This is a genomic window from Streptomyces sp. NPDC107454 (assembly GCF_055582885.1).
In genome coordinates, this window is record NZ_JBVJPA010000010.1 from 1 (window position 1) to 55804 (window position 55804).

Sequence of the window (55804 nt, forward strand, 5' to 3'; positions counted from 1 at the left end):
ACAGGAACAGCAACAAGCCCCCACCCAGCAGCAGAACCAGCCCCCGCCCACATGCCCCGCCTCACCACCACCGTCCCCCGCGAATACGTCCACCGCTCCACCCTCGCCGAGGTCTTCCTCACCGGCTGCGAACAAACCGGCACCACCCACTACACCCTCACCGCCCAATGGCCCCGCGCCCACACCTTCTTCACCACCCCCCAAGGCACCCACCACCACCCCCTCCAAGCCGCAGAAACCATCCGCCAAACCGGCCTCTACCTCGCCCACGCCGAACTCGGCATCCCCCTCGGCCACCACTTCCTCATGCGCAACCTCCACCTCACCACCCACCCCCAACACCTCACCATCGGCCCCACCCCCACCGACCTCACCCTCACCGCCACCTACACCCCCCACCACCCCCACACCAAACGCCCCACCGACTTCACCATGCACATCACCATCACCCGCAACGGCCACCCCACCGCCACCGGCACCGGCCGCTTCACCTGCCTCACCCCCACCACCTACCAACGCCTCCGCCACCCCCACACCACCACCCCCACCACCCCCGCCACCGGCACCACCCCCGCCACCACCACAGGCACCAGCGATACCGGCACCCAACACCAACCCCACAACCCCCCACCCACCCACTACGGACGCACCCTCCCCCACGACATCGTCCTCACCCCCACCCCCCACCCCCACACCTGGCAACTCACCCCCAACCCCCACCACCCCATCCTCTTCGACCACACCACCGACCACATCCCCGGCATGGTCCTCCTCGAAGCCGCCCACCAAGCCACCACCGCCCACACCCACCCCACCCCCACAACCCACCCCACCCACCCCACCACCCTCCACGCCACCTTCCACCACTACACCGAACACCACACCCCCACCTACATCACCGCCCACACAAACAACAACACCCACAACAACCAACCCCCCACCACCCACATCACCGCACACCAAAACAACACCACCGTCTTCACCGCACAACTCACCACCCACACCCCCACCGACACCACCTGAGAGAGAGTTTCGCCCCGGCGAGGTCGTTGGGCTCGAGGTTCAGGTGTCGCGCCAGTTCGGGGTGAATTCGCGGGTGAGTCGTCCACTTATGGGGGAATGACTCTTGCCGTCGCGGCCTACGGCCCTCCGTTCTCCCACGGTGCAACGTTGAGGATGGCGTCCATATCCGGGCCGTTGCCTCTCAAATCGGCCCAATGGCCATGGGTCAGAGAACCGTGACCGTTCGGTCCAGGGAACTCAGCTTCGGTATGTCGTGGGAAGCTCTTTGCGGGTTCAGCCAGGCCGTGCAGGTCGGCGACACGCTCTACGTCTCCGGGCAGTTGTCGCACGACAGCACCGAGGCCATCGCCGGGGCGGACGACGTCGAGCTGCGGGTGAGGACGACTCTCGAAATCCTCGACCGGGTGCTGGAGCACTTCGGCGCCGACCGCAACCAGATCGTCGAGACCTCCGTTCTCGTCAAGGACCTACGGGAGCACTTCCACACCGTCGCCCGGCTGCACGCCGCGTACTGCGGCGACCACCGGCCCACCGGCACCGTCCGACATCATCACCGCCGCGATCCAGCGACTGGACGCCCTCCCCAACCCCGGCTGACCAGCAAAAGCCCACTCCGATCAGCTGGAAACACCCACCGGAGAAGTGGAACCCGGCGCTCACCCGACGCGACAGCCGGCCATCAAGCGGCGAGGCCGGGGACTGTTGGGTCGCCGTCGAAGCTCGCCGGTATAGCCCCGTCCGAGCGTGCGGGCGCCGGTCCTGTGGCGCTGCGCGCCCAGGGCCCGCCCCCCCCGGGCCCGACGCCCCCGCCGCGGCGGGACCAGTCAGTCGACGAAGTACTGGTCGTGCCTGTCGAAGAACTCGGCTCGCTCCTCCTCCGTGGCGTCGCCCAGCTCCGACATCTTCTCGAAAAACTCCTCACGCGGTGCACCCGGCGTGAAGAGCAGCAGCATCTCGGCCAGGGTGTCGGAGTCGTTGCGGAAGGCATGCAGCCCGCCCTGCGGAACGTACAGGAAGTCGCCCTCCCGCCCGTCGACCCACTTCTCGCCGTTGAACAGGCGAACGGTTCCGTTGAGGATGAAGAAGGACTCCGAAATGGTGCGGTGGAAGTGCGTCTTGGGGCCACCCGACTTCGCCTTCATCATGACCCGGTAGAGGCCGAACTCACCACGCGTCATGTCGTTCGTCGCGAGGTAGCGGATGCGCATGCCGTCTCCGGATTCGCCGACATTCGGCACGGTGTCGGCCGGCAGGAAGTGCGCGCTGATCTCGCCCCCATCGCCGAAATACACCTGCTTCGGGTACGACATGCAAACCATCCCCTTACCTGGATCGAGTGCGCAACGGCGCACTGACGGGACATGTGCCGATCACTCCAGGTGGCCGCCGCCGCCCAGGACCACGCCCGCTCAGGGAGAGCCGGATTCCCCGCGCCTGTGTGACAGTTACGGAATCACCCGAGGCCCCGTCCGTCCGGCAAGGTTGCGATCCGTTTTGCGCAGAATATCGCCTTTTAGTCAACTTTATGATAACAGCGTTCCACGGCGTTCCCACTGAGCGGGCCTGCCTCCATGGTCATGAGTTAAGCCGTGTCGGGTGCCAGTTGATGCGGGCCGGGTCGACGCGCGCAATCACGGAGGCCTTCGTGATCAGGGTGCGTAGGGCCTGGTAGACACAGAGAAGGGCCCACAACTCCTGGCGTACGCCCTCGGGTTTGCCTGACCGCAGGACGCCACCGCCCGTCCGCAGGTCGACCTTGACCAGCTTGAACAGGACTTCCACCGACCAACGCTCCGCGTAGTTGCGGGTCAGTTCCAGGGCGGGGGCCGCATCGGGGTCCAGCAGCGTGGTGATCAAGCAGAACACCTCGCTGATCCCGTCGTCGTCGGCCACGCCGTACTCGATGACCCGCACCGTCACACACTCCGAGCGCCTGGTGCCACGCAGCTCGGACAGGTAGGTGCCATCGGGCAGTTGTTTCTTGATGGGCAGGGTGGAGGAGGCCGAGACCCGCCACAGCAGTTCGGCCCCGGTGAGAGCGGCGGCTGCGTACAGGTCGTAGGAGGGAAAGCCCCGGTCCGCCAGCAGCAACATGCCCGGGGTCAGCCGGTCGAGCAGGCGCTCGAACAGGGTCCGTTCGCCGACCGCGATGGAGTCGAAGGCCGCCCCGGCCAGGGCCAGGGTGCCGCACTCGGCCAGCACCACCATGCGGACCTGCGGGCGACTGCCGCCGGCCGGCACACCGAAGGCAGCCTCGTTGTGTCGCCCCGAGGGCACATCGAAGACCGTCCCGTCCACCGCCATCAGCCGCAGCCCCCGCCAGAACGCGTCCGGGGTCTGCTCATCGGCCACCGGGGCGGCGACCTCGTAGAACAGATTGCGCAGCGGCGCCTCGCCGAGCCGGTAGCGGGCCAAAGAGATCGCCCCGTCGCTGGGCACCCGGTAGCCGTCCCAGCCGCCCCGCGACCACCGCAACCCCTCCAGCAGGCCCCGAAGCGTGCGCACATACCCCTTGCCCGGCTCCAGCCACAAGGCCATCGCGAGATACATCATCAGTTTCGACGGCAACGAGCGCGTCCGCTCCTCCCGCGCGCCGGCCTCGTCCACCGCGGCCTGCACGGCGTCCTCCGGGAACACCGTCGCCAGGAGCCCGATCGACACGTCATCCGTCAGCCGCCCCGCGGCCCCAGCCTCAGCTCGCTCCACCCGAAGATCATCACATGGAGTTCGTTAACTCATGACTATTACAGCTCAGCCCGTCAGGTGGTGAGCGTGAGCCCGATCAGTCGTCGGCGTGCATCGGAGAGGTCACTGGGATACGCAAACGAGGTCGTGCGGGGGCGCCTTGGGGCCAGACGCGAGCGAGCTGACGGAAAGGGGCCGCAGCCGGGCTGGTATCGGGCTTTGCAGTGACCGGCCGTAATCCGCTTGACCTGGCCGCGGGTCAACGCTGCACTGTGGCGGACACCATGAGTCGTGGTGCCGGTACCCCCTGCGTGGTGGCAGCGCAGGGCCGAGCAGTCCAGGGAAGGCAGCGGCAGTAATGGAGATTCGTCCCACGACCGACCAGGACCTCGACGTCTTCGTCGACACACTCCATGCCGCGTTCGGGCGCTTCCCTGAAACCCCGACCGAGGGCGGCGGGGTCTGGTGGTCTGCGCTCGAAATGGATCGCAGCCTGCTCGCCCTGACGGCGGACGGGCGGCCCGTCGGCACCGCCGGTGCGTATGCCTTCGAACTCACCCTGCCCGGTGAGATCCTCGTCCCGGCCGCCGGGGTTACCGCCGTGGGCGTTCTGCCCTCGCACCGACGCCAGGGCGTGCTCAGCGCGATGATGCGGCATCAGCTCACCGAGCTGCGGGCGCGCGGGGAGTTCCTCTCCGTGCTGCTGGCGTCCGAGGCCCTCATCTACCGCAGGTTCGGCTACGGACCGGCGACCTACACGCAGCGGCTGACGGTGCCACGCCACCAGGCCGCCCTCGCCGTCCCCCGGGCGCGAGGAACGGCCGACGCCCCGGCGACCGGCTCGGACACCGGCACGATCGAGCTGCTGCGGCGTGCCGAATGCGGCGAGATCCTGGAAGAGGTCTACGACCGCTACCGCCGCGCACAGCCCGGCGCGCTGTCCCGGCCGCACCGCTGGTGGGCCCTGGGCGCAGGGCAGCCCCCGGTCGCTTCAGCGCCGCGCTACGTCGCCGTCCACCGGGACGCCGACGGAGTCCCGGACGGGTACGCCAGCTACTCGGTCGGCGAGCCCAGCACCTTGACGGTGGACGAGACCATCGCCGCAGACGACGCCGTCTTCACGACCCTGGCCCGGTTCGTGCTCGGACACGACCTGGTCACTCAGGTCGTGTTCAAGCATTTCCCGCCCTCGCACCCGCTGCGCTGGCAGTTTGCGGACTTCCGCGCCGGCCAGGTGAGCGGCGACACCGACTGGCTCTGGGTGCGGCTGCTGGACGTCCCGCGTGCGCTGACCGCGCGCGGCTGGTTCATGGACGGCGAGCTCGTCCTCGACGTCGATGACCCGTTCCTGGGCGAGCGCGGCCGCTACCTGCTGACTGTCCGAGGCAGCAAGGCCGACTGCGTCCCGACGGACCGGGAGCCCGACCTGTCCCTGGACGTGAGCGACCTGGGCTCGATCTACCTCGGCGGCACCGCCCCGAGCACGCTCGTGCGTGCCGGACACATCCGCGCCCACCGCCCGGACGCGGCCACCCTCGCTGACGCCCTCTTCCGCGCCGAGCGCTCCCCGCACTGCCTGCACTGGTTCTGACCGCACGCTCGCCGACCCTGCACGCGTGATGAACCGTGGGAGCTGTTCAGTCGGGTGATTCCGGAGACGGCCGTCCTGCGCCCGCAAGGAGGCGGCCGGCGTCGTGCCGGCGACCGGGAGACGTTCGCGGCGATCGTGTTCGTGGCCACGTCGGGCTGCATCTGACGGCAGTTGCCGCCGCTGTTCGGGCCGTGCCGGCGGACCGTGCACTGCCGCTTCGCCCGGCGGAGCCGTGACGGTGCCCAGGCACGGCCCCACCGCGTGATCCTGGACCACGCCGCAGGCGACCGGGCAAACTACGCGCCGACAAGGGCTACGACCGCGACCACCTACGCTGATGGTTTCGTAGCCGCAGCATCCGCCCCCGGACACCGCCCTCGCCAGCCGGCGATATCCGAGAAGATCTGCGGCGAGTCCGACGAAGCTGAGGGGTTCCGGACTCGGAGTCCGCTCCGCCGCTTCGGTCGTGGCAGCGGCCAGCAGTCCTCACGACTCGCCCTCGGCTGGAAGCTCGAGGTGCAGTTCATAGCCGCCGTCGGCCGTTGGGCCGGAGGTAACGGTGCCTCCAAGGAGTGCGGCGCGCTGTCCCAGGCCGACCAGACCGTGGTGCGCACTGGGCAGAGGGAGAGGAGGACGGGTCGGTGCGGTGTTGGTGATCGTGGCACGAATGGCGCCGCCCTCGCTGCGGATGCGAACCGTCGCACTGGTCCCGGGGGCGTGCTTGCGTACGTTGGTCAGCGCTTCTTGGACGGTGCGGTAGATGGCGCGCTGAACGGTGGGCGGAAGGTCGTCGGACACGTCGTTGTGCAGCTCGACCTGGATGCCGCTGTTGTCGACCAGCCGCTCAAGGTCGGCGAGGGACGGCTGCGGCGTCAGCTCCGTGGGGCGGCCCCCTGAGGCGCGCAGGACGCTGACCATGTGCCGCAGTTCGTCCAGGGTCTGTACGCTCAGCCGCCGGATCGTGGCGGCTGCTTCCTTGACTTCGGCGTCCCGGGCGCCGACCTGAAGGGCTCCGGCCCGCACCGCGATCAGACTGACCTGGTGGGAGACCACGTCATGCATTTCCCGGGCGAGCTGCGCACGTTCCCTGGCCAGTACGGCCTCGGCAGTCAGCAGCCGCTTGTGGTCACGCGCCTCGGAGATCTCGGCGAGCCGCTGCGACAGATCGCGCCGGGTCTGGACGAGTTGGCCGAGGAAGACAGGAGCGGCCGCCGTCGCCGCGGTGTAGCCCAGCGTGACGAGGGTCGAGGTGGCCGCGAGGTTCCAGTGCAGTGACGGCCATGAGGTCATGTCGCAGATCGTGAATGCTGTCACGCCGGCGGCCAGCAGGGCGCGGTGTCGGGTGAATGTGGCGAGGGTGTAGAGCGCGGCCAGCGCGGCGATGACCGCGTCGGAGACCAGGACGGCGGGCAGCGTGAGCAGGAAGGTGAGCAGCGGCCGGCGACGGCGCAGGAGAAGCGAGAAGGCGGCAACCAGGGCGCAGCCCAGGCGCAGCGGCTCGTCGATGTGGACCTTGACCCAGACATCGAGCAGCGAGGCTCCGACGAGGATGGCGTCCAGCAGCGGGGCGGGCGGGCGGCGAGGGGTCATCCCCCCTCCTGGTCCCGCGATGGTTTGAGCAGGCAAGCCCCTTCGGCGAGCCGGGAGGCCTGGATGCGGCCGTCCACGTTGAGTTCCGTGAGGATGGCGCTCACGTCGTCCTTGACCGTGCTCGTGCTCAGCTGCATCCGTGTGGCGATGTCGCTGTTGGACAGTCCCTCGCCGATGAGGACGAGCACGGCGCGCTCACGGTCAGTGAGTCGGGCGAGGTTGTGGGCAGCGGGTTCCTGGGGGTCGGCGTTCGGACGGACGTCCACGGCCGTCCGGGTGACCTTGGACGACAGTACGGTGCCGCCGTCTGCCAGGGCCCGTACCAGGACCGGAAGCTGCTCGGGGTCGGTGTCCTTGAGCAGGTAGCCCGCGGCGCCCGAGCGGAGTGCCGTTGCCACGTGTTCGTCCATGCCGATGGTCGCGAGCATGGCCACCACCGGAGGGTGGGACAGCCGACGGAGGCCGGCCAGGACGGTGAGGCCGTCGACGTCCGGCATCCGGATGTCCAGAAGCACGACGTCAGGACATATCTCCTGTGCCGCCTGAAGCGCCTGGCTGCCGGGAACCGCCGCCGCGACCTCGATGTCATGCGCCGCGTCGAGGATGTACTGAAAACCCTTGCGAATCAGGGCCTCGTCGTCGACCACCAATACTCGGATCACGGGTGCTCCACTCACCATGGGACCACTGTCCGATTCGTACCATGTCATGACACTCCCGGCTGGTTCACAGCATCGACTCCAGCCAGTCGGCGGGGGCCGCGTCGGCCAGTCGGCGGGGGCGGTTCCGGACACCTGCCGGATGGTTGCGACGCACGCCGTCCGGGACCCTGGATCACATGTTGCACGCCGTATCAGAGGTCGCACCGTCCGGGGCGGCATCCGTTGTGGGGGCGAGTCTCGCCCCCTCCTTTACGGCGTCGACTACGGCCTCGACCGGACGGCTGATCGGACTCGACCTGGCTCGCGGCCTGGCGGTGTTCGGCATGTACGCGGCCCACGTCGGTCCCGACCCATCGGTGGGCGGCCCACTGGGCTGGGTGATGGAGGTGGCACGCGGCCGGTCCTCTGCCCTGTTCGCCCTGCTTGCCGGGTTCACCCTGGTCCTTCTCACTGGTCGGCCACAGCCACGGACGGGGCGAGCCGGGCGGCAGGCCATGGGCAGGGTACTGATCCGCTCCGCCGTCCTGGTTGCCCTGGGATACGCCCTGACCTGCCTGGACACCTCGGTCGACGTGATCCTCGCCGCTTACGGAATGGTCTTCCTCCTCGCCCTTCCGCTGTATCGGCTGCGGGCCGACACCCTGGCCGTCATCGCCGCGGCGACCGCGCTCGTACTGCCTCAGGTCCTGTATCCGCTTCGGGCCGCGGTCGAGGGCGGAAGCTGGGCCGACGCCGTCATCGCCCACGACCCGCTGGCCCGGATCACCGATTCGGACGGGATCATTGAATTGTTCATCACCGGCGCTTACCCGGTACTGACCTGGCTGCCCTTCGTCATCGCAGGAATGGCAGTGGGCCGGCTCGACCTCGCCAGGCCCGGCATACGCGCCAAGGTCGCTCTCTTCGGCAGCACACTGGCCCTGCTCGGCTACGGCGGTTCCTGGCTGGCCCTGAACATGGTCCCCGGCGCGCAGGCAGCCGTGAGCGCTACGACGGACGGCGGGTCGGCCGCATCGGCCTGGTGGTCCGACGCCGTGGGCGTCCCCACCACCAGTACCCCGGACTGGCTACTGGTGGCCGCACCGCACAGCCAGACGACATGGTCGATCCTGGGTAACACCGGCGTCGGCCTCGTGATCATCGCCGTCTGTCTCTTCGCCACGGACCGGTCGGCCCGCCTGCGGCGGCTTGCCGCGCCCGCCATCGCGGTCGGTTCGGTCTCCCTGACCGCTTACGTCGGCCACATCATCGCCATCAAGACCCTGGGCATCGACGACCTGCCGACCTCCGCGGCCCTGCCGGCCCTGGCCTGCTTGGCGACGGCCAGCATGCTGCTGGCCGTCGCCTGGACGCGGGCGTTCCGGCGAGGACCACTGGAGTACATGCTGCACGCCGCCACCGCACCCGCACGCCTGATCAACTAGCCGGCTGTGGTCCAAGCCCCTTCCAGGACACAAACTCCATCGCCGATTCCGAGGCGCCCACGGTTTCCGAAGATCTCACACCATCCGGCGTCACGCCGGGCCAGGAAAGAGGTAAGCCGATGTCGGTCCGCCTGACATTCATGTGCGCGACAGCCGGGGACACCAGCAGGAACGCGGTGTTCGGTGACGGTCTTCTCAGCGAGCGCGGCCTGCGCGAGGCACGCGTCGTCGGAGCCGCACTCCCCTCGTACTCGCTGGCCATCCGGGCACCGTCGACCCGCTGTGAGCAGGTCGCCGACGCTCTCGGCCTGAACGCCACGCTCGAACCGGCGCTGCGCGACTTCGACTACGGCACGTGGCGTGGGCGCACAGTCGGCGAAGTCACCGCACACGACCCCTACGGGTACGGCGCCTGGCTTACCGACCCGGATGCCGCGCCACACGGAGGCGAGTCGGTACGCCGGCTCTGCCGCCGAACCGCCGGCTGGCTGAGCAGAGTGCCGCCTGGCACGGGCGACGCACTGGCCATCACCGAGCCGGCGATCATCCGGGCCGCGCTCGTCCATGCTCTGTCCACACCGACAACGGCCTTCTGGCATTTCGATGTGCCGCCGCTGTCCGCGGTCTCCCTCACCTTGCGTGGTGACCACTGGAACGTCCGGCCCGGGCCCGTCATCCCTGGAGGAGTCGGCACCCGTCTTACCGTTCCCGTGCCTGCTGTCGCTGTGCGGAATCAGACGACGCTCCTGTGGGACGAGACGGCGGACGACGAGCGGCACGACCTCGTCGCCTGGGTGTGACCCACGAGCACGCTCGCTGAGATGTGCCGGGTCAGGCTGGGACGCCGAGCCGAGGGCTTGGGAAAATCGGGCGGGTGACCCCGCTGGGCGACAGCGCCCACGCGATGGTGCCGTTCCAGGCCCAGGGTGCGGCGCAGGCGATTCGGGACGCGGCCGTGCCCGGCGACGACCTCGCGCGTGCCGCGTCGCCCGAGGTTCCCGACGCGGCTCGTCCGGTACGCCCTCCGGGCGAGCCCGGCCCGAAGTGACGTCGATGAACTAGACGCCGCCTTGCAAGAGTTGACCCGCCGCTCCTCAACCCTACGGCTTCCTCACGAGTGAAAGACGGTGTGAAGAGACCACGCATGCCCCGCCATAAAGTGGGCACGGCTTGCTGGCATGAGCGTCACGAATATGCCAACTTTCCTTCCCGGCCTGGAACTCTCCCGCCGCTTCTACACCGAAGCAGTACGCCCCCTGCTGGGGGAAGCCTCCCCCGCAATCCCGCACTCCGCAGCACGCCTGGGCAGCGGCTCCGAGGTGCTCGGGTTCGACACCCCCCGCTCCGCGGACCACGAATGGGGCCCCCGTCTCCAGCTCTTCCTCCGCCGCCAGGACGTCGCCCGGCACGCGGGACGCATCAGACACGTACTCGCCGAGCACCTCCCGAAGACCTTCCACGGCTACCCCACCCACTTCGCCCCCACCGGCGACCGCGACATCCGCGTCATGAGGGCCACCGACGGCCCCGTCCACCACCGTGTCGAAGTCACCCACCTGTCAGCATGGTTCACCGACGCACTCGGCTTCGACCCCTCCTCCGGCATCACCCCGCGGGACTGGCTCGCCACCCCCACTCAGCTCCTCGCCGAAGTCACCGGCGGAGCCGTCTTCCACGACGGCCTCGGTGAACTCGCCCCCTTACGCACGGCCCTCCGCTGGTACCCGCACGACCTCTGGCTCCACGTCCTGTCCTGCCAGTGGCAGCGCATATCCCAGGAGGAGGCCTTCGTCGGCCGCTGCGGCGAGGTCGGCGACGAGCTCGGATCCGCCGTGGTCGCCGCCCGCCTCGTGCGCGACCTGATGCGCCTGTGCCTCCTGATGGACCGCCGCTATCCGCCCTACAACAAGTGGCTCGGCAGCGCGTTCGCTCGCACCCCCATGGGCCCGCGCCTCACCCCCGACCTCACCGCCGCCCTCGCCGCCGGCAACTGGCGCGACCGCGAGCAGCATCTGGCGTACGCCTACGAGACGGTCGCGGGCCTGCACAACCAACTGGGCCTGACCGACCGCGTCGACCCCGCCACTCGCCCGTACCACGCCCGCCCTTTTCAGGTCCTGCGCGCCGACCGTTTCTCCAAGGCCCTCACGGCTCGCATCACGGATCCAACGCTTCGCGATCTGTTGCCCGTCGGCTCCGTGGACCAGTTCCTCGACAGCACCGACGTCCTGAGCCGCCCGAAACTGACCCGCTCGGCAAGCCACGCCGTACGAAAATCCAGGTCAGAGTGATCCAGACGCGGGCTTCCGGGCAAGCTGCCTGCCACTGCCACCGGCCCGGGAAGTCAACTCACGTCGTCCTCGCGGACTGCGGGCTCCCTGACTTCGACGTGCTCGTCGGCACGGCATTCATCGCCGTCTCGTCCGTCGAGGCTGCGGGCCGGCTATGAGCTTCAGCGTGCCCGGCCGGGAGGGCCGCCTTCCCCTTGCCCCACCAGTGATGGAGGATCTACCCATGACTCGGCAGCGAACCGACGGGGCGCCGTCGGCCGACGCGGCCAACGCCTAGTGAGTACCCCGCTGAGACTTCCCCTGCGTACTCCCCTGAGGCGATCGCGGGGCGGTGGACCCCTCCGCCGTCCGTCTCCAGATCAACCGTGCGAGTGCTCTTCGCCGGTCGCCAGTGAGACGCCACGGAAGGGTCCCCTCGCCGTTCCGCCCCAGGCACCTCGTCACATCCGCGAGATCTGCTCACCGAATGTGCGACGTGGTCCTGCTGACCCATTGGGACAGCGTGAGCTGCATGGTCAGGTTCGCTCGGTGTGGCCTGCGGTGACGGGGCGACGGGTGGCCGCGATCGAGCCGGGTACCCGCGTGAGTCCGCGTGCTTCGGCCTTTGCCGCAGGCCAGAGCGTCGCGCAGAAGAGACAGGTGTGCGGGCACCGCTGCGAGGCGGTCGTACTCGTCCCGGCATATGTGGCAGGTCGCCAGGTGAGCCCGCACCGCGCCTGCCTCATCGGGGGCGAGAGCCTTGCGTTCGCCTACGGCCAGAAGCTCACGGATCGTGCGGCATTCCTCGAGAGCCGTCTTCTCGTCGGGCTTCGTCAGGCACTGGGTTGCGGTCATGGTGAAACCTCCGTTCAGGGTTTCACCATGGCTCAGGAGCGGCCCTCAGCGCGTCGTCCCCACGCAGCGACTTCCGTCTACCACGGCTGCAGTACTCGGTACGTCGGCCTGCGGCCTGGGTAGAAGGCGGACACACCGAGCCGGCGACTATGCGTGTTGCTGGGATTGATCTGGTTCCGTAGCCGGACTGACCAGCCCGCACTGGTAGGCGATGACGACGAGCTGGGCCCGGTCACGAGCTGCCAGCTTGGTCATGGCCCGGTTGATGTGGGTCTTGGCGGTCAGCGGGCTGACGAACAGGCGCTCGGCGATCTCGTCGTTGGACAGGCCCAGTGCGGCGAGACTCGTGACGTCGCGCTCCCGCGGTGTCAAGCTCTCCAGCCGCTCATGTACGGCCGCCGGGCATGGATCCGGCTGGGCCAGAAACCGAGTGATCAATGCCCGCGTCGCTGACGGGGACAGCAGCGCCTCGCCGTCTGCGACCGTTCGGACGGCATCGAGGAGTTCCTCGGGCCGCGCGCCCTTGCCGAAAAAGCCGCTCGCGCCCGCACGCAGTGCGTCGGCGACGTGCTCGTCGTCTTCGAAGGTGGTCAGGATGAGCACTTTCACACTTGCGAGGTCCTCGGACTCGGTGATGATCCGTGTCGCCTCGAGGCCGTCCATCTCCGGCATACGGATGTCCATCAGGACCACGTCAGGGCGCTGTGAGCCGGCCAGCTCGACCGCCTCACGGCCGTTGGACGCCTCGGCCACGGTCTCCATGTCGTCCGTGGCGTCGAACAGCATGCGGAAGGTGCCCCGCAACAGGGCCTGGTCATCGGCAAGCAGTACGCGAATCGTCATGCTCATGTCTCCGATTCCCTGCCGGACTGGGGCGCAGCGGGAGCTCCGCGGTCACGGTGAAACCGCCTTCGGGGCGCGGTCCCGCATACAGCGTGCCCCCTATCGTGGTGGCCCGCTCACGCATCCCGATCAGCCCGTGACCGGCCCCCGGGTGAGGATGGTGCGGTCCGGCGCACCCGTCGTCCTCGACGGTGATCGTCAGCCGTTCGCAGTGATAGTGCACGAACAGTCGGGCATGGTCGGCCCCGGCGTGCTTGCGCACGTTGGTCAAGGACTCCTGCACGATGCGGTACGCGGCCAGGTCGACCGCCGGCTCCAACGGTTCGGTCGTGCCCAGCCACGTGTGGCTCACGGCCAGCCCGGCGCGATCGAACGACGCCAGAAGTGCTGGTACTTGCGCGAGGCCCGGCATCGGGTCACGGAGCGCCACCGGCTCGTCGGACTGCCGCAGCAGGCCTACTGTCACCCGTAATTCGTCCAGCGCGGACCGGCTGGTGTCCCGGATGTTCTCCAGAGCCGTCAGGATTTGTTCCGGGCGCTGGTCCACCAGGTGGACGGCGACGCCTGCCTGAGCGTTGATCAAGGCGATGTGGTGGGCGACGATGTCGTGCAGCTCTCGTGCGATCCGGACGCGTTCCGCCGCCACTCGCTGCTGTGCTTCTTGCTCACGGGTGCGCTCGGCGTGCTCCGCCCGTTCCTCCACGGCCGCCACATAGGCGCGCCGCGAGCGCAGCCCATCCCCGACGGCGGCCGGCAGGGACGTCCAGGCCACCATCGCGGCCTTGTCCGGGTCCAGCCACGAATCCGAGGTCCACACCGCGTCGGCGCCCACCAGGACAGCAGCCGAGACAGCTGCCGCGGTCCAGGCGGTACGCCGGTCGGTCCGTAGCGCCACGTTGTAGATGGACGCCAGCACCGGGCTCGTCACCAGCGGGCTCTCCCGGAAGCCGAGCATCTGAAAGATCACCCCGCAGCCAATGGTGAGCGCCAGTACTCCGAACGGGTGACGACGCCGCCAGAGCAACGCGGTACAGCCGACGGCAGACAACACCACGGCGGGCCAGCGCAACACGAACTCGTGCTCGTGCGGGTCGACCGAGGCAGCCACCACCGACAGCACGCACAGCACAGTCACGCCCAAGACGTCGAGCGTGCGGCTCCGGGCTCGCCCTCGCCGCCTCCAACCGTTGAGCACCGTCATGTCCTCACCGTAGGGTCGGTGGCCGGGTCAGGCATCGTTTCACCATGGCAGGGGGGCGCCCCGGAGCGCTGCCGTAACCATCGGCACAGGTGGTCGTAGTCGTAGCCCTTGTCCATGTGGAGCTTTGTCGGCCTTCGCCGACGAGGTCCGCGGCGCGAGCGGATGGGCGGGATGCCCGCGCCGGCGGGTACGTGCCGGCCGACGGCAAAGACCGTGGCCGAGTTCGTCGTATGCGACGATCCGCGACATGTCAGTGGCCCCTGGCACGATCGCGGGCATGACATCGATCGACGAGCGGCTCGTTCACGAGAAAGCCGCCGAGTACGGCGTTCCGGGACCCGTCGCGCAGGAGTTCATGGCCCGGTTCCGGCCATGCCTCTATCTGGTGCCGCACGAGGAAGTGCCTCCGTCCCGGCGGGAAAGCGTCCGCTCCGCCGCACGAACGGGCGGGCTTCCCGCTCTGCCGGACGGGGTGGACTGGCCTGAAGGGAGAGCGCCGCTCGTGCTGAGCGTCGACTGCGCGGCCCTGCCCCACGACGTACTGGACATCGAACTGCCCGCCGATGGGCACCTGTTGTTCTTCACCGAGATCGAGTACCCGCCAGAGTCGTCCGTGGTGCTCCACATCCCTGCCGGAGCACGCACCACGGAGCGTGCCGCGACGTATGAATTCAACGGTGAGGCCATGGAGGTCAGGGTCTATGAACCACGCACCCTGTATCCCGCGCCCGGACTGACCCTCGACAGCGACTGGCCAGGGGGCCCGCAGACCCGCGCGTTCCTGGACGGCGACGGAGAAGAGGACGCGCTGGACAGTTTCGAGGAAGCCGTCCTCGACGCTGCCTTCGGGGGACATCGCCCCGGCGTCTGCGTGCAGATCGGCGGGTTCTCCGACCCGTGGGACATGGCACCGGACGAGGGCGATCTCGTGCTCTTGGCGCAAATGGCCGGGCAGGCGATCGACTACGACGTATGCACCATGAACCTGATCGTGGGCACACGGGAGGACATCGCCGCCCGGCAGTATGTCGGCCTCCGGTACGAGCAGCAGTGCTGAGCCGGGCCGCCGGTGAGCCGTCGCCCCAGTTGGTCTGAACACACCGCCGGGAGCAGCCCCCACGTGCATCCCATGGTCGCCACGAAGAAGATCGTTGCCAGCACATCGCGGTCTCCGTACCGCGATCTCCAAGTAGCGCGGTTCAGCGGCACAGGGCCGTGTCCACGACACCGTCCATGTGCTCCTTCACTGCCTGGCTCGGCTGTACGGTCACGGCGACGTTGGCCGCGCGGCCGTCCTCGGTGACGCCGCCTCGGGTCTCGTATCCCGTCATGCTGCCGCCGTGGCCCCAGTACACACCGCCGCACGACAGCGGTGTGCTCACGAGTCCCAGCCCGTAACGGGCACCGGCGGGGAAGGGGTAACGGGCGGGGACAGTGGTGCGCATCTGGTGCAGCTGAGCCTTCGGGAGGAGGCGGCCGGCCGACAGCGCGGTGAAGAACCGGTTCAGGTCGGAGTTGGTGGACACCATCTGGCCCGCGGCCCAGGCCCAGGAAGGGTCCCATTCCGTGGCGTCGACCAGAGGCGCGGCTGCCGAATCCTGGTAGTAACCCCTGGGATGGCGCTCCCGGATCGTCACCTCGCCTGGGACGGGGAAGTAAGTGTGGCGCAGTCCGATGCGTTTGATGACGCGCTGGTCGATCTCCTCGGCGAGGGGACGGCCGGTGACCTTCTGAACGATCAGGCCGGCCACCAGGTAGTTCGTGTTGCTGTAGGCCCAGTTCGCGCCGGGGGTGAAGTCAGCCTTGTGCTGGAGAGCGAGGTCGAGGAGTTCGCGGGGGTCGTAGTAGCGGATGTCGTCGCTGAGGTACTTGCTGTAGTTGGGAAGTCCGCTGGTGTGCTGGAGCAGTTGGCGGACGGTGATGTGGCGTCCGTCGATCCCGTCCCCGCGGACGAGACCGCGCAGATAGGTGTCGACCGGGGCGTCAAGGCCGATCTTGCCTTCACCGACCAGTTGCAGCACGACCACCGCCGTGAACGACTTGGTGTTGCTGCCAATGCGCACCTGACCGTCCCGGGGCGCCTTCGCTCCGGTGGCCAGGTCGCCGACCCCTGCGGTGTAGGTGCGGGTGCGGCCGTCACGGTCTTTGACGCTCGCCAGCGCGGCGGGCACGCCGTCGGTGTGCACCAGCGCGTTCAGGCCGTTTTGGACGGAGTGCGGCCTGGCGGCGGCAGACGCCGCGGGCGAGGCCAGGGCGCCCATCGTCATGACGCCGACGGCCAACGCGGCCGCGGCCGGCACGGCTCTGCGCCGACCACTCCGCCGCCCGGACGAACAAAACCTCAGCCATGCCTGCTGACGCACGAGCCAACTCCCTTGGAATCATTGGGTAACCACCGGCTTATGGGCCCAGCATCTCGGAAGTGATCACGCGGGACGATCGTGGTAACCACCCAGGTCCGGGTAGGGCTAACCCCCGGCCGCTTGGTCGGCGGGGAACAGGGGGGACCCCCTGGGCGCGGTGGCCCAGAAGACGCGCCAGGCAGGACCAGCGCGACAGCGGGGTGCCGGCCTCGGCAGGTACCTGGCAGGCCGGCGACCTGACTTCGGCGACCTGCAACGCGGTGATCAAGGCCGGCCGACTGGACCGCTCGGAGGCGGTCAGGGTGGGCGAGACGGCTCGGGCCGCGGGCCTGGACGCTCCGCGTTCAAGGGTTGCCGGTACTGCCAACCAGGGCTCGGCGCCGGTAGGAGCCGTGATCGGAGGTCGGTGCCTGGCCGAGCACGGCCGTCGTCTCTGGCTGCCGGGTGGGAGCGGATCCGAGGTCAGAGAAGGGTGAGGATGCGGGGGCCGTCCTCGGTGATGGCGATGGTGTGTTCGAAGTGGGCGGCTCGACTGCCGTCGATCGTGCGCAGGGTCCATCCGTCGGGGTCGGTGTGGTAGTCGTTGCGCCCTCCGGCCATGAGCATGGGTTCGATGGCCAGGGCGAGGCCATGGCGCAGGGGGAAGCCGCGGCCGGGTCGTCCGTGGTTGGGCACGTGGGGGTCTTCGTGCATCTGGCGGCCGATGCCGTGGCCGCCGAAGTCGGCGGGCATGCCGCAGTCGGCCTTGCGGGCGACCGTGCTGATGGCATGGGAGATGTCGCCGATCCGATGGCCGACGGTGGCGGCGGCGATGCCGGCGTCCAGGGCCTGCTGGGTAGCGGAGATCAGTTCGAGGTCGGCGGGGCGAGGGGTGCCGACGGTGAAGCTGATCGCGGCGTCGCCGGTCCAGCCGTCGAGTTCGGCTCCGCAGTCGATGCTGACCAGGTCGCCGTCGCGCAGGCGGTAGTCGTCGGGGATGCCGTGCGAGACGGCGTCGTTCACGGACGCGCAGATCACGGCGGGGAAGGGGGTCGGGGCGAAGGAGGGCTGGTATCCCAGGAACGGAGAACGTGCTCCGGCCTTGGTCAGAACGGTGCGGGCGGCTTCGTCGAGCTCGCGCAGGCGAACGCCCACAGCTGCCGCGGTACGGGCGGCTGCGAGCGCATGGGCAACGACGCGTCCGGCTTCTCGCATCGCCTCCAGTGCCGTGTCGGTCTTGATCTCCACCATGTGTCGTGACTCCCTGCGATGCGACGATGACCAATACTTATACCGGTATTAGTATCACGGGCATGGTGAGAGTTCCTTTGAGTCCGCAAGAGCGGCAACGCGGAGAGCGCTTCGGGATCCTGCTCCGCCGGGCACGCGGTGACCGCAGCATGGTCGACGTGGCAGCAGCAGCCGGGGTGTCCGCTGAGACCCTTCGCAAGATCGAGACCGGCCGGGCCCCGACCCCGGCCTTCTTCACCGTGGCAGCCCTGGCCCACGCGCTGCACCTGTCCCTGGACGACCTGGCCGCCGCCTGCGCCGAGGGCACCGAAAGCGGCGAGCAGGCCATGTCGGCGTGACCCTCAGGCGTGCGCCATCCGACTGAGAATCGAATGTTCCTGACGCACCACGAGACGACATCTTCCAGTCGGACGGCCTAGAGCAGGTTCGCCAGGCGGCGAGCCTGTACGGCTGAGGCGCGTTGGACGGCACGGCTGCGCCACCACCCACACAACCGCGACAGCGCAACAGGGCCACACGCATGGGCCATACGGGTGACGCACGTCGCCGCAGAAGACCGGCGACACCTACACGACCGTCCGGGGCGAACGCATCGTAGAAGTCGTGGCGGGCAACACTCGGCTCCGCGTCATCCTTCGCCCGTCACGGCACGTCCGGCAGATGCCGGTGGGGATGGCTTTGATGGCTCGTGCGGCGAGCTGCTGAGCAGGCGCGGGCCATAGGCGGCAGCCAGTTAACCCACCTGGCGGGATGCGGCTGTGCCGATCAGCGTTCCACGAGGTCTCCTGTGCTTCCATCGCGCCAGGAGGCATATGTCATGGCTGAAAAGCGACAGCAGGACACCCACTCTCGGCTCACCCCGTCCCGGCGCCGTATGCCGGCCGCGGCCGCCGTTGCGCCCGTACTCACCGGTGTGCCCGCCACGGCCCGCGCCTTGTCCGCCGGACCGGAGGACCGCTCCCCGGCCGAGCCGGTAATGGCCCAGCCGACGGGCTGGGCGGGCGTGGGTGACGCTCTCGGCCCGACCGCTGACCTGAGGCGGTTCATGCACCACACGGGCTTGCCGTGCCGGGACCGCACGGCCTTCTCTCGCGGCATTCGGATCAACCGCTCGCTCGTTCTGGGCACGCGCGTGTCCCCCATCCGTCACCCGGACGACAGCACGCTTTTGATGGGCAACGCCGTGGTCACCGAGCGCGAACTGCAGATTTTCAGATGTCCACCGCGAGACTGTCACCGACGGCCGTGCGATCCTGCCTCCGAGACCGGTCGCCACCACTTCCGTCAACTTCCAGCCGCTCGGCGGCGGAAAGGCTGCCCCCAGCGGTGACCTGGTCGTGATCGCCAAGGAAGTCCAACCCGTCCTCGTGGCCCAGCCGCGCGGTGGCGTCAAACTCGTCGAGGCGCGCTACCACAACCTCACCGACGATCCACACATGTTCTTCGTCCACTACTGGGCCGTCGGCGATGCCGTCAGCCTCGCCGAGGCCATTCGCCGGGCCGTGGACACCCCCAACGTCGTACCCATGCCCGGAGGAGCCGCCTGATGACCGCGGACGACAAGACAAACATCTGCCCGTTCGACTTCAGCGAAGCCCTGGAGTTCGACCCTGTGCTCGCGGACCTGATGGACCGCGATTCCCCCACTCGCATCCGGCTTCCCTACGGCGATTCGGACGCCTGGCTGATCACCGGATTCGACGCCGTCAAGCAGGTGACCACCGATCACCGGCTCAGCCGGGCCGCCATCATCGGCCACGACTACCCCCGGCTGACCCCGGAGCCCATCGTCTCGCCCGAATCGATCAACGTGATGGACCCGCCGCACAGCAGCCGTGTCCGCCAGCTGGCCTCGCAGGCCTTCACCCAGCAGCAGGTCGACGGAATGCGGAGCCGGATCATCTGGCTCGCGGACGTCCTGCTGGACAAGATGGAGGAGGACGGCTCGCCGGCCGACCTGGTTCAGTACCTCTCCGACCCGCTTCCCCAGCACACCATCCTGGACCTCCTCGGCGTCGAACAGGAGGACTGGCCCCAGATGCAGGAGTCCGTGCGACAGTTGCTCGTCGTCGGCGCGGGCAACAAGGAGGCCGCGGCGAGCGCCAAGGCCGATCTGACGGACTACTTCGCCAAACTCGTCGAGCAGCGCCGGAGCTCCCCCGGCAAGGACCTCATCAGCGCGATGGCCGCAGCGCGAGACGGCGAGGATCAGCTTGACGACAGGGAACTGGCGGTCATGGCCCTGACGCTGACACTCAGCGGCCAGGACACGGCAACATGCCAGATCAGCGACATCGCATACCTGCTCCTGACGCGTCCCGAGCTGATGGAACACCTCAGGCGTCGGCCGGACTCCCTGACTGACGTCCTGCAGGAGATGCTCCGCCACATCCCGTTCCGCAAGGGGGTCGGTATCCCCCGGGTGGCCCTTGAGGATGTGGAGCTGGACGGCGTACAGATCCGGGCGGGCGAGTTCGTCCACGTGTCGTACCTGACGGCCAACCGTGACCCGAAACGCTTCCCGGACTCACACGTCCTCGACCCCGACCGGCCGTACCAGCCGCACATGACGTTCGGCTGGGGCGGACACCGGTGCATCGCGGTGCCCTTGGCCATGGCTGAGATGGAAGTGGCGATCGGGCGCCTCTTGAAGCGCTTCCCCGGGCTGCGCCTTGCGGTGCCGCCGGAGGAAGTACGGTGGGACACGGAGACGATCCGGCGCTTTCCACTGGAGCTGCCGGTGACCTGGTAAGAACAGGTGTCAGTAGCATCCTCGTCCACCCCTTGTACGAGCCCTGGTCCCGGGCTCAACGATGGGGGCGAGGATGCTGGCCGTGGAGGGCCGGCGGCCGCTGACGCTCATTCAAAGTGCCCCTGTCCGAGTGGGTCGCCCCGTACGGCCATTCGCGGAGCTTGCGGGCCCCTACGATGCGCGATGGCTTGCTGCTTAAGAGACCCGCGCTGCATCGCCATGGCACAAGGCTCAGAACAGCGGCTGAAGCGACCCCGCCGCATACAGCGGTGCGGCCTGGACGACGTCAGCGCAGCTATCGCCTTCGTCGACGATGCCACCATCTCGCTGGTTCGACGGCAGTGGCCGTCGGCGCCGGGCCGTGATCCGCCTGCTGGAGGAGACTTCCCGGCACGCGGGACACCTGGACGTCAACGTCCAGGCCAGGATGTATCTCGGACTGCCGAGGAGGTATTCCCCGTCGCGCACGTTGCGGCGGCATGCCATCGGGCCAGGTGTCGACGTGGCCTGGTGCCATGACCGGATGGGTTCAGCGGTCGCAGTCCTTGGACGGACGGCGTCATGCGACGGCCGGCGGCCGGCCGAGCGGGCAGTCGGTCGCGGCCAGGGCCATGTGCGACGACCACATCGCCCACTGGACCAGAGACGAAGCCTTCGCCCGTAGCGCCGACGACGAGGCGGGGCCGGCCTCGCATTGGGTCGCCCAGGAGGACTGGAAGCAGACATCACCCGCCGCCGGCACCGCTGTCGGGCAGGAGGGCGAGGGCCGCACTACTCGGCTTGGCACCGGATTACTGCGAGAGCCTGTGCGAACGCGGAGTCGTGGGTGCCCTTGGCCATGGCCATGGCCTGAACGAAACAACAGGGCCGGTGTACCGGAACCGGTCGGGGTCGGTGCTCGGGCGCCAGCGCCAGGTCCACCGTTCACCGCCGGACCTGCTACTGCGCGAGGCAAGGATCATCGATCGTCGGCTTCCTCCGCTCGCCTTCGGGGGTGAAGGTCAACGATCCTCGGAACGACCTCCGGCCAAAGCGCACTGCGAGAAGCAGCGGTTGCTCATGCTCGGGCGGCCACGATCCGGCCGCTGGATCGCTGCCGTTCCATAGGTGGAAGACCACCATCGGCTGCTGCGGATCCTCAGTGAGGTAACCAAGCGTCTTCCCGTACAGAGGGTTGTTCCCTCCGAACAGCACAGAGGGGGAGCCGAACTCCACCGTCACGTCCGCCCATGTGCGGTCGACGGTGGCCCACCGCCGGACACGGCCCGTGAGGGTCTCGTACGCCTCCCCCCGTGAGAACGTGGTCAGGCCGTTGCCAGCCTCGTCGATGCACGAACTCCGCGTACACCGAAGCGATCTCACCGCAGTCCGCCTGCGCGGGGAACAAGTCCCGGAAAGCCCCAGCAGTGCCGATAGAGGTCCAGAGCCCCCGGTCCTCCCAGTCCCGTTGAAGCTGGGCCCACGCCTCGGGCCGGCGTTCCACGAACAGCAGGTGATCAATCAGAATCCGAAGAGCCGTCTCGCCCCCGCACATCCCGGGCCCCTCATCGCCCTCAAGGCGTGACGCTGCACCGCCTCGATCTTCCAAGCGTGGCTCCGAGCGATGTCCCGAACATGGTCGCTCGTACGCGTATTCGCCGGATATGGACACGGACTCCCTCTGATCCGGCCGCGCGGCGGCGCCGAGGCTGACTCAGGAAGAGCTGACCGGCACCTCACCCGTGTTGTCCGCGACGCCAATTCCCAGGAGCGCGCTCTTGGTTGTTCCGAGGTAGACAAGACTCGACGAGTCGAAGACCCAGGCGTAGCCCTTCGGGGCGCCGTCGAACGTGAGGCCCACACCTTCCCGCCCTGCGGCATCCTTGACGTGGTCCACAACGCGCACACCTGGGAGCTTGGCGCCGGCGCGGTAGAGCGCGGCGCTGAGGTCGGGCAGCAGCGTGGCGTCGTCGAGTATGGCTCCGAGGTTCTCCACGACCACTTCCGTGCTGCGGCTCGCGTCCACATTCTTGGCGTCGCCGGAGAGCTTCTTCAGCAGCGCGTCGGGATCGGTAGGCAGAGCCTCAAGCTGCCGGAAGGTCAGATATCCGGTGCCGACCATGTTCATGACCATCTTCTGGGAAGGGTCGGAGAGCGCGACACCCTTCCGCAAACCGTCCCGCTTGCCGTCCACCGAATTCCATTGCTCTTGTCGGACGGTCCCCTTGTACTCCTCCACCTTGAAGGTCCCCTTGCGCTTCGCGAGGTCTTCGGGACTGCTGAAATCGACGCCCAACTCGCCAGCCGATCCTTGGGACTTGGTGTAGATGTACTGGTCGTCGCGTACCGTGACCGCCGGGCGGTCGGCCGCCGCCAGGGCGATCCGGTCCAGCAACTGCGTGGCCTTCCGGTGGTCGTCTGCGGTGACACCTGCGGCAGCGGTTTCGCGCTTGCCGTCATGTGCGCTGTCGACCGCCACCACGCCCAGGCCGACGACGGTAGCCAGTGCCAGTGGTGCCGCGACGAGTACGAGACGCCGACCGGGGCGCTGACGCGCGGGGGTCACAGGTGAGGTGCTCGATGAGGTGTTCGATGAGGTGTTCGTCGCACCCGACTGATTGCGGGTGGTCTCGTGGGTGATGTGCTCCATCAGGTGTTCCCTCAGTACGTAGTGGCGGTCCTGCGCGAGCACCGGACGGCCCGGCGCGGGCAGCAACTCGGCCAGGTCCTGGTAGTCGACCGGCTGATCGCGTCGTCGCGGGTTGGTGTTCATCGCTTCTTCTCCTGCGTGGACCGAGCCGCCTGATGGCGGCTACCCAGTGACTGTCCGACCGCGGCCGGGCGTTGCACTCCGCTCTGCCCGATGCCGCCTTCCGTGCCACGGCTGCCATCCCTGCCGTTCATGGCGCCCGTGCCACCTGCGCAGACCGTGCTGCCCGCACCACCTGTACTGCCTGTGCCGCCGTCGAGTTCGAGCTCGGTGAGCTTGCGCAGGCGCCTTCTCGCGCGCGAGAGCCGGGCCCGTACGGTGCCGACGGCCACGCCCAGGGCCTCGGCCGCCGTGGCGGCGTCCAGGCCCTCCCACACACAGAGCGTGAACACCTCGCGCTCCCCGCGGCGCATCTTGCTCAACGCCTTATGCGCGGCGGCCAGTTCCTCCGTGTCGGCCAGGCGCTGTGCCACCTCGTCGGCGAAGTCCGGCACGGGGTCGGGGGGTGGGACTCTGGTGAGCGCGGCCTGATGTCTTCGCGCCGCCCGCGCGGTATTGCGCGTGACGTTCGTCGCGATCCCCAGCAGCCACGGGCGCAGACTGTCGTCACCCGGCAACACCCGCTCACGCAGCCGCCACGCCTCCAGGAACGTCAGCGAGACGATGTCATCGGCCATGACCCAGTTGCCGGTCATCCGGACGGCATGCCGGTGGACCACCGATGCGTGCTCGTCGAAGAGTTGCCTGAACGCATCCGGATCCCCGGCCCGCACGCGAGCCCGCAATGAAATCTCCACACTCCTCCCTGTCCTCTGCGCGGCCCGCGCTGCGGTGATCCGCGTCACATCAGGGCCGGACCAGCCCTGCACAGCATCTCGCCGAAGTCGCGGACATGCCCGGCTGCGGCGTCCAACTCGGGGCGGCGGGTCAGGACGTCCTGCAAGGCGACGCGGTCCTCCTCGCCCAGGGCCGTGGGATGGCGGGTGAGAACGGACGTCACCGCCCGTCCAACCGCTCGAACCACCAACGCTGCGAACCTATGTGGTCACGGCATCAGGCGGTCGTCTCGGCTCATCGGAGATGCCCGGCGAGGAAATCGGTGGCGCCTCGTGAGGTGAGCCGTTAGCTTCCGCCTGAACGCGGTGAGGTACGAGACACGACGGCGAAGGGAACCAATGCATGGAGACCGAAGGCGTGCGGACCGACCGTTTGGGCTTGCTGCTCAGCCAGTTCGACCAGGCCAGGGAGATGGCCCAGGTGCGGCTCACGGGGCTCGGCGACGAGGAGTACTTGTGGGAGCCGGCGCCTGGTTGCTGGTCGCTCCGGCGCCGGAGCGAGGCGGCGACGCCCAGGGCGTTCGGGCCGGGCGAGTGGGTGCTCGACTTGGGCGAAGCGGACATCCCGGCGAGCGAGTACGCCGAGGTCGCCCGGCAGGCCGCCGGCGGCATGACCGTCGCCAAGATCGCCGATGACTGGAGTGTGAGCGCCGAGCGGGTCGAGCAGATCCTCGCCCACACCGGTACGCCGGAGCCCGACACGACGCCGATCACGACCATCGCATGGCGGCTGGCACATCTGCACTTCCACTTCGCGGGGGGATGGGAGTGGACCTTCGGTGAACGCCGGCAGGAGCCGAAAACGCTGGTCGACTTCACGCCCTCCGCCGCCGTGGCACTTGAGCGGTTCTGGGCGCTGATCGACCGCTGGCGCAACGACGTCGCCGCCCTCACCGACGACCAACTCGACACGGTCGGCTTCTCGCAGTACCCGTACGGCTCCGACCCCGACGACCCATACATTGCCGTGCTGTCGGGTGCCAACCTCGAATTCATCCATCACATGGCCGAGATCGCGTTGCTCCGCGACCTGTGGCGGGCCCGCTCCGCCACTCCCGGGTAGGCCTGGGCGCGCCGCGAGGGTGTTGAATGGCGTGTCCGGCCCATACGCCGACCTGCGGTGCGTAACCTCCAGCGTGAGCCGGCCTCGCTGCAAGGCCGGCTCGGCCGTCAGGAAAGCCTGGCCGAGGTCGTGGCCGCGACGGGCGGCCTGGTCACGGACAGGGCCGCTCGGCATGTCCTCCTCCGCGAGCGGACGGCAAGCGCAGGGTGGGTGGTGCTGGAACGTTGCTGCCGTACAGCTCGGCCAGCGACTGATGTACTGGAAGCGCGCCACGACGAGTGTCACGACTACCCGGTCGACGCACGCCAGGTCGTGGATCGGGGTCCGGTAGCAGGCGCACGTACCCGGTCACGCGCGCGGCGCGAGACGAGAGTACTGCCACATGTCGCGCGTACCCCTGACAATGCCACGCTCTCAACGCGCTCAGGAGTCGTCGCCATGATCTCAGGCGGCCCCGCAGGACTGATCGCGGAGGAGCGTCAGCCAAGTACGACCTCGCCCGCGTGGACGGCACGCATGGCGCGCGCGACAGTCTCCTGGTTTTCGCCGACCGGAGCCACGTACCCGATGACGTCGCGCGAGGCCTCCTCCCCGAGCATCCGGGTGATCACCCACGCGGCGAGATACTGTGACGCCAGACAACCGCCCGCTGTGGCGATGTTCCCCTCGGCGTGGAAAGGCGCGTCCAGCACGGTGATGTCGCAGGCCTCGACAAAGGGCCGGCTCGTCATGTCCGTGCAAACCGGCATGCCACCCAGCAACCCGAGCCGCGCAAGCACCAGTGCGCCGGAGCACTGTGAACCGATCAGCTGTCGCGAAGGGTCGAGCGACATCCTGGAGATCAGCCGGTCGTCGGCGACCACGTCTCGTGCCTTCACTCCGCTGCCGATCAGCACGACGTCGGCTTCGGTCACGAACTCCATCGGGCGCTGCCCGGTCACCTCGACGCCGTTCATCGACGTGACCACCGACGTCGGCGTCGTGATGAAGGCTTCCAAGCCGTCCTTACGGCACCGGTTGATCAGCGCGGAAGCGATAAAGCTGTCGAGCTCGTTGAACCCGTCGAAGGTGACCACGGCTACCTGCATCGCAACTCCTTCAAGTACGGCATCAGATCCCCAGTCTCCCTAGCGCGCCGTTCCGGAGCGAGGGCCAATCAGCGGCCGGTGGCATGCCTACCGGCGCTCTGCGCTCCGAGCTCCGAGCAGCAGTTCAGCTCAGCTCAGCGAGAGCGAAATCGTGCTCGCCGTCATCAGTGGGCGCGCACGCGACTGTCCGTCGGCGATCTGAGCTGCATCAACCGCAGCCCCCTCGACGTTCTCGCGCAGTGCTGTCTGATCCAGCACTTCGGCCGGTACCGGCACTCCACCCCGCGGTGAAGGAAACACCGGCGCCAGACACGAAAAGTGTCCGTGGTGATGCCCAGCCGCCGGGCGACCTCCGCAATCGCCTGCCCGTCCGCACTCTCCATGACGATCCGCGACCTCAGCGCCAACGACCGGGCACTCGAACGGGCCTGTCCGGCGGCTCCCCCAGGCGCGTCCCCAGGCTCATCTACGAGAGCCAAAAAAGAATCGGACGGGCATGTCGAGAAACCGTGGCTGGCTCCGTCCCCGTGGTGAACGCGACCACAATGGGTCGGACCAGCACCGAGGAGAAACACGATGGCCAAGTACTTGCTGCTCAAGCACTACCGCGGCGCTCCGGCTGCGGTCAACGACGTGCCCATGGACCAGTGGGCGCCGGAGGAGATCTCGGCCCACGTGCAGTACATGAACGACTTCGCGGCCCGGCTCGAGAAGACGGGCGAGTTCATCGACGGTCAGGCGCTCGCGCCCGAGGGGACGTGGGTCCGGTACGACGGCGAGGGGCGCCCGCCGGTCACCGACGGACCGTTCGCCGAGACCAAGGACCTGATCGCCGGCTGGATGGTGATCGACGTCGACAGCTACGAGCGCGCCGTGGAGCTGGCGGGAGAACTGTCGGCCGCCCCTGGGGCGGGCGGGAAGCCGATCCACGAGTGGCTGGAGCTGCGCCCGTTCCTGGGCGTGCAGCACACCATCACGGAATGATCGCCGACGTGAACGAGGTTCTCCTCCGGAGCCTGACACCGAGCGTGCTCGGCATCCTCGTCCGCCGCGGAGCCGACTTCGCGGCGGCCGAGGACGCGGTGCAGGACGCGCTGGTCGAGGCGGTCCGCGTCTGGCCGGACGACCCGCCACGGGACCCGAAGGGCTGGCTGATCACCGTGGCCTGGCGCCGGTTCCTCAACGCGACCCGGGCGGACGCCGCCCGCCGTCGGCGCGAGGACCTCGTCGACGAGGAGCCGGCGCCCGGACCCGCGCCCGCGGTGGACGACACGCTCCAGCTCTACTTCCTGTGCGCCCACCCGTCGCTGACGCCGTCGTCCGCGGTCGCGCTCACGCTGCGAGCCGTCGGCGGGCTGACCACCCGCCAGATCGCCCAGGCCTACCTGGTACCCGAGGCGACCATGGCGCAGCGCATCAGCCGGGCCAAGCGCACTGTCTCCGGCGTACGGCTCGACCAGCCAGGTGACGTCGCCACCGTGCTGCGCGTCCTCTACCTGGTCTTCAACGAGGGTTACTCCGGCGATGTCGACCTCGCCGCCGAGGCCATCCGGCTCACCCGGCAGCTCGCGGCCGCGATCGACCATCCGGAGGTGGCGGGGCTGCTCGCCCTCATGCTGCTCCACCACGCCCGGCGCGCGGCCCGGACGGCGCCCGACGGCAGCCTGGTGCCGCTCGCCGAGCAGGACCGCGGCCGGTGGGACACCGAGTCGATCGCCGAGGGCGTCGAGATCCTGCAGGCGGCCCTCGTCCGCGACCGGCTGGGCGAATTCCAGGCCCAGGCCGCCATCGCGGCACTCCACGCCGACGCGCCCAACGCCCAGGAGACCGACTGGGTGCAGATCGTCGAGTGGTACGACGAGCTCGCGCGCCTGACCGACAGCCCGGTCGTCCGGCTCAACCGCGCGGTGGCTGTCGGCGAGGCTGACGGACCGCGCGCCGGCCTGGCCGCGCTCGCGGCACTGGACGACGCACTGCCCCGCCACACCGCGGTGGCGGCCTATCTCCACGAGCGCGACGGCGACCTGACCACGGCGGCACGGCTGTACGCCGAGGCGGCCCAAAAGGCACCCAACCTCGCCGAACGCGACCACCTGACACGCCAGGCCGCCCGGCTCAACACCCGCGGAGGTCGCTGACGGTCGCAGGCGGAACGCGAGTCTCTTTCCCTTGAGTCTGTGCCTTACCGGATCGCCGATTTCGCACTCGGACGTCGTTGGAACGATTCGGGCGGTCGCTTCACACTGTCACGGACTTTCCCCGCAACGTAGCGAGTACATTTCGACGGTGTTTCCGGCGGTGTACTGAACTTGGGATTTGGTCAAGAATGGGATTCAAGCCTTGTCGCCCGTCGGATCACCGACACACCATGTGCCGAACATGACGACGCTCATCAGCAGGAGGCCCGGGTGTCCGCTGGTCTGTCCAAAATCGAGGTGGATACCACCACTCTCGCAGCGGAGTCCGAGCGGAACAAACTCCGCAAACACTTCGGCCGCTTCGACATCCTGTTCTTCCTGGTCTGCACCCTCGTCGGCCTCGACACCATCGGTACGGTCGCCGCCTCCGGAGCGGAGGCGTTCACCTGGCTGATCGTGCTGGCCGTCATCTTCTTCGTCCCGTCAGCACTGCTCACCGCGGAACTGGGCACGGCCTTCGCCGAGGAGGGCGGCCCGTACATCTGGACCAGCCGGGCCTTCGGGCGGCTGGCCGGAGCAGTCAACAACTTCCTCTACTGGGTGACCAATCCGGTCTGGCTCGGCGGCACTCTCTCCGTCTCGGCGGTCGCCGCGTTCACCACCTTCTTCAATGACGGCAAGGATCTGAGCACGCCCGCCTTCTACGTCTTCACCCTGCTCTTCATCTGGGTGGGCGTGCTCGCGGCGATCCTCTCCTTCGACGTCGGCAAGTGGATCCCCACCGCCGGGGCGTGGTCCCGTTTCGTGCTGCTCGGCCTGTTCACGCTCACCGTGGTCATCTACGCCTTCAAGCACGGCCTGCATGGTTTCGGCTTCGGCGACTTCTCCCCGACGTATGCCGGATTCGTCGGTCTGGTCCCGGTCCTGATGTTCAACTACGTCGGCTTCGAATTGCCCAACACCGCGGGCGACGAGATGACCGACGCGCAGAAGGACGTCCCGTACGGCATCTTCCGCGCCGCCGGGCTCGGCGTGCTGCTGTACGGTCTGCCGATTCTCGGCATCCTGCTGGTCCTCCCGGTCAAGGCCATCACCGGTCTCGGCGGCTTCCTCGACGCCATCCGCCAGGTCTTCACCGTCTACGGCGGCCACGTCGCCTCCGACGGCACGGTCACCCTCAGCGGAGCCGGGACCGTGCTGGGCGATCTGGCCGCAGTGATGTTCATCCTCACTGTGCTCTCCTCGGGCGTCACCTGGATCATGGGATCGGACCGTGCGCTGGCGGTCTCCGGGTACGACGGTGCCGCGCCGCGCGGCCTGGGAGTGATCTCCGAACGGTTCGGCACGCCGGTGCGCGTCAACCTGCTCAGCGGAGTGCTCTCCACCGGCGTGCTGATCCTCGCCCACCAGCTCACCGGTGGTGACGCGGGCAAGCTCTTCGGCGCCGTGCTCGGGCTCGCCGTCTCCACGACGCTCATCAGCTACCTCGGCATCTTCCCGGCGCTGCCGGTGCTCCGCCGCAAGTACCCGCAGGTGGAGCGTGCCTACCGGGCTCCCGCTGCCTGGCCGATCACGATCGTGCTGACGCTGCTGATCCTGTTCGCCTCGGTGCAACTGCTGGTCCCGGGCGCGCCCTTCGACTGGTTCAGCTCGGACTTCCGGCCGGACGGCTGGAGTTACAGCGAGCGCTGGACCTATCTGCTGACGGAGGCGGTGCCGCTGGCCGTCTTCATCGTCACGGGCGTGATCTTCTGGGCACTCGGCGCACCGACCCGCGCCAAGACCAAGAAGACAGCCGCCACAGGAGTGACCCAGGGTTGAGCCCCGGCTCGCCCTCCCCCATCGGTCCCGGTCACGACCGACACCATCTCTCGCCGCCCGGGCGAGCCTGCCCGGCCATTGGCCGAAGTCGAAGGCCGCGCTCACCGCGGTGAACCGCGACACGACGGTGCCGGATCAGCGGGCCGGCGCCGCGGTAGCCGCCGTCAGCGGTCACCGTCGTGTTGCCGACGACGGCCCTTGCTTCGGCCGGGCAGGCTTGCTCCATGGCCGGCCTCGACGGACCGTGTCCGCTCCCTCGCACCACACATTGATCATTTCACCGTGGCTTGGGCCAGGCCCCTCATCCAGGTTCTCGACCGCCGGCCAGACGTCGTCGCCACCACAGGTCAGGACGCCACTGCCGATGAGCGGCGAACGGATCCGGCAGCGTGCGCTCGACGTACCTGGTGTCCAGGGCACGCACTCGGTGTTCCAGCTCGACGTGGGCCCGGGCGGGAAACTGCCGCAGGACCTCCCCAAGCACGTCGCGAGCGTGCCGCACGTCGTCGAAGGAGCAGCCGCGGCATGAACACTCCGCATCCTGCGGATACAGGGGTCGTCGGCCGGGTGGTTGCAGAAACGCTCGATACCGCCGTAGCGCACGGTCGGTGGCGCCGGGGTAGACGTAGTAGTCGTCCGAGTACCTCTCCACACGCCCGATCGCGACGCTGGTTCGGGCAGAGAGGCCGTGGATCCGGTCCGGAGGCAAGCCCCACGCGACCCGGAGAGACTGTTCAGCGCGCAGCGCGCCGGGCCGCTTACGCGGCATCGGCCTTTCGGCACATGGACATGAGCATCATCATGTCAGCGTATACGGTCCGTCGGTTGTCAGGACGCCGCAGACAATCGGCATCCGGCCGACTTGGGTCGGTCCTGGTTACGTGGAAGGTGTCTCGTGGTCAGACCGGTACGAGCGTCTCAGCACCGGGTATGTGAAGGTGGACTGACGGCTGTTGACCCGCTCGGCAGGATGCCGGGGCCCCGGCGTTCCAGAGGCCTCCCGTGGTCGCAGTCGGTCAGGGCTTTCGAGTCAGGGCTGTCGACGGGCCGGGATGCACCGGCCCACAGCCGCCTTGACACACCGTTGATCACTTGCCGGTGATCCCGCCAGTGGCTCTGCTCAGACGGCTGACGGGCAATGAACCGCAACACCCTGTGCGACGACGCAGCGCCGCGATGTCCGTGTCAGGACCTACCCTGGACGCATGATCACTGGTGGGCACATCATCGTATACAGCCGTGATGCGGAAGCGGACCGGGTCTTCTTCAGGGATGTTCTGGAGTATCCGCATGTCGACGTAGGAGGTGGCTGGCTGATCTTCAAGCTTCCGCCGACCGAGATCGCCGTGCATCCCACGGACGGCCCGGAGACACAGGAGCTCTATCTGATGTGCGACGACGTCGACGCAACCGTGCAGAGCCTCACCGCGAAAGGAGTGGAGTTCACGCAGCCCGTGACCGACGCGCGCTGGGGGCGGCTGACCAAGTTCCGTCTGCCGGGCGGCGGCGAGGTGGGCCTGTACGAGCCCCGCCATGAGCTGGCTATCGACTTGTAGGGCATCCCGGCACTCGGGATTCGTTCGCGACCTCACCAGCGCCGGAGAGCGGAAAAGTCACCAACAGGGGCGAGTCCCTGGAAGGCCTGCGTCAGATGCCATGCCGGTCGTCACTGCGGCCGGCGCAGTCCGGCGATGAGGAGGCCGACCAGTCGGCGTGCGTCGTAGCGCGGATCGCTGTCCGCACCGACGCAGAGGTTACCCACGCCGCGCATCAGCTCAAGGCCCTCAAGGCCGGAGAGGATCTCGCCGCGAGCGGCCGCGGCGTCGAGCAGTTGGTTGCACACGGGCACGAGCCGGTCGAGGAAGTAGGCGTGCAGCGTGTCGAAACCGGCGTTGTCGGGCTGCAGCACGCCGGCGAGTCCGTGCTTGGTGACGAGGAAGTCGACGAAGAGGTCGATCCACTGCCCCAGCGCGGCGTATGGAGTGGCGCAGCTCGCCAGGAGAACCGGACCGGCCTCGGCGCAGGCGTCGACCTGGTGACGGTAGACCGCGATGATGAGGTCCGCCCGTGTCGGGAAGTGCCGGTAGATCGTGCCCATCCCGACACCGGCCTTGGCCGCGATGTCGCGTACCGGCGCCTCTACGCCCGAGGTGACGAAGACTGCGGCGGCCGCATCCAGCAAGGTCTGTCGATTACGCCGGGCATCCTTGCGCTGGGATCCCGCCGCACTTCCCGCGCCCTGACCGCTGTCGTTCACCGCGGCGATCCTTCCATGAGACTTGCGAAACGGAACGGTGCCTCGTATCGCCTACGGAGCTGGGTTCCGTTTTCCTGCATTGTGGCAGACCACGGGATGGGCTCCCAAGCCGTCTGCCGCCAACAGGCTTCGCCTGGACGAACACCCCCCGAGCGCACGGCTTCGGGCTGCCGATCCAGGATGCTCGGCCTTCCTGTTGAGGCCCCCCACACAGTGGCCGGCCACTCCTGCGGAGGTGTCCCGCTCGCGCTGGCCGGCCTGACCCCGTTCACCGTTGAGCCAGTCGCTTCGCCGGCTCGCTGCGACACGAGTGAGGCGGGCTGTTGGTGAGCCGAGCGCGAAGATCACGGCACGTACCCTTATGCACATGGTTGAGCATCGAATGGTTGACGTGAACGGCGTTCGGCTGCACATCGCCGAGCAAGGCGACGGCCCCTTGGTAGTGCTCCTGCACGGCTTCCCTGAGTCATGGCACTCCTGGCACCGCCAGATCGGCCCTCTGGCCGATGCGGGCTTCCGGGTGGTCGCCCCGGACCAGCGTGGATACGGACGCAGCGACCATCCCGACGCCGTCGACGCGTACACCATCCTCCACCTGGTCGGCGACGTCGTCGGACTGATCCACGCCCTGGGGGAGGAGAAGGCGTACGTCGTCGGGCACGACTGGGGCGCGCCGGTCGCCTGGCACACCGCGCTGCTGCGACCGGACATGGTGCTCGGGGTGGCGGGCCTGAGCGTGCCGCCCCCGTTCCGGGGGACGGAGCCTCCGCTGGCGGCCATGGAGAAGAGGTTCGAAGGCCGCTTCTACTGGAACTACTTCAACCGCCCCGGTGTCGCCGACGCCGAGTTCGCCAAGGACACCCGCACCGCGTTGCGGAAGTTCTTCTATTCGGCCTCCGGCGACGCTCCGGGCGCCCGCGAGGGCATGCAGCCGCTGGTCGACCCCGAGCGGGGCTGGCTCGCGGCCATGCCGGACCCCGAGGTGCTGCCGGACTGGTTCACCGAGGAGGATCTCGACGCGCTCACCGAGAGTTTCTCCAAGGGCTTCACCGGGGCCCTCAACTGGTACCGCAACCTCGACCGCAACTGGGAACTGACCGCTCCCTGGCACGGCGCCGTCGTCACCCCGCCCGCCCTGTACATCTACGGCGACCGCGACTTGGTTCCGGCGTTCCCCGGCACTCCCGAACTCATCGAGCGCCTCCCCGACCTCATGCCCAACCTCTGGCGCAAGCCCCTCAAGCTGGCCGGCTGTGGACACTGGACTCAGCAGGAACGTCCGGACGAGGTGTGTGCGGCGCTCATCGAATTCCTCAGGGCCTGTGCCTGAGTCCGGCCTGAGGTGGCTCTTGAGGTCCATTGTGCTGGTGGGATCCGTGATGGCGAACGGTGGGGCTAGGTAGTTCTCCCGCGGGGCGTCGCCCCCGCCGTGGTGAGGAGATCGGCGGTTTCGGGATGAGGGCCTTTGAGTGCCCACTCCAGCGGGGACCAGCCTGTGCCGTGATCTTCCCGGAGGTTCGGATCGGCGCCGTGTGCCAGCAGTTCGCGCACTGTCTGGGTGTGCCCCCAGCATGCGGCCGCGCACAGGGGTGTGCCGTCCGCGCCGAGTCCGCTGCTCTCGGTGTCAGGGGAGGCCCCGGCCGCCAGGAGCAGGCGGGCGATCTCGGCTTCCCCGTTCACGGATGCCTCGTAGAGAGGGGTGGTGCCCTCGCTGTCGGCTCGTTCTGGGTCGGCTCCAGCCCTCAGAACCGCCTTCACGCGGGCGGTTTCACCCACCAGAATCGCTTCGAAGAGACGATGGGAGAGCTTCTTCCGCTGCCGCTGGTTCATGACGGCCGAGGTTAGCGACCGGGCGCGTGGCGGGGCCAGTCAGTTCCACCATGCTGGCCGCGGCCGGCATGGTTGCCGCCCAGCGGACCACACGCTTGGAAATTCCCTTGGGAACGTCTCACGCGCCACGGCAGGATGGTCGCGTCACCAGCTATACGAGGGGAACGGTGGATGAGGCGAAACCGGCTTGGGAAGAGCAAGGTGCAGGTCACAGAACTGGGCTTCGGTGGCGGACCGCTCGGGGGACTCTTCGCTCCGCTGGACGACGAGACCGCCGCGGCAGCCCTTGAGGCAGCCTGGGACAGCGGGATCCGCTACTTCGACACCTCTCCGCACTACGGCATCGGTCACTCCGAGCGCCGGACCGGTGGTCTGTTGCGCGGCAAGCCGCGTGAGGAGGTGACGCTGTCGACGAAGGTCGGCCGGCTGCTGGTCCCGCAGGACCCGGCGGGCCGGATGGACGAGAGCTTCATGGTGCCCGCGACACATCGTCGGGTGTGGGACTTCACGCGGGACGGCATTCTGCGCAGCGTGGAGGACTCCCTCGAGCGGACAGGCGTCGACCGTATCGACGTGTTGTTCCTGCACGACGCGGAGCAGCATTTCGAGGATGCGTTGCGCGAGGGCTGTCCGGCGCTCGCCGAACTGCGCGGCCAGGGAGTGGTGGGCGCGATCGGCGCGGGGATGTACCACCCCGGCAAACTGACCAGGCTGGTCAAGGAGTCGGACGTCGACGTAGTCATGCTCTCCGGCCGCTACACGCTTCTGGACCAGAGCGCCCTCGACGAACTGCTGCCCGCCTGCACGGACCGGGGGGTCTCGGTACTCGCGGCGTCGGTCTTCAACTCCGGGCTGCTTGCCACGGCCCGACCTGTCGAGGGTGCCACCTTCGACTACGCGCCCGCCGCGCCGCAGACGTTGGAGCGGGCGCATCGCATCGCCGATGTCTGCGAAACACACGGTGTGACGCTCCCGGAGCTGGCCATGGCCTTTCCGCTCCGCCACCCCGCCGTCTCGGGCATCGTGGTCGGCATGCGTACCGCCGACGAAGTACGCCGCAACATGGCGGCGTTCGGCGCGAAGATCCCGGCTCAGGTCTGGGACGATCTGCGCAGCGAAGGCCTCTTGGACGAGCGGGCACCGGTGCACGTCTGACGATCACCGGAACCATGATGCGCCGACCAACCCTCAGGCTCTGCCCAACACGTCTCCCTGGCCCGGCAGTTCGCGGACGAGCGGCGTGAAGTGCTGATTCGCTCCGCGGCGTGGGGTCCTTCTCCCGATCACCTGACTCTATGTCAACCGGCCGGGCGGGGCGCCTCACTTCCAGGAGCGAACGACCGGTTCCCAGCGTGCTGGTGAGCCCGGCAGGAGGTGGAGTCCACGCTCACCATCACCATCGACCAGTCGACGCCTTCCGCGTCAGCGTCCGCGAGGACGGCCGCGAGAGCTTGTCCCACGTGCCGTCCGCCGACCAGCGCCGATGCCGCTCGTACACAGTCCGAACACCTCACCACCAGCAGCATCGGCACCCACCCCGGTAAAACAGCTCAGCCGACTCCTCGCTCGTGGCCCTCCCAATACGGCTCCCGCAGCTTGTACTTCTGGAGCTTGCCGGTCGTCGTACGCGCCAACTCCTCGCGGAACTCCACCGAAGTAGGCGCCTTGAATCCGGCAAGACGCTCCTTGCAGAACCGGATCAGCTCGTCCTGCGTCACCCGCACGCCGGGAGCAAGAACCACCAGCGCCTTCACGGTCTCGCCCCACTTCTCGTCAGGCACCCCGATCACCGCGACCTCGGCAACCGCCGGATGACTGAACAGGACGTCCTCCACCTCGATCGAGGACACGTTCTCCCCGCCCGTGATGATCACGTCCTTCTTCCGGTCACTGATCGTCAGATGGCCGTACTCGCCGATCGATCCCCCGTCCCCCGTGTGGAACCAGCCTCCGGACAACGCCCGCGCACTCTCCTGCGGCTGCTCCCAATACCCCTCCAGAACCACGTTCGAGCGCGCGAGAACCTCACCCTCGGCGTCCGTCCTGAGCGTCACGCCCAGCGCGGGAGCACCGGCCCGCACCAGCTTCTCCGCCCGCTCCGCAGCGCCGAGACCGTCCCACTCGGCGCGGGCACGGTTGACGGTCAGCAGCGGCGAGGTCTCGGTCAGGCCGTAGATCTGAATGAACTCCCACCCCAGCTCCGACTCCACGCGCGCGACCGTCTGGGTCGGCGGCGGAGCGCCCGCAACGATGATCCGCACCCGATCACGGCCGGGGATCTCCCCCTCCCAGGACTCGGCGGCCGCAAGCACCGCCCCCACGACCGCGGGCGCCGCGCACATCACCGTCACACCGTGCTCGGCCACCCGGCGCAGGATCTCGGCCCCGTCCACCTTGCGCAGCACGATCTGTGGCACGCCCAGGGCCGACATCGCGAACGGCATGCCCCAGCCGTTGGCATGGAACATCGGCAACGTGTGCAGATACACGTCCCGGTCCGTCACCCCGGCGTGCAACGCGAAGGTGACCGCGTTCACCCAGATGTTGCGATGGGTGATCTGCACCCCCTTGGGCCGGGCCGTCGTACCACTGGTGTAGTTGATGGTCGCGGTGGCGTTCTCGTCCGGCTCCCAGGCCTGCGGAGCGGTGCCGAAGCGGTACAGCTCGGCATCGGCCGCGGCGCCGAGCGTGAAACGGTGCCTGCAGTCGACATCGGCCAGACGCTCCGTCAACTCCGGATCGACCAGGAGCACATCGGCCCCCGAGTGACCGACGATGTAGCTCACCTCGTCCGCCGTCAGGCGGAAGTTGACCGGGACCAGGACCCGCCCGTAACCACTGACACCGAAGAACGACGTCAGAAGCCGCGCGCTGTTCGGCGAGACCACCGCCACGCGCGCGCCCAGCGGCACACCCAGCGCATCCAGCCCGGCAGCCTGAGCCCGCGCCAACTCCCCCACTCGCCGGTACGTCAGCCCCTCCCAGACCTCAGCCGGTTGGTCCGGCTCGTCCACCACACCCACCCGGTCGGCATACACAGTGACGGCACGGTCCAGAAAGTCATGGACCCCGAACGGGACGATCATCACAGCCTCCGAAGCTTGAACGACACAGAGCCTCTATCCCGCCACGCCCTCGCCCATCCCGACAAGCCGTCCGACACCCTGCGAACTACTCGGCACCACCCCGCCTCGCGAGACCCGGCCGACCGCGGTTCTACGACCGCACGGTCGCCGTGGCGACGGCGTAGATCCCGATGTGGTTGCCTACGAGCCGGTTGTCGCGCACGACCGGTGCCCGGTGTGCTTGCCATGATGCCCGCGTGCTGGATCTCGCCGAAGGAGTCCAGGCCGCAGTCCGGATCTGGTATCCGGCAAGTCGTTGACTCTGACGGTGCTGTTCGGCCGTTCTGATGCGTGGGAATGCCATTTCGTTTCCGCTCTCGTGCGGTACTCCATGGGGCCGCGGCATGACCGTGGCTCGCCTGCCGACTGCGCACGCAACGTATCCACGGTCCGGAGTGCGGGAACTCAGGGACACCTGATCGCGAACCTGCTTCCCCCTGACGGACGACCGGCGGACCTCGAGCGGATCGCCGTGAAGGTTCGGCGGCCGGCCGCAGGGCTGACGTGGTCGAGACAGTCCAGTCCCCGTTGCGATCGGCCGCTACCGTGCCGGTGTGACTGGCTCTCCGCAGCGTCCGCTGCTGTTTCTCGATGTCGACGGACCGCTCATCCCGTTCGGTGCGGCGCCCGAGCAGTATCCGGCCCCTGCCACCTGCCTCGAACCACTCGATGCCGACGCGAATCCACTCCTGGCCCGACTCGATCCCGCGCACGGGCCTCGGCTGGCGGCGCTCCCGTGCGAGGTGGTCTGGGCCACGACATGGACGGCTGACGCGAACGAATGCATCGCCCCGCGCATTGGTCTGCCGCAGCTGCCCGTGGTGGCCTGGCCGGAACCGTCCGACATCGATGATCAGGACGAGCGGAACGGACTGCACTGGAAGACCCGCACCCTTGTCGCCTGGGCGGCGGGACGCCCGTTCGTCTGGGTCGACGACGAGATCACCGACACCGATCGGGCCTGGGTCGCCGCTCACCATCCAGCGAACGCCCTGCTCCACCGGGTCGACCCCCGCCGTGGTCTGACTGATCACGACTATGCGGCGATCGACTCCTGGTTGAGGCGGTTGTTCTGACTCTCAGCCAGGTTGGCGCCGCACGTGAGCCCAGCGATGGGCAACCGCGCCCCGTCCGTGCCCTGGTGGCCGGAGCACCGGGTAGCCGCGGCGGGCCCGCTCCGCGGCCTCCTCGCCGGACGTGACCCGCATCACGCGCCGGAAGTGCATAGCGAGGGGCTCACCAACGTCTTTCTCCAGGTGTACGAAGCTGGCAAGTGCGGGGACGGTGCGGATGGAACGGGCTCAGGCCGAGAGTTTCGACGGGTTCGTTGCGGCCCGTTGGTCGGCGTTGTTCCACCTCGCCCGGCTGCTCTGCGGAGGTGACCGGCACCGTGCCGAGGACCTGCTCCAGGAAGCCCTGGTCAAGCTCTGGTTCGTCTGGCCGAAGGTCGCGGACGAGGCGCCCGAGGCGTACGTACGCAAGGTCCTGGCCCGCGCGGCCGCCCGTTCCGCCCGCCGGCGGTGGTGGGGCGAGCGGCCCGTGGAGCAGCTGCCCGACCTGGCACAGACCGGGGACGAGTCCGCCGCCGTGGTGGAGCGGACGCGGCTGGAAGCGGCCCTCGCTCAGCTACCGCCCCGGCAACGGGCCGCCGTGGTGCTGCGTTACTACCAGGACCTGCCCGAGAAACAGGTCGCGGAGGTACTGGGATGCCCGCTGGGCACCGCCCGGTCCCACGCGTCACGCGGTGTGGCGCGACTGCGTCAGATCCTGGCCGATGTCATCGAGCCGGTGGGGTGAAAGGAAGCATGGATCACTTCGAGCGGGAGTTGGCGCGGATGATGCGCGACGCCCAGGAGTACACCCCTTTTGAGCCCGCACAGCAGGACCGGCTCAGGACGGGAGTGCTCGTCCGTCGCCGGGTCCGCGCGGCGCAGAAGGCCGTGGGCTCCGTACTGGTGGCCGCCGGGCTCGGCGTAGGCCTGGTCCTGCTGCCACACGCACCGGACCGCGACCAGCCCCAGTCCCCCGTGCCACAGCCCTCGACCAGCTCCTCCTCCCCGACCAGCACGCTGACTCCGCCCCAGCCCCCCAGCAGCAGCTCTACCGGCTCGGCCCCCACCACGCCCACGGCACCGATCACGACAGAGAGCGCGGTGGGGAGTTCGAGCTCGGTCGGCACCGGTCCCCCCGGGACCGCGACTGCCGGTCCGCCGGCCACCACCCCGGCCACAGCGAACGGAAGCGTCACGTCGTCGTCCCCGCCGCCGACGACAGACGAGCCCTCGTCGTCCGTCAGCGCGACCGGCGGCGGGTAGCCGCCGAGCGCACGGCCGGCCGTCCCGGCCGCTCCCCCACTGAATTCCCGCACCGCCCCTTATCCCTGCTCCGCACCGGCCCTGCTCCCTTATCCCTGCTCCGCACCGGCCGTACTCCCTGATCGCAGCTCCGCCGTGAGCGCCTTCGGCATGCCCTGCGACAGCACAGAAACCTGGATGAACCATGACCAAGACCGCACGGTCCGCCCCGATGAACCTCGCGACGGGACTCCCCATGGACCGACTGCCGCTCCGCCTGCCACTGCCGGCGGACCACCCGGAACCCGTACTGGACGTGGTCGTCCCCGTGTTCAACGAGGAGACGGACCTGGAGCCGAGCGTGCGGCGGCTGCACGCGCATCTGCGTGAGACGTTCCCGTACCCGTTCCGCATCACCGTCGCCGACAACGCCAGCACCGACGACACCCCGCGGATCGCGGCCCGGCTGGCAGCCGAACTGCCGGAGGCCGAGTGGATACGGCTGGCCGAGAAGGGGCGCGGCCGTGCCCTGCGCGTCGCCTGGTCGCGCTCACGGGCCCCGGTACTGGCCTACCTGGACGTGGACCTGTCCACCGAACTGAACGCGCTGCTCCCACTGGTCGCCCCGTTGATCTCCGGCCACTCCGACATAGCCATCGGCACCCGTCTGGCCCGCGGCTCCCGGGTGATACGCGGTCCCAAACGGGAGATCATCTCCCGTTGCTACAACGTCCTGCTGCGTTCCACCCTCGCCGTCGGCTTCTCCGACGCGCAGTGCGGCTTCAAAGCGGTCCGGCGCGACGTCGCCGAGCGGCTGCTGCCCCTGGTGGAGGACTCGGAGTGGTTCTTCGACACCGAACTGCTGGTGATCGCCGAGCGGGCCGGGCTACGCATCCACGAGGTGCCCGTCGACTGGGTGGACGACCCCGACAGCCGCGTCGATCTGGTCTCGACGGCCCTGGCCGACCTGCGCGGCATCGTCAGGATCGGCAGGGCGCTCGCCCGTGGCACGCTCCCGACGGCGGGGCTGCGGCGCGCCACCGGAGGTGATCCGCCGGGCCCACTGGCCGGCCAGTTGCTGCGCTTCGGCGCCGTCGGCGTGGTGAGCACGGTCGGGTACGTCCTCCTCTACTCGGCCCTGCGCCCGATGACGGGGGCCCAGAGCGCCAACGCGTGGGCGCTGCTGGTCTGCGCCGTCGCGAACACCGCCGCGAACCGGCGGCTCACCTTCGGGCAGCGCGGGCGGGGCGGAGCGCTGCGGCAGCAGGCCAAGGGTCTCGTGGTCTTCGGCCTCGGTCTGGCGCTCACCAGCGGCTCGCTCGCCGCGCTGCACCGCTGGGCACCGGGGCCCGCGCGGCCCACGGAAGTCGCGGTGCTCGTCATCGCCAACCTGGTCGCGACACTGCTGCGCTTCCTGCTCCTGCGGGCCTGGGTGTTCACCGCCGCCCACCGCGGCAACGGAACAGGAGCCGAGTCCCGATGAACGACCCGAGCCTCGCGAACGCTCCGTCGTACGAGGGCAACAGGCCGCACGCCGAAGGCCGTTCGCCCGCCACGGAACCGCCGTACGACACCGGCGTGCCCACGATCCCGTCCCCCTCCCTCACCTCCCTCACCTCGACCGCCCGCCGGCGGTGGGCGCGACTGTGCCGGGCGGCCGAGCACCACGGTCCGGTGCTCGCGCTGTACGGTGCGCTGAAGCTCATCGGCTTCTGCGTCTTCATGTACCTGCTGGACTCCTCCGGGGACTTCCGCAAGAAGGACCCCCGCTTCGGCGGCGGCGCCCACACCTGGGACGTCCTGGCCAGCTGGGACGGCTGGTGGTACCAGCAGATCGCCGCGCACGGTTACCACCCCGCGCTCGTCCCGGTACCCGGGGCGGGCGGCCTGATCACCATCGAGGGCAACTCCGCAGCGTTCTTCCCGCTGTACCCCGCCCTGATGCGGCTGGTGTCCTCGTGCACCGGCCTGGGTCTGTTCGGCGCCGGCCTGCTGGTCTCGGTCACCGCCTCGTTCGTCGCCGCCCTGGCGATCCACGCCGTCACCGCACGGATCGGCGGACGGCGGGCCGGGCTCGCCGCGGCCGGCCTCTGGGCCGTGTGGCCCGGCTCCGGCATGGAGTGGTCGGGCTACTCGGAGTCCCTCTACGTCGCCCTCGCAGCCTGGGCCTGCTACGCCGTCATGCGCCACCACTGGATCACCGCGGGCATCCTGACCTGCGCCACGGGTCTCACGCGTCCGACGGCCACCGCGCTGATCGCGGCGCTCACCGTCGCGGCGCTGGTGGCCGTACACCGGCAATGGCGGGAGGTCCGCCGCTGGGGGGACGCGCCCGGCCCGGACGGGACGAGGCGTCGGGTCAAGTTCCTGCGCCCGCTGGTCGCCGTGGCGATCGCCCCCCTCGGCCTGTTCGGCTACCTCGGCTGGGTGGGATACCGGATGGGCGACTACAGCGGGTACTTCAAGCTCCAGGAAGGCGCCTGGGCCCACACGTTCGACTACGGCAAGCACAGCCTCGACGTGTTCACGTCCCTCCCGGTGGGCCACTTCGACTACCTCTTCGCCTACCCCTTCGAAGACCTCATCGGCGTAGGCACGGTCCTGCTGGCCCTGATCGTCCTGCCTCTGCTGCTCCGGCTCCGCCCGCCGGCGGTCCTCGTCGTCCACACCCTCCTGACGATCGCGCTCGTCCTGGGAAGCCAGCAGATCTTCGGCAACATCTCCCGCTACCTTCTGCCGGCCTTCCCCCTGTTCATCCCGTGCGCCGTCGCCATGCGGCGGCTCAGCACGCCGGTGCTGTGCACCGTCCTCGGAATCGCCGCGCTCGCCTCCGGCTCCTACGCGGGGTACGCCCTGTTCGAACTCGGCGTTCCATAAACGCCAGCGGTGCTCAGCGATCGTGATCCGGTGCGGGTGCCGAGCAGCACCCAGGCGAGGGCGGCCCGCGCCGGCGTCGGACGGGGCTGCTCGACATCCCGGAAGTCGTCGAAGTTCACTGCACGACCGGCGACGCGGACCTGCTCGCGCACGTCGTCGCCCAGAACACCAGCGACCTGCACCGCGTCACGAAAGCGATTCTCGCGATCGACGGCGTCGCCCGCTCCAGCACCGTCATCTCACTCGCCGAGATCATCCCGTACCGGCCCCACGCGCTGCTGCGCCGCGAAGCCGGCTCCTGAACCCACTCTCGCCATGTACGACAAGCACCGCTGCCACTCGGTGTGCCGAGGAGCCCGAGTAGAGTCACGCGGCCCGAACGGTACGGCCACACGTCGCTAAACTGCTGGTGGCCGCAGCACACTGAGCAACGAGGAGAGCCGGATGCCGGCGCACGACCCGTCCGTCTCCGCCGACGCGGCCGGGGTGAGTGAGCCGTCCACGCCGCCGGTCCGACAGGCCTTGTCCGACAGTGTCTACGAGGACATCAAGGCCAAGGTCATGGACCACGAGATCGCCCCGGGCGCACGCGTCGGTATCGAAGCCCTGGCGCGTACGCTCAACGTCTCACCGACACCCGTGCGCGAGGCGCTGGCCAGGCTGGAGGCCGACGGACTGGTCGTCAAACGATCGCTCTCCGGGTACCGGGCGACCAAGTTGCTGACCCGGCAGGGAGTGGAGGAGCTGTTCGAGATGCGGCTGCTCCTGGAGCCGCGCGCCGCGGCGCTGGCCGCCCACAACGCCGACGAAGGTCAACTCGACGCCATCGAGGCGACGTTGGAGGCCATGCAGGCCCACTCCGGCCCCACCACCGGGCCGTACGCCTCCTACCGCGACTTCGCGGCCCTCGACCAGCGTTTCCACGACGCCGTCGCGGAAGCCGCCCATCGCCCACTGCTCGCGGACGCGGTCGAGCGGCTCCACGCGCACCTGCACGTCTTCCGGCTCAGCAGCGTGCAGGACGCCGGAGATCCGACCCTGAACGAGCACGACCGAATCCTGCGCGCGATCCTCCGCCGCAGGGCCGAACATGCCGCCGAGGCGATGACCGAGCATCTGACGCGCAGCCTGGAGCGCCAGCTGAGTCGCTTCGATCAGAAGTGACCGGCGCGGCCGCGCTCCCGCGTGGTCATCCGGCGTCTGAGCTCGTCATCCGGTAGACGCGCCGGGCGGTGCCGGCCCACACCTCGGCCCGCTCGTCCGGCCCCAGTCCCGCCGTGAGCTCCCGAACCCCGCGGACGACCTCGTCGTAGCCCGCGGCGAGGGTGCTCACCGGCCAGTCCGAGCCGAACATCAGCCGCTGGGGTCCGAAGGCGTCGATCACGGTCTCGGCGTACGGTCTGAGATCGTCGACCGTCCACGACGCCCAGTCGGCCTCGGTCACCATTCCGGAGAGCTTGCACACCGTGTTGGGCAGCGCGGCCAGCTGCCGCAAGTGGCCCTCCCACGGCTTCCGTTCCCCGGACGCGATCGGTGGCTTGCCGAGGTGGTCCAGGACGAAGGTGAGACCCGGCACGGCGGCTGCCGCCCGCGCCGCCGAGGGCAACTGGTGCGGCAGCACGACCAGGTCGTGGACGAGTCCGGCCGCGCCGACGGCACCCAGGCCCCTCAGTACCTCCGGCCGGGTCAGCCAGTCGGGGTCGGGTTCTGACTGGACCTGGTGACGGATGCCGCGTAGGAAGCCGCCACCGGGCAGGGACCGCAGGCGGTCCAGTGCCTCGGAGACGTCCGGCGCCGTCAGGTCGGTCCACCCGACGACCGCTTCGATCACGTCGCTCTCCGCGGCCAGGGCCAGGAATTCCGGCGTCTCCTCGGCGACGTTGACGGTTTCCACCAGCACTGTGGCCGTCACCCCGGACGCCCGGATCTCGGCCTCGAGGTCCGCCAGGAGGAAGGAGCGCCGCAACGGGGCGAGCCGCGGGCCGGAGATCCACTTCTGGTCTCGTACGGAGAGATCCCACAGGTGATGGTGGGCGTCCACGATGGTCACGGCACATTCCCTTCCGGCGCGGGCACATCGCCGGGCAGCAGCCCGGTGAGGTCGTCAGAGTCCTACTCCATGAGGAACACCTGCTCCATGGAGGCCCACCACTCGCCGGGCTCCGCCTCATCCACGGGTGTCTGGCACGGCGCGGTGCGCCGCCACCATTCCCAGGTGGCCGGGTCGGCCGCCATCAGGGCGAGGTCCGCCGCCAAGTCGTCGCCGTGGTACTCGAAGTAGCCGAACAGCCGGTCGCCGAGGAGGTGGATCGAGTAGTTGGTGATGTGGCAGGCCCGCAGCCGGTCGAGGACCGGCCCGGGCACGTCACGGTGCAGCTCGCGGTACTCGTCCGCCTTGTCGGGCAGGACATGGATCACCTGCGCGACGCGCCTCATGCGGCGCCGCTCTTCCGGGGCGCGGTCACAGCAGAGTGCGCGCGGTCGTGGATGATCCGGATGATCTTGCCGCTCATGCGGCCGTAGTCGTGGTCGTTGTCCAGCTCGCCACGGATACGGTGATCGGCCATGACGAGGACCCGGTCGGCCAGCGTGATCATTTCCGTCAGGTCGCTGCTGATCAGCAGAATGGGCAGACCGCCCCGGGCGAGTTCCCAGATCAGCTCATGGAAGGCGTGCTTGGTGCGAACGTCCACCCCGACGGTCGGCTCGTCGACGATCAGCAGCCGTGTGTCGGCCGCAAGCCATTTGGCCAGGCTCACCTTCTGCTGGTTGCCGCCGGAGAGTTCACCGGCGTTCTGCTCGGTGCCGGAGACACGGATGCCGATCCGGTCGACGAGATCCTGGGCCACTTCCTTCTCCCGGCGGGACGAGATGTCGCCCAGGAACCGGCCGATCCTCTTCCACACCGTCACGGTGATGTTCCGGGCGATGGGCTGCTCCAGGAAGACGCCTTCCTCCTTCCGGTTCTCCGTCAGATAGCCGATCCCGTACGTGTGGAGGGCCTCGCGCGGAGAGCCGATCCGCACCTTGCTGCCGTACACGCTGATCTCGCCGCCCGTCACCCGGTCCAGGCCGAGCACGGCCTTGACCAGCTCGCTGCGGCCGGCGCCGACCAGGCCGTACAGGCCGACGATTTCTCCCGGTCGGACGTCGAGACTGATGTCCCGGTGGCCTGACGCGGTGGACAGCCTGGAGAGGGAGAGCGCCGGTTGGACCGTGGTGTCGACCGAGCGCTCGGGCATGTCCGCCACCGAGTGGGCACGGCCGACCATCAGGGTGACCACGTCGTCCTGGGCGTAATCGGCCAGGGGTTCCGACTCGAGCACCGAGCGCCCGTCGCGCAGGACGGTGACGGTGTCGCAGAGGGCGAAGACCTCCTCCAGTTTGTGGCTGACGAAGACCACGCAGGTGCCCCGGGTCGTGAGCCGGCGGACGACGTCGAAGAGGCGTTCCGCCTCCTGCGGGGACAGGGAAGCGGTGGGCTCGTCGAGCAGGAGCACCTCGCTCTCGGTGTACAGGGCCTTGGCGATCTCCACCAACTGCTGCTGGGCCACGGACAGTTCCCGCACCGGCCGGTGCGGGTCGAGGTCCAGGCCGAGCTCGGCCAGGCAGCGCTCGGCGGGAGCGGTCATCGCCGCACGGTCGAGCAGGCCCCGGCTCGAGGGCGGGCTCTGCAGGGTGATGTTCTCCGCGACCGAGAAGCCGGGGATCAGGTTGCGTTCCTGGTGGACCACACCGATGCCGGCCCGGTTGGCCTCCAGCGGGGAGCGCGGGTGGATCTCCTCGCCCCGCCGGAGCAGTCGGCCGCCGTCGGGCGGATGAACGCCGGTGATCACCTTGATCAGCGTGGACTTGCCCGCCCCGTTCTCCCCCAACAGGGCGTGTACGGAACCGCCGGTCAGCTTCAGGTCCACGCCGTCGAGGGCGCGTACCCCGGGGAAGACCTTGACGATGTCCTCGCAATCCAGCAGGACGTCGTTCATCGGGCACCTCCCGTGGCCGGCAGGGCGGCGGCCGGCTGAACCTCGCCCTCCGGTGGTGTGCGGCCGGGCGCTCTGCCCTTCTTCTCCAGGTGCGTCTGGTGGATGCGGCCGCCGACGACCGTGCCGAGAACGACGAGGCCGATGAGGAAGTTCACCCAGCTCGGATCGAGGGAGAACTGGGCACGGGCGGTGTCGATGAGCCGCATGACGAAGGCGGCGAGCACGGTGCCCAGGACGGCCACGGAACCGCCGGTCAGCGCGACGCCGCCGATGATCGGGGCGGCGAAGCTGGGCAGCAGCCAGTCGCCGCCGACACTGCGGTTGACGCCGGGCAGCGAGGCGGTGGCCAGGGCTGCGGCGACACCGACGAGCAGTGCGGACAGGGAGTGCGCGACCACGATCTGGCGGTCGGTGGAGATGCCCGACAGCCGTGCCGCGAGGGGGTTGCCGCCGGCCGCGAGCAGCCGCCGCCCGGGGACGGTGCGGTACATGAACGCGGCGAGGAGCCCCGCTGCGGCGAGCGCGGTGAGGAACACGAGGGGGATGTTCAGGGGCGCGGAGCGGCCGAGGTCGCGCAGCGTGGCGGAGTACCCGTCGATGGTGCGGGTGCCGGAGAGCCGGTACTGCGCCCCGAGCAGGATGGTCATCGTGCCGAGGGTGACGATGAAGCCGTTGATGCGGGTGGCGACGATGAACACGCCCGTCAGCAGGCCGATCAGCGTGGCGGTGAGGACACCGATCAGTACGGCGGGGAGAGCGGGCACCCCGTGGTCGGCCATCAGCACGCCCATCAGGCAGGCGGTGAACCCGCCCAGGGCGCCGACGGCGAGATTGAGCTGTCCGACGCACAGGGCCACCATCTGGGCCAGGCCGATCAGGACGGGTGTGGCGAGGTACTGCAGGAACGTGCGGAGGGAGGACCCTTCGAAGAAGGAGCCGGACGAGGTGATGCCGAGGGCCACGTAGCCGGCTACGACCACGCACAGCAGGGTCATCGTCGTGGACCGGGAGAAGCGTCGCAGCGCCGGCACGGCCGCGACCGACATGTCGCGGAGCGTCGTCATGTGGAGCGCACCACCTTGCGATAGGACACGACGGTGCGTACCCGGTCCGCGGACAGAGCCAGCAGCAGTACGCAGCCGAGGTAGATGTTGAGACTCTCCAGGCCCACCCCGAGCAGGTCGAGCCCCTTGCGGATCACGCCGACCAAGGATGTGCCGAGCAGGGCGCCGATGACGGAGACGACACCGCCCGTGAGCAGGGTGCCGCCGAGCACCGCGCCGAGGAACGACGGGAGCATGAAGTCGCCGCCGATCGAGGCACGGAACGTACCGGTACCGACGGCCGCCATGAAGCCGGCCAGGGCGGCAAGCAGCCCGGACAGCGCGTGCGCCAGGACGATCCTGCGCCCGGTGGGAATGCCCGACAGTTCCGCGGCGGCCGGGTTGGCGCCGGTCAGCAGCAGCTCCCGGCCCATGCGGGTACGGGCGTAGAGGAAGCCGAGGCCGGCGAGGGCCAGCACGGTGAACTGGGCCAGCTGCGGGATGGCCGGTGAGCCGCATACGGGGCCGACGCAGATGTCCGCCAGCGAGTAGGAGCGCAGCTGTGCCAGTCCGTCGGGCCGCGTGGTGAACGCGGCGTTGTCGGTGAGGGCGGAGTAGAGCAGGGAGACCAGCCCCAGCAGGGCGAAGTCCATGGCCAGCGTCACGACGAACGAGTTCACGCCGGTGCGGGCGATGATCCAGCCGGTCAGGGCCCCGACGGCGCAGCCGGCCGCCAGGCACAGCAGCAGGCCCAGCGGCAGCGGCAGCCCGAGCCGGTCGTATCCGTACCCGGCTGCGAAGGCGCCGAACGCGGCCATGCGTCCCACGGCGAGGTTCATGTGCCCGACGGAGAGCACGACCATCTGCGCAAGTGCCACCACGGTCAGCGTCGAGATATCCCTGAACAGCGGGAAAAGCACCAGCCGCGCGTCGAAGAAGGCTGGGCGCAGTACGCCGAACAACGCGGCGAGCGCGACGACAAGCACGAGCAGCCCCAGCCGCTGGTTCACCCAGAATGGGAGTCGGTGGGTCGGGCGAGCCCCGTCCGTGGGACTGGGACGTTGCGTCGCGCTGTCGGTCTCGGTGACGGCCGTTTTCATGCGACCCTCCGGTCGTCTTTCATGCGACCCTCCGGTGGTCTTTCATGCGACCCTCCGGTCGTCGATCGCGTCCATGTCCCAGTCGATGCCGATGCCGGGCTCGTCCGGCGCCACGGCACGGCCGTCGCGCAGCACCAGTTCGGTCCGCGTCACCGCGCGCAGCTGCGGTATGTACTCCACATACGCGCCGTTGCTCACCGCGGCGACGAGGCTGACGTGCAGTTCCATCAGGAAGTGCGGGCAGACCTGGACGTTGAAGGTCTCCGCGAGGTGGGCGACCTTCAGCCACGGCGTGATACCACCGACGCGGGCGACGTCGGCCTGCACCACGGAGGCGCCGCCGGCCTCCAGGTAGGAACGGAACTGCATGGGCGAGTACATCGACTCGCCGACGGCGATCGGGACCCTGGTCGAGCGGGCGAGCCGGGCATGGCCGCTGATGTCGTCCGCGGGCATGGGTTCCTCGAGCCAGTACGGGTCGTGGGGTTCGAGGGCCGCGGCGAGTTGCACGGCCGAGGACAGCGACTGCGACTGGTTCGCGTCCGTCATGATGTGCAGCGCGGTGCCGACCGCCTCGCGGACGGCACCGAGGCGCTCCGCGTCCTCGGCGACGTGCGGCTTGCCGACCTTGATCTTGACGCCGGAGAACTGCGCCTTCTTCGCCGCGAGCGCGGACGTGACCAGGTCCTCGGTGCCGAGGTGGAGCCATCCGCCCTCGGTGTCGTAGACGGGGATCTCTTGGCGGTGGCCGCCGGCCAGCCGCCACAGCGGCTCGCCCGCGCGCCTGCAGCGCAGGTCCCACAGGGCCGTGTCGACAGCGGCGAGCGCCAGCGAGGTGATGGCTCCGGTGGTCGTGGCGCGCGTGTGGGCGAACAGGGACTTCCAGAGCCCCTCCACGTTGCGCGCGTCCTGGCCGGTGAGGAGCGGCAACAGGTGGTCCCGCAGCAACGCCAGTACCGAACTCCCCCCGGTGCCGATCGTGTAGGCGTAGCCGGTTCCCACGAGCCCGTCGGCCGTGGTGAGCGTGACGAGAACGGTCTCCTGCTTGACGAAGGACTGCACCGCGTCGGTGCGGTCGGTCTCCACATCGATGTCGGCCAGCAGGGCCGTTGCGTTGGTGATGATGGTCATGCGCGTGTGCCGCCTTCCGTGGTCCGTGCGGGGCGGTCAGCCGCAGGAGAGGAACTCGTCGGCGAACTGCTTCTTCAGCTCGACGGTCTTGGCCTTGCGTGCACTGTCGTAGTCGGAGACGTTCTCCTTCGTGACCACGAAGGAACCCGAGTCGATGATCTGGCCGGGGTGCTTCATCGTGCACTGCTTGGTCTGCAGCAGGGACAGCACCCAGATGCCGATCTCCGCCTGGCCGACCGGGTTCTGTACGACGGTCGCGGTCACGGAGCCGTTCCTGATCGAGGAGAGGATCTTGGCGTCGTCGTCGATGGCAACGACCTTGGCCTTCGAACCGGACTCCTGCACGGCCTCGGCGGCGGCGACCGCCGGGTTGTAGGCGGTGGAGACGATGCCCTGGATCTGGTCGCCCTTGGCGGCGAGCAGGTCGGAGACGGCCTTCTGCGCGGTCTGGAGGTCGGTGTCGATGTCGGTGATCGTCTGCAGCAGCGTGACCTTGCCGCCCGTCTCCGCCACGGCCTTCCCCACCCCCTTCTTGCGCAACTGGGTGTTGGCGTCGACGTTGTTGCCTGTCAGGTGGACGAGCGTGCCCTTGCCGCCCATTGCCTTGATGGCGGCCTGCGCGGCCTTGTATGCGGCGAGTTCGACGTCGGTGGAGAGGCAGAAGTCCGCCTCGTTCGTGCCGCCCGCCGGACAGGAGGCCAGCGACGCGACGGCGAAGCCCTGGGACTTGAGGTCGGCGAAGGTGGTGTTGATGTCGGTCGGGGAGACTCCGAAGATGCCGAAGGCGTTGTAGCCACGGGCGGCGAGCGTCGAGAGCAGGTTGTTCTGCTTCTGCTGGTCCCACTCGGCGGTCTCGTCGAAGGTGACGCCCCCCAGCCCGAGCGTCTGCTTCGCGTTCGCGCCGGCCTGCTTCCAGGGCTGGAAGTAGGGGTGGGCGCCGCCCGGAACCAGCGCGACCTTCGTCCCGGAACCATCGGCCAGCTCGGCCGTCCCGCTGCCGGCCCGCGCGGTGGCGGCACCCGCGGCGCCCGGCTCATCCGAGTTCTTGATGGTGCAGGCCGTTGCGGCGGTGGCCAGAAGTACGAGCGTGACGGCGGCTGACGCGGCGGTTCTGCGACGACTCATGGCAAGTGCCCCACTCAAAATCAGATAGGATTTCGCTGCCGCGAGCCTGGGGGAGCCATGCTCGTCACGTCAAGGTCTGCGCCGGGATTGAGTGGCCCGGATTTTGTGCCGCGAGTTGGTTTCGCGACGTCAGATTCCAGGCAACACCTTTTACAAGCAGGATCGTTGTCGGAATGCATGGCGAACTGAAGGAGTACGCACAGGCTCGGGATCATCCGGTTCGGCTGTCCGGAACCCGAGCACTCCCCGTCAGCGAGCTCTGAAAAATCCTATAGAGAAAGCGCCACGCCCCGTGCCGGTGCCGGTATGGACGGGGAGAGCGATGCGATGTCGGTGGACGCTGATGAGTTCCGGGGGCCCGATGCCCCCGCCGCCCGGCAGTGGAGGAACTGTTCGCGATGCGGCTGCTGTTGGAGCCGTCGGCGGCGGCCCTGGCCGGCGAGTGCGCCGATGCTGTCGAGGTGGACACTTCTCACCACGGCGGGAGAGCACCCGCACGCCCGCCTGCAGCACTTCCGGCTCAACTCCACCATCGGCGACTCCGACAACCGGTTCGGCCGGCAACTGGGCATGCGTATCCCCGCACGGGAGTGGGGCCTGGCCGGAAGCTACAACTGGCTTCCCTCACCGCTTACTTCACCTCTTGACGAAAGTGGTCCATACCTTTAGGTTCACGGGTCAGCCAGGCACCGTGGGACGCACTCACCGTTCATGAGGTGAACGCAGCCTCGGTTGTTCATCCCCCCACGAAGGACCCGCTGCGCTCATGCCCAGACCTCTCCCCGCGGCTGTCTCCCTCCCCGCGCTCTCCCTCGCCACCGGCCTCGCCGGCAAGTGTTTCGACGTCGCCGACTCCGCCGACGGTACGGCCGTCCGGCTCGGACTGGTTCCAGGGCGATGCCACCCAGAACCTCTGGCGCGGCGCCGAGAACCTCTCGGGCAACCCGCCGAGAGGCAGCGGCCGTTGGGCGGTCTCGCGGGCGACGCCCTACCGCCGGGTGCACCTACGCGGCGACCCCGCCCTGGACGACGGCGGCTGGTCCAGCGGCGGCTGCCTCGCCGACAGCAAGGTCGACGGGCAGGTCAACTCCGGCAGCCGGCAGCAGTGACTATCCAACTCCACGGCGACCAGCCGGGCGGGCGGCCCCTCCGGCGGCTCACTCTCGCTGGACACCTTCTACGTCGTGAAGCCGGGCGCGACCGCGTCCCGGATCAACGCCGCGCTCGCCGCCGGCAGAACCTGCTCGTCACCCCGGGCGTTTACCACCTGGATCAGACCCCGCAGGTCAACCGCGCCGACGCCGTCGTTCTCGGCCTGGGTCTCGCCACCTTCGTCCCGGACAACGGCATCACCGCGATAAAGGTGGCCGACGTCGGCGGCGTGAAGGTCGCGGGCCTGCTGTTCGACGCGGGCACCACCAACTCGCCAGCGGCCACGTCACCATGTACGGCCTGTTCGTCGAGCACTTCCAGAAGTACCGGACCGTCTGGAACGGCAACGGCGGCCGCACGTACTTCCTCCAGGACGAGATGCCCTACGACCCACCGAACCAGGCCGCCTGGATGAACGGCTCCACGCAGGGCTACACCGCCTACACCGCCCACAAGGTCGCCGACGCCGTCATCGACAACACCGGAAGCCCCTCCAACTCCTCTACCAGTGTGGCCGATCTGACGACCTATCCGTAGGGCGTCCGCCTCACCCGAAGACGCAAGCTCCGTCGTCGGCCAGCCCGCCACGCCGCCTCGCGGTGGGTGGTGGGACGGCCGTCCACCCCAACACACCAAGGAGCGTCCTCAGCCATGTCCCTCTCCCACCGCAGACAGTCCGCCACCAGACGCAGCCTCGTCGGCCGGTTCGCGGTTCTCGCCGTTCTCTCCGCTGTCCTCACCGCGCTGTTCACCGTGGCGCCGGCCCAGGCCGCCGACGGCTCGATCTCCGGGCTCGCCGGCAAGTGCGTCGACGTGGCGGGTGCCAACAGCGCCAACGGCACCGCCGTACAGCTCTACGACTGCAACGGAACCAACGCCCAGACCTGGTCCAACTCCGGCGACGGAACGCTGCGCGCGCTGGGCAAGTGTCTGGACGTCGTCGACCGCGGCACCGGCGACGGGTCCGCCGTACAACTGTGGGACTGCTCGGGCGGCGCCAACCAGCAATGGGTGGTCACCGCGGCGCACGACATCGTCAATCCGGCCGCGAACAAGTGCCTGGACGTCACCGGCAACAACTCCGCCAACGGCACCCGGCTGCAGATCTGGACCTGCACCGGCGCGGCGAACCAGAAGTGGAACGCGCCCGCGAGCGGAGGTGGCGGCACGCCGTCCGGATTCGTCGTCAGCGAGACGCAGTTCAACCAGATGTTCCCGAACCGGAACTCGTTCTACACCTACAGCGGCCTGACCGCCGCGCTGAGTGCCTACCCGGGCTTCGCGAACACCGGCAGCGACACGGTGAAGAAGCAGGAGGCGGCCGCCTTCCTCGCCAACGTCAGCCACGAGACCGGTGGCCTGGTCTACGTCGTCGAGCAGAACACCGCCAACTACCCCACGTACTGCGACTGGAGCCAGTCCTACGGCTGCCCGGCCGGCCAGGCCGCCTATTACGGGCGCGGCCCGATCCAGCTCAGCTGGAACTTCAACTACAAGGCCGCGGGCGACGCGCTCGGCATCGACCTGCTCAACAACCCCTGGCTGGTGCAGAACGACGCGGCCGTGGCCTGGAAGACCGGCCTGTGGTACTGGAACACCCAGTCCGGCCCCGGCACCATGACCCCGCACAACGCCATGGTCAACGGCGCCGGCTTCGGCCAGACCATCCGCTCCATCAACGGCTCCCTCGAGTGCGACGGCAGGAACCCGGCCCAGGTACAGAGCCGCGTCGACGCCTACAACCGGTTCACCTCGATCCTCGGCGTCAGCCCCGGCAGCAACCTCTACTGCTGACGCCCGCCGCACAACAAGGAGTCACCATGCGCAAGTTGAGATCCCTCACCAAGGTCCTCCTCGGCACACTCGGCGCGATGACGCTCGTCGTGGCGGTCCCGGCGAGTGCCCACGCGAACGTCCTGACCCTGCTGCCCCAGAACGCCGACGGCCTGGAGCAGACCTTCTCCCCCGCCTACGACTACGACGGCGACGGCTGCTACGCCACGGCCGCCATCGGAGCCGACGGCACCCTCAATCCCGGCCTGGCGCTCGGCGGCGACGTCAACGGCCACTGCCACGACTACGCCCAACTCGCCAACTCCAACACCTACTCGCGCGAGAAGTGCAACAACGACTGGTGCGCCGTGATGTACGCCAGCTACTTCGAGAAGGACCAGGCCACTCTGGGGCCCGCGGCGATCGGCCACAGGCACGACTGGGAACACGTCGTGGTGTGGATCAACAACAACCAGGTGCAGTACGTCTCGGTGTCCCAGCACTCCAGCTACCAAGTGGCAGCCGCCTCGGCCATCCGCTTCGACGGCACCCACCCGAAGATCGTCTATCACAAGGACGGCATCTCGACCCACGACTTCCGCTTCGCCAACACCAATGACGAGCCTCCGGAGAACGTCACGGGCGGCTGGTTCTACCCGCGCCTCGTCGGTTGGAACGGCTACCCGGCCGGTTACCGCGACAAGCTCTTGAGCGCCGACTTCGGATCCGCCACGATCAAGATCGATGACGGCGACTTCCAGTACGCCCTCACCCAATCGAGGCCGTCCGGCATCCCGTTCGACCCCAACGCCTGACGAAGCGAACGAAGGGGCCCCGCAGGCTCTCGCTTGCGGGGGCCCTCCACGCCCTCGGACCCAGGCGCTTCGACGCGGCGCGGCGAAGACCTGCGGAAAGGGGTACGGAAGCCCTCGCGTCCGGCCATGACACGTCGCAGGGCTTCGGTGAATCGGTTGGCGCCGGACTTCGTCATGTTGTGGACGGCCGCGCCGCGAAGAGATCATGCGGAGGGTCTGCGAGGACTTCGAGGGCCGACCTGATCGGACCACCACCTTCACCCGGCCGCGTCGACCGGGCGGTCGTGCACCGCCGGTTCTGGTCCGGCTTCACGGCCCGGCCCCCGCCTCCCCTGCGGGATCAGCGCTCCGTACGCACCGGGTGCTTGCTCATGATCGAGACCCGGTTGAACGCGTTGATGGTGATCGCCACCCAGATGACCGCGGAGATCTGGTCGTCGGTGAGGACGTCACGGGCTCCCGCCCAGGCGGTCTCCTGCGCGGCGGCGTCGGCCGGCTCGGTCGTCGCCTCCGCCAGCGCGAGGGCCGCGCGTTCCGCGGGAGTGAACAGCTCGGTGTCCCGCCAGGCGGCCAGCACTCCGAGCCGCTGCGCCGTCTCACCCGCACGCAGGGCGGCCCGGGTGTGCACGTTGAGACAGTAGGCACAGCCGTTGATCTGCGACACGCGGAGGTTGATCAGCTCCACCACGGTCCGGTCGAGCCCGGCGTCGGCGGCAGTCGCGCGCACCGCTTCCGACGTCTGGACCAGTGCGTGGTAGGCCTTCGGGCTCTGCTTGTCGATGAAGATCCGCTGCGTCGCGGTTCCTGTCGCGTGGATGCTCAACCCCGGACTCCGTCCTACTATGCTGCGAGTATCATTGTTGAATCTGAAACTATCATGGTGATGGAAGGCGGTCCCCGGTGAGCGATGTCGACGTCCTCTCCCCACGTGACGTACCCCTGGGCGGACCGCGCGCGATGACCGTGCGGCGCACGCTGCCGCAGCGCGCGCGGACCCTGATCGGAGCTTGGTGCTTCGCCGATCACTACGGTCCCGACGACATCGCCGAGACGGGCGGCATGGACGTCGCCCCGCATCCGCACACCGGACTGCAGACGGTGAGCTGGCTGTTCAGCGGGGAGATCGAGCACCGCGACAGCCTCGGCAGCCACGCGTACGTACGGCCCGGCGAGCT

The 55804-nt window shown here is 68.8% G+C and carries 53 protein-coding genes and 4 pseudogenes (1 of these 57 cut by a window edge); 29 read left to right on the plus strand and 28 right to left on the minus strand.

Annotation, left to right across the window (positions count from 1 at the left end; genetic code table 11):
- Window positions 1–51: 51 nt before the first annotated feature.
- Both ACZ69M_RS25485 and ACZ69M_RS25490 read left to right on the plus strand, forming a co-directional pair.
- Entirely contained in the window at window positions 52–1023 is a 972-nt protein-coding gene (locus tag ACZ69M_RS25485; RefSeq protein WP_470053209.1) for a ScbA/BarX family gamma-butyrolactone biosynthesis protein, read from the plus strand.
- Window positions 1024–1271: 248 nt separating this feature from the next.
- Window positions 1272–1541 (plus strand): annotated as a pseudogene (locus ACZ69M_RS25490) (RidA family protein); the annotation flags it as partial.
- 306 nt (window positions 1542–1847) lie between these two features.
- On the opposite strand, the gene ACZ69M_RS25495 reads toward ACZ69M_RS25490, so the two are convergent.
- Both ACZ69M_RS25495 and ACZ69M_RS25500 read right to left on the minus strand, forming a co-directional pair.
- Entirely contained in the window at window positions 1848–2333 is a 486-nt protein-coding gene (locus tag ACZ69M_RS25495) for a cupin domain-containing protein (RefSeq protein ID WP_470053211.1), read from the minus strand.
- A 265-nt stretch (window positions 2334–2598) separates the two neighbouring features.
- The gene (locus ACZ69M_RS25500) at window positions 2599–3729 is read right to left on the minus strand and encodes an IS4 family transposase (RefSeq protein ID WP_470053213.1); all 1131 of its coding nucleotides are present in this window, start codon (window positions 3727–3729) and stop codon (window positions 2599–2601) included.
- A 337-nt stretch (window positions 3730–4066) separates the two neighbouring features.
- On the opposite strand from ACZ69M_RS25500, the gene ACZ69M_RS25505 reads away from it, so the two are divergent.
- Window positions 4067–5299 (plus strand): GNAT family N-acetyltransferase, encoded by a 1233-nt coding sequence (locus ACZ69M_RS25505; protein ID WP_470053215.1) that lies wholly within the window; start codon window positions 4067–4069, stop codon window positions 5297–5299.
- 486 nt (window positions 5300–5785) lie between these two features.
- Here the strand turns inward: ACZ69M_RS25505 and ACZ69M_RS25510 are convergent, their stop codons facing one another.
- Entirely contained in the window at window positions 5786–6889 is a 1104-nt protein-coding gene (locus tag ACZ69M_RS25510; RefSeq protein WP_470053217.1) for a sensor histidine kinase, read from the minus strand.
- Window positions 6886–7551, minus strand: a complete 666-nt coding sequence (locus ACZ69M_RS25515) for a response regulator (RefSeq protein WP_470053219.1) — start codon at window positions 7549–7551, stop codon at window positions 6886–6888. Before ACZ69M_RS25515 ends, ACZ69M_RS25510 begins: the two co-directional genes overlap by 4 nt.
- A 176-nt stretch (window positions 7552–7727) precedes the next feature.
- Here ACZ69M_RS25515 and ACZ69M_RS25520 point away from each other — a divergent pair, with 176 nt between their 5' ends.
- The 4 genes from ACZ69M_RS25520 to ACZ69M_RS25535 all read left to right on the plus strand — a co-directional run bounded on the left by ACZ69M_RS25520 (window position 7728) and on the right by ACZ69M_RS25535 (window position 11266).
- Window positions 7728–8975 carry a DUF418 domain-containing protein gene (locus ACZ69M_RS25520; protein ID WP_470053221.1) on the plus strand — a complete coding sequence of 416 codons (1248 nt, stop codon included), beginning with the start codon at window positions 7728–7730 and terminating at the stop codon, window positions 8973–8975.
- Between the two features lie 119 nt (window positions 8976–9094).
- Entirely contained in the window at window positions 9095–9775 is a 681-nt protein-coding gene (locus ACZ69M_RS25525) for a histidine phosphatase family protein (RefSeq protein WP_470053223.1), read from the plus strand.
- 74 nt (window positions 9776–9849) lie between these two features.
- Window positions 9850–10023 carry a hypothetical protein gene (locus ACZ69M_RS25530; RefSeq protein ID WP_470053225.1) on the plus strand — a complete coding sequence of 58 codons (174 nt, stop codon included), beginning with the start codon at window positions 9850–9852 and terminating at the stop codon, window positions 10021–10023.
- 145 nt (window positions 10024–10168) lie between these two features.
- The gene (locus tag ACZ69M_RS25535; RefSeq protein WP_470053227.1) at window positions 10169–11266 is read left to right on the plus strand and encodes a DUF4037 domain-containing protein; all 1098 of its coding nucleotides are present in this window, start codon (window positions 10169–10171) and stop codon (window positions 11264–11266) included.
- Between the two features lie 459 nt (window positions 11267–11725).
- Here ACZ69M_RS25535 and ACZ69M_RS25540 read toward each other — a convergent pair whose 3' ends face one another.
- The 4 genes and pseudogenes from ACZ69M_RS25540 to ACZ69M_RS25555 form a co-directional block, all read right to left on the minus strand.
- A complete protein-coding gene (locus ACZ69M_RS25540) occupies window positions 11726–12100 on the minus strand; it encodes a zf-HC2 domain-containing protein (RefSeq protein ID WP_470053229.1) in 375 nt (124 codons plus the stop codon).
- 147 nt (window positions 12101–12247) lie between these two features.
- Window positions 12248–12943 carry a response regulator transcription factor gene (locus ACZ69M_RS25545; RefSeq protein ID WP_470053851.1) on the minus strand — a complete coding sequence of 232 codons (696 nt, stop codon included), beginning with the start codon at window positions 12941–12943 and terminating at the stop codon, window positions 12248–12250.
- Complete coding sequence (locus tag ACZ69M_RS25550; RefSeq protein WP_470053231.1) at window positions 12915–14144, minus strand: sensor histidine kinase; 1230 nt, start codon at window positions 14142–14144, stop codon at window positions 12915–12917. The genes ACZ69M_RS25545 and ACZ69M_RS25550 overlap by 29 nt, the downstream gene beginning before the upstream one ends.
- Before the next feature lie 65 nt (window positions 14145–14209).
- Window positions 14210–14335 (minus strand): annotated as a pseudogene (locus ACZ69M_RS25555) (IS5/IS1182 family transposase); the annotation flags it as partial.
- Between the two features lie 56 nt (window positions 14336–14391).
- Between ACZ69M_RS25555 and ACZ69M_RS25560 the strand changes: the two are divergent.
- Window positions 14392–15201, plus strand: a complete 810-nt coding sequence (locus ACZ69M_RS25560) for a DUF1963 domain-containing protein (protein WP_470053233.1) — start codon at window positions 14392–14394, stop codon at window positions 15199–15201.
- 142 nt (window positions 15202–15343) lie between these two features.
- Here ACZ69M_RS25560 and ACZ69M_RS25565 read toward each other — a convergent pair whose 3' ends face one another.
- Both ACZ69M_RS25565 and map read right to left on the minus strand, forming a co-directional pair.
- Window positions 15344–16444 carry a serine hydrolase domain-containing protein gene (locus ACZ69M_RS25565; RefSeq protein WP_470053852.1) on the minus strand — a complete coding sequence of 367 codons (1101 nt, stop codon included), beginning with the start codon at window positions 16442–16444 and terminating at the stop codon, window positions 15344–15346.
- Between the two features lie 525 nt (window positions 16445–16969).
- A complete protein-coding gene (gene map, locus ACZ69M_RS25570) occupies window positions 16970–17737 on the minus strand; it encodes a type I methionyl aminopeptidase (RefSeq protein WP_470053235.1) in 768 nt (255 codons plus the stop codon).
- A gap of 62 nt (window positions 17738–17799) precedes the next feature.
- On the opposite strand from map, the gene ACZ69M_RS25575 reads away from it, so the two are divergent.
- The 3 genes from ACZ69M_RS25575 to ACZ69M_RS25585 all read left to right on the plus strand — a co-directional run bounded on the left by ACZ69M_RS25575 (window position 17800) and on the right by ACZ69M_RS25585 (window position 20489).
- Window positions 17800–18075 (plus strand): helix-turn-helix domain-containing protein, encoded by a 276-nt coding sequence (locus tag ACZ69M_RS25575; protein ID WP_470053854.1) that lies wholly within the window; start codon window positions 17800–17802, stop codon window positions 18073–18075.
- 915 nt (window positions 18076–18990) lie between these two features.
- Window positions 18991–19284, plus strand: a complete 294-nt coding sequence (locus tag ACZ69M_RS25580) for a DUF1259 domain-containing protein (protein ID WP_470053856.1) — start codon at window positions 18991–18993, stop codon at window positions 19282–19284.
- The gene (locus ACZ69M_RS25585; RefSeq protein WP_470053237.1) at window positions 19284–20489 is read left to right on the plus strand and encodes a cytochrome P450; all 1206 of its coding nucleotides are present in this window, start codon (window positions 19284–19286) and stop codon (window positions 20487–20489) included. Before ACZ69M_RS25580 ends, ACZ69M_RS25585 begins: the two co-directional genes overlap by 1 nt.
- Before the next feature lie 1693 nt (window positions 20490–22182).
- Here the strand turns inward: ACZ69M_RS25585 and ACZ69M_RS25590 are convergent.
- Genes ACZ69M_RS25590 through ACZ69M_RS25600 form a run of 3 tightly spaced genes read right to left on the minus strand, consistent with a single transcriptional unit; the run spans window position 22183 to window position 24178 of the window.
- Entirely contained in the window at window positions 22183–23241 is a 1059-nt protein-coding gene (locus ACZ69M_RS25590) for a CU044_5270 family protein (RefSeq protein WP_470053239.1), read from the minus strand.
- The gene (locus tag ACZ69M_RS25595) at window positions 23238–23975 is read right to left on the minus strand and encodes an RNA polymerase sigma factor (protein WP_470053241.1); all 738 of its coding nucleotides are present in this window, start codon (window positions 23973–23975) and stop codon (window positions 23238–23240) included. The genes ACZ69M_RS25590 and ACZ69M_RS25595 overlap by 4 nt, the downstream gene beginning before the upstream one ends.
- Window positions 23976–24019: 44 nt before the next feature.
- A complete protein-coding gene (locus tag ACZ69M_RS25600; protein WP_470053243.1) occupies window positions 24020–24178 on the minus strand; it encodes a hypothetical protein in 159 nt (52 codons plus the stop codon).
- A 179-nt stretch (window positions 24179–24357) separates the two neighbouring features.
- Between ACZ69M_RS25600 and ACZ69M_RS25605 the strand changes: the two genes are divergently transcribed.
- A complete protein-coding gene (locus ACZ69M_RS25605) occupies window positions 24358–25077 on the plus strand; it encodes a DinB family protein (protein WP_470053245.1) in 720 nt (239 codons plus the stop codon).
- A 479-nt stretch (window positions 25078–25556) separates the two neighbouring features.
- Here the strand turns inward: ACZ69M_RS25605 and ACZ69M_RS25610 are convergent, their stop codons facing one another.
- Both ACZ69M_RS25610 and ACZ69M_RS25615 read right to left on the minus strand, forming a co-directional pair.
- Window positions 25557–26165 (minus strand): DJ-1/PfpI family protein, encoded by a 609-nt coding sequence (locus ACZ69M_RS25610; RefSeq protein WP_470053247.1) that lies wholly within the window; start codon window positions 26163–26165, stop codon window positions 25557–25559.
- Between the two features lie 164 nt (window positions 26166–26329).
- Window positions 26330–26740, minus strand: coding sequence for a helix-turn-helix domain-containing protein (locus tag ACZ69M_RS25615; protein WP_470053858.1), 411 nt, complete (start codon window positions 26738–26740; stop codon window positions 26330–26332).
- 1 nt (window position 26741) lies between these two features.
- Between ACZ69M_RS25615 and ACZ69M_RS25620 the strand changes: the two genes are divergently transcribed.
- The 5 genes from ACZ69M_RS25620 (at window position 26742) to ACZ69M_RS25640 (ending at window position 31680) form a co-directional block, all read left to right on the plus strand.
- Entirely contained in the window at window positions 26742–27149 is a 408-nt protein-coding gene (locus tag ACZ69M_RS25620; RefSeq protein WP_352048906.1) for a YciI family protein, read from the plus strand.
- Between the two features lie 8 nt (window positions 27150–27157).
- Entirely contained in the window at window positions 27158–28303 is a 1146-nt protein-coding gene (locus tag ACZ69M_RS25625) for an RNA polymerase sigma factor (RefSeq protein ID WP_470053860.1), read from the plus strand.
- 297 nt (window positions 28304–28600) lie between these two features.
- On the plus strand, window positions 28601–30124 hold the full coding sequence (locus ACZ69M_RS25630; protein WP_452976283.1) for an APC family permease: 1524 nt from the start codon (window positions 28601–28603) through the stop codon (window positions 30122–30124).
- A gap of 364 nt (window positions 30125–30488) precedes the next feature.
- Window positions 30489–30653 (plus strand): hypothetical protein, encoded by a 165-nt coding sequence (locus tag ACZ69M_RS25635; RefSeq protein ID WP_470053250.1) that lies wholly within the window; start codon window positions 30489–30491, stop codon window positions 30651–30653.
- A gap of 676 nt (window positions 30654–31329) precedes the next feature.
- Entirely contained in the window at window positions 31330–31680 is a 351-nt protein-coding gene (locus tag ACZ69M_RS25640) for a VOC family protein (RefSeq protein WP_352048903.1), read from the plus strand.
- Window positions 31681–31790: 110 nt separating this feature from the next.
- Here ACZ69M_RS25640 and ACZ69M_RS25645 read toward each other — a convergent pair whose 3' ends face one another.
- The gene (locus tag ACZ69M_RS25645; protein ID WP_470053252.1) at window positions 31791–32381 is read right to left on the minus strand and encodes a TetR/AcrR family transcriptional regulator; all 591 of its coding nucleotides are present in this window, start codon (window positions 32379–32381) and stop codon (window positions 31791–31793) included.
- A 367-nt stretch (window positions 32382–32748) separates the two neighbouring features.
- Here ACZ69M_RS25645 and ACZ69M_RS25650 point away from each other — a divergent pair, with 367 nt between their 5' ends.
- On the plus strand, window positions 32749–33711 hold the full coding sequence (locus ACZ69M_RS25650) for an alpha/beta fold hydrolase (protein WP_470053254.1): 963 nt from the start codon (window positions 32749–32751) through the stop codon (window positions 33709–33711).
- A gap of 65 nt (window positions 33712–33776) precedes the next feature.
- Here ACZ69M_RS25650 and ACZ69M_RS25655 read toward each other — a convergent pair whose 3' ends face one another.
- A complete protein-coding gene (locus ACZ69M_RS25655) occupies window positions 33777–34211 on the minus strand; it encodes an ankyrin repeat domain-containing protein (protein WP_470053256.1) in 435 nt (144 codons plus the stop codon).
- A 171-nt stretch (window positions 34212–34382) separates the two neighbouring features.
- Between ACZ69M_RS25655 and ACZ69M_RS25660 the strand changes: the two genes are divergently transcribed.
- Window positions 34383–35366 carry an aldo/keto reductase gene (locus ACZ69M_RS25660; RefSeq protein ID WP_470053258.1) on the plus strand — a complete coding sequence of 328 codons (984 nt, stop codon included), beginning with the start codon at window positions 34383–34385 and terminating at the stop codon, window positions 35364–35366.
- 188 nt (window positions 35367–35554) lie between these two features.
- On the opposite strand, the pseudogene ACZ69M_RS25665 reads toward ACZ69M_RS25660, so the two are convergent.
- Window positions 35555–35715, minus strand: a pseudogene (locus ACZ69M_RS25665) (IS5/IS1182 family transposase); the annotation flags it as partial.
- A 46-nt stretch (window positions 35716–35761) separates the two neighbouring features.
- Complete coding sequence (locus ACZ69M_RS25670) at window positions 35762–37297, minus strand: AMP-binding protein (protein ID WP_470053260.1); 1536 nt, start codon at window positions 37295–37297, stop codon at window positions 35762–35764.
- Between the two features lie 593 nt (window positions 37298–37890).
- On the opposite strand from ACZ69M_RS25670, the gene ACZ69M_RS25675 reads away from it, so the two are divergent.
- Both ACZ69M_RS25675 and ACZ69M_RS25680 read left to right on the plus strand, forming a co-directional pair.
- Window positions 37891–38412: an HAD domain-containing protein gene (locus ACZ69M_RS25675; protein WP_470053262.1), complete on the plus strand. Its 522-nt coding sequence runs from the start codon at window positions 37891–37893 to the stop codon at window positions 38410–38412.
- 214 nt (window positions 38413–38626) lie between these two features.
- Entirely contained in the window at window positions 38627–39133 is a 507-nt protein-coding gene (locus ACZ69M_RS25680) for a SigE family RNA polymerase sigma factor (protein ID WP_054233906.1), read from the plus strand.
- A gap of 13 nt (window positions 39134–39146) precedes the next feature.
- On the opposite strand, the gene ACZ69M_RS25685 is transcribed toward ACZ69M_RS25680, so the two are convergent.
- Window positions 39147–39704, minus strand: a complete 558-nt coding sequence (locus ACZ69M_RS25685) for a hypothetical protein (RefSeq protein ID WP_470053264.1) — start codon at window positions 39702–39704, stop codon at window positions 39147–39149.
- Between the two features lie 182 nt (window positions 39705–39886).
- Here ACZ69M_RS25685 and ACZ69M_RS25690 point away from each other — a divergent pair, with 182 nt between their 5' ends.
- The 4 genes from ACZ69M_RS25690 to ACZ69M_RS25705 all read left to right on the plus strand — a co-directional run bounded on the left by ACZ69M_RS25690 (window position 39887) and on the right by ACZ69M_RS25705 (window position 43671).
- A complete protein-coding gene (locus tag ACZ69M_RS25690) occupies window positions 39887–41113 on the plus strand; it encodes a bifunctional glycosyltransferase family 2/GtrA family protein (RefSeq protein ID WP_470053862.1) in 1227 nt (408 codons plus the stop codon).
- Window positions 41110–42507 (plus strand): hypothetical protein, encoded by a 1398-nt coding sequence (locus ACZ69M_RS25695; protein ID WP_470053266.1) that lies wholly within the window; start codon window positions 41110–41112, stop codon window positions 42505–42507. The genes ACZ69M_RS25690 and ACZ69M_RS25695 overlap by 4 nt, the downstream gene beginning before the upstream one ends.
- A gap of 95 nt (window positions 42508–42602) precedes the next feature.
- Window positions 42603–42809, plus strand: a complete 207-nt coding sequence (locus ACZ69M_RS25700; protein ID WP_470053864.1) for an Lrp/AsnC ligand binding domain-containing protein — start codon at window positions 42603–42605, stop codon at window positions 42807–42809.
- Between the two features lie 142 nt (window positions 42810–42951).
- On the plus strand, window positions 42952–43671 hold the full coding sequence (locus ACZ69M_RS25705) for a GntR family transcriptional regulator (protein WP_352048894.1): 720 nt from the start codon (window positions 42952–42954) through the stop codon (window positions 43669–43671).
- 25 nt (window positions 43672–43696) lie between these two features.
- On the opposite strand, the gene ACZ69M_RS25710 is transcribed toward ACZ69M_RS25705, so the two are convergent.
- From ACZ69M_RS25710 to ACZ69M_RS25740, 7 genes are all read right to left on the minus strand, one after another.
- Window positions 43697–44557, minus strand: a complete 861-nt coding sequence (locus ACZ69M_RS25710) for an amidohydrolase family protein (protein WP_470053269.1) — start codon at window positions 44555–44557, stop codon at window positions 43697–43699.
- A gap of 62 nt (window positions 44558–44619) precedes the next feature.
- Complete coding sequence (locus tag ACZ69M_RS25715; RefSeq protein WP_470053271.1) at window positions 44620–44943, minus strand: L-rhamnose mutarotase; 324 nt, start codon at window positions 44941–44943, stop codon at window positions 44620–44622.
- Window positions 44940–46490: a sugar ABC transporter ATP-binding protein gene (locus ACZ69M_RS25720; protein ID WP_470053273.1), complete on the minus strand. Its 1551-nt coding sequence runs from the start codon at window positions 46488–46490 to the stop codon at window positions 44940–44942. Before ACZ69M_RS25720 ends, ACZ69M_RS25715 begins: the two co-directional genes overlap by 4 nt.
- Window positions 46487–47554 carry an ABC transporter permease gene (locus tag ACZ69M_RS25725; RefSeq protein ID WP_470053275.1) on the minus strand — a complete coding sequence of 356 codons (1068 nt, stop codon included), beginning with the start codon at window positions 47552–47554 and terminating at the stop codon, window positions 46487–46489. Before ACZ69M_RS25725 ends, ACZ69M_RS25720 begins: the two co-directional genes overlap by 4 nt.
- The gene (locus ACZ69M_RS25730) at window positions 47551–48633 is read right to left on the minus strand and encodes an ABC transporter permease (protein ID WP_470053277.1); all 1083 of its coding nucleotides are present in this window, start codon (window positions 48631–48633) and stop codon (window positions 47551–47553) included. The genes ACZ69M_RS25725 and ACZ69M_RS25730 overlap by 4 nt, the downstream gene beginning before the upstream one ends.
- A 42-nt stretch (window positions 48634–48675) precedes the next feature.
- A complete protein-coding gene (locus ACZ69M_RS25735; RefSeq protein ID WP_470053279.1) occupies window positions 48676–49764 on the minus strand; it encodes a mandelate racemase/muconate lactonizing enzyme family protein in 1089 nt (362 codons plus the stop codon).
- A 36-nt stretch (window positions 49765–49800) separates the two neighbouring features.
- Window positions 49801–50889: a sugar ABC transporter substrate-binding protein gene (locus ACZ69M_RS25740; RefSeq protein ID WP_470053281.1), complete on the minus strand. Its 1089-nt coding sequence runs from the start codon at window positions 50887–50889 to the stop codon at window positions 49801–49803.
- A gap of 947 nt (window positions 50890–51836) precedes the next feature.
- Between ACZ69M_RS25740 and ACZ69M_RS25745 the strand changes: the two are divergent.
- From ACZ69M_RS25745 to ACZ69M_RS25755, 3 genes and pseudogenes are all read left to right on the plus strand, one after another.
- Window positions 51837–52578 (plus strand): annotated as a pseudogene (locus tag ACZ69M_RS25745) (hypothetical protein); the annotation flags it as partial.
- 114 nt (window positions 52579–52692) lie between these two features.
- Window positions 52693–53835 carry a glycoside hydrolase family 19 protein gene (locus ACZ69M_RS25750; RefSeq protein ID WP_470053283.1) on the plus strand — a complete coding sequence of 381 codons (1143 nt, stop codon included), beginning with the start codon at window positions 52693–52695 and terminating at the stop codon, window positions 53833–53835.
- Between the two features lie 26 nt (window positions 53836–53861).
- Window positions 53862–54629 carry an NPP1 family protein gene (locus ACZ69M_RS25755; protein WP_470053285.1) on the plus strand — a complete coding sequence of 256 codons (768 nt, stop codon included), beginning with the start codon at window positions 53862–53864 and terminating at the stop codon, window positions 54627–54629.
- Between the two features lie 340 nt (window positions 54630–54969).
- On the opposite strand, the gene ACZ69M_RS25760 is transcribed toward ACZ69M_RS25755, so the two are convergent.
- The gene (locus ACZ69M_RS25760; RefSeq protein WP_470053287.1) at window positions 54970–55452 is read right to left on the minus strand and encodes a carboxymuconolactone decarboxylase family protein; all 483 of its coding nucleotides are present in this window, start codon (window positions 55450–55452) and stop codon (window positions 54970–54972) included.
- Window positions 55453–55529: 77 nt separating this feature from the next.
- Here ACZ69M_RS25760 and ACZ69M_RS25765 point away from each other — a divergent pair, with 77 nt between their 5' ends.
- A protein-coding gene (locus tag ACZ69M_RS25765) for a pirin family protein (RefSeq protein WP_470053289.1) crosses the window boundary here: on the plus strand, window positions 55530–55804 show its 5' portion. It continues 1003 nt past the right edge of the window; only the first 275 of its 1278 coding nucleotides appear in the window; its start codon is at window positions 55530–55532; its stop codon lies off the right edge, out of view.

What these genes read in the sequence shown, in the direction of transcription:
- ACZ69M_RS25485 (WP_470053209.1), top strand. Translation starts at nt 52, where the DNA reads ATGCCCCGCCTCACCACCACCGTCCCCCGCGAATACGTCCACCGCTCC.
- ACZ69M_RS25495 (WP_470053211.1), bottom strand. Translation starts at nt 2,333, where the DNA reads ATGTCGTACCCGAAGCAGGTGTATTTCGGCGATGGGGGCGAGATCAGC.
- ACZ69M_RS25505 (WP_470053215.1), top strand. Translation starts at nt 4,067, where the DNA reads ATGGAGATTCGTCCCACGACCGACCAGGACCTCGACGTCTTCGTCGAC.
- ACZ69M_RS25510 (WP_470053217.1), bottom strand. Translation starts at nt 6,889, where the DNA reads ATGACCCCTCGCCGCCCGCCCGCCCCGCTGCTGGACGCCATCCTCGTC.
- ACZ69M_RS25520 (WP_470053221.1), top strand. Translation starts at nt 7,728, where the DNA reads ATGTTGCACGCCGTATCAGAGGTCGCACCGTCCGGGGCGGCATCCGTT.
- ACZ69M_RS25525 (WP_470053223.1), top strand. Translation starts at nt 9,095, where the DNA reads ATGTCGGTCCGCCTGACATTCATGTGCGCGACAGCCGGGGACACCAGC.
- ACZ69M_RS25535 (WP_470053227.1), top strand. Translation starts at nt 10,169, where the DNA reads ATGCCAACTTTCCTTCCCGGCCTGGAACTCTCCCGCCGCTTCTACACC.
- ACZ69M_RS25540 (WP_470053229.1), bottom strand. Translation starts at nt 12,100, where the DNA reads ATGACCGCAACCCAGTGCCTGACGAAGCCCGACGAGAAGACGGCTCTC.
- ACZ69M_RS25545 (WP_470053851.1), bottom strand. Translation starts at nt 12,943, where the DNA reads ATGACGATTCGCGTACTGCTTGCCGATGACCAGGCCCTGTTGCGGGGC.
- ACZ69M_RS25550 (WP_470053231.1), bottom strand. Translation starts at nt 14,144, where the DNA reads ATGACGGTGCTCAACGGTTGGAGGCGGCGAGGGCGAGCCCGGAGCCGC.
- ACZ69M_RS25560 (WP_470053233.1), top strand. Translation starts at nt 14,392, where the DNA reads ATGTCAGTGGCCCCTGGCACGATCGCGGGCATGACATCGATCGACGAG.
- map (WP_470053235.1), bottom strand. Translation starts at nt 17,737, where the DNA reads ATGGTGGAGATCAAGACCGACACGGCACTGGAGGCGATGCGAGAAGCC.
- ACZ69M_RS25575 (WP_470053854.1), top strand. Translation starts at nt 17,800, where the DNA reads ATGGTGAGAGTTCCTTTGAGTCCGCAAGAGCGGCAACGCGGAGAGCGC.
- ACZ69M_RS25585 (WP_470053237.1), top strand. Translation starts at nt 19,284, where the DNA reads ATGACCGCGGACGACAAGACAAACATCTGCCCGTTCGACTTCAGCGAA.
- ACZ69M_RS25590 (WP_470053239.1), bottom strand. Translation starts at nt 23,241, where the DNA reads ATGAACACCAACCCGCGACGACGCGATCAGCCGGTCGACTACCAGGAC.
- ACZ69M_RS25605 (WP_470053245.1), top strand. Translation starts at nt 24,358, where the DNA reads ATGGAGACCGAAGGCGTGCGGACCGACCGTTTGGGCTTGCTGCTCAGC.
- ACZ69M_RS25610 (WP_470053247.1), bottom strand. Translation starts at nt 26,165, where the DNA reads ATGCAGGTAGCCGTGGTCACCTTCGACGGGTTCAACGAGCTCGACAGC.
- ACZ69M_RS25620 (WP_352048906.1), top strand. Translation starts at nt 26,742, where the DNA reads ATGGCCAAGTACTTGCTGCTCAAGCACTACCGCGGCGCTCCGGCTGCG.
- ACZ69M_RS25635 (WP_470053250.1), top strand. Translation starts at nt 30,489, where the DNA reads ATGAGCGGCGAACGGATCCGGCAGCGTGCGCTCGACGTACCTGGTGTC.
- ACZ69M_RS25640 (WP_352048903.1), top strand. Translation starts at nt 31,330, where the DNA reads ATGATCACTGGTGGGCACATCATCGTATACAGCCGTGATGCGGAAGCG.
- ACZ69M_RS25650 (WP_470053254.1), top strand. Translation starts at nt 32,749, where the DNA reads ATGGTTGAGCATCGAATGGTTGACGTGAACGGCGTTCGGCTGCACATC.
- ACZ69M_RS25655 (WP_470053256.1), bottom strand. Translation starts at nt 34,211, where the DNA reads ATGAACCAGCGGCAGCGGAAGAAGCTCTCCCATCGTCTCTTCGAAGCG.
- ACZ69M_RS25660 (WP_470053258.1), top strand. Translation starts at nt 34,383, where the DNA reads ATGAGGCGAAACCGGCTTGGGAAGAGCAAGGTGCAGGTCACAGAACTG.
- ACZ69M_RS25670 (WP_470053260.1), bottom strand. Translation starts at nt 37,297, where the DNA reads ATGATCGTCCCGTTCGGGGTCCATGACTTTCTGGACCGTGCCGTCACT.
- ACZ69M_RS25680 (WP_054233906.1), top strand. Translation starts at nt 38,627, where the DNA reads ATGGAACGGGCTCAGGCCGAGAGTTTCGACGGGTTCGTTGCGGCCCGT.
- ACZ69M_RS25690 (WP_470053862.1), top strand. Translation starts at nt 39,887, where the DNA reads ATGGACCGACTGCCGCTCCGCCTGCCACTGCCGGCGGACCACCCGGAA.
- ACZ69M_RS25695 (WP_470053266.1), top strand. Translation starts at nt 41,110, where the DNA reads ATGAACGACCCGAGCCTCGCGAACGCTCCGTCGTACGAGGGCAACAGG.
- ACZ69M_RS25705 (WP_352048894.1), top strand. Translation starts at nt 42,952, where the DNA reads ATGCCGGCGCACGACCCGTCCGTCTCCGCCGACGCGGCCGGGGTGAGT.
- ACZ69M_RS25715 (WP_470053271.1), bottom strand. Translation starts at nt 44,943, where the DNA reads ATGAGGCGCGTCGCGCAGGTGATCCATGTCCTGCCCGACAAGGCGGAC.
- ACZ69M_RS25720 (WP_470053273.1), bottom strand. Translation starts at nt 46,490, where the DNA reads ATGAACGACGTCCTGCTGGATTGCGAGGACATCGTCAAGGTCTTCCCC.
- ACZ69M_RS25725 (WP_470053275.1), bottom strand. Translation starts at nt 47,554, where the DNA reads ATGACGACGCTCCGCGACATGTCGGTCGCGGCCGTGCCGGCGCTGCGA.
- ACZ69M_RS25730 (WP_470053277.1), bottom strand. Translation starts at nt 48,633, where the DNA reads ATGAAAACGGCCGTCACCGAGACCGACAGCGCGACGCAACGTCCCAGT.
- ACZ69M_RS25735 (WP_470053279.1), bottom strand. Translation starts at nt 49,764, where the DNA reads ATGACCATCATCACCAACGCAACGGCCCTGCTGGCCGACATCGATGTG.
- ACZ69M_RS25740 (WP_470053281.1), bottom strand. Translation starts at nt 50,889, where the DNA reads ATGAGTCGTCGCAGAACCGCCGCGTCAGCCGCCGTCACGCTCGTACTT.
- ACZ69M_RS25750 (WP_470053283.1), top strand. Translation starts at nt 52,693, where the DNA reads ATGTCCCTCTCCCACCGCAGACAGTCCGCCACCAGACGCAGCCTCGTC.
- ACZ69M_RS25755 (WP_470053285.1), top strand. Translation starts at nt 53,862, where the DNA reads ATGCGCAAGTTGAGATCCCTCACCAAGGTCCTCCTCGGCACACTCGGC.